General features: G+C 62.4%; 52 protein-coding genes and 1 pseudogene (1 of these 53 cut by a window edge). 12 read left to right on the forward strand and 41 right to left on the reverse strand.

Going from position 1 to position 51,928, the window contains the following annotated elements; genetic code table 11:
- The 4 genes from HYH07_RS03565 to HYH07_RS03580 all read left to right on the forward strand — a co-directional run.
- Positions 1–1,056 carry the 3' portion of a DUF3734 domain-containing protein gene (locus HYH07_RS03565; protein ID WP_220001152.1) on the forward strand. The gene continues 111 nt to the left of window position 1, outside the view, so only the last 1,056 of its 1,167 coding nucleotides appear in the window; the start codon falls outside the window, past its left edge; it ends in the stop codon at positions 1,054–1,056.
- Between the two features lie 29 nt (positions 1,057–1,085).
- On the forward strand, positions 1,086–1,877 hold the full coding sequence (locus HYH07_RS03570) for an acetoacetate decarboxylase (RefSeq protein ID WP_220001153.1): 792 nt from the start codon (positions 1,086–1,088) through the stop codon (positions 1,875–1,877).
- Positions 1,874–2,209 (forward strand): hypothetical protein, encoded by a 336-nt coding sequence (locus HYH07_RS03575; protein WP_220001154.1) that lies wholly within the window; start codon positions 1,874–1,876, stop codon positions 2,207–2,209. Before HYH07_RS03570 ends, HYH07_RS03575 begins: the two co-directional genes overlap by 4 nt.
- Before the next feature lie 96 nt (positions 2,210–2,305).
- The gene (locus HYH07_RS03580) at positions 2,306–2,911 is read left to right on the forward strand and encodes a hypothetical protein (protein ID WP_220001155.1); all 606 of its coding nucleotides are present in this window, start codon (positions 2,306–2,308) and stop codon (positions 2,909–2,911) included.
- Between the two features lie 118 nt (positions 2,912–3,029).
- Here HYH07_RS03580 and HYH07_RS03585 read toward each other — a convergent pair whose 3' ends face one another.
- The 12 genes from HYH07_RS03585 to HYH07_RS03640 are packed head-to-tail and all read right to left on the reverse strand — an operon-like array spanning position 3,030 to position 12,349.
- A complete protein-coding gene (locus HYH07_RS03585; protein WP_220001156.1) occupies positions 3,030–4,064 on the reverse strand; it encodes a Gfo/Idh/MocA family protein in 1,035 nt (344 codons plus the stop codon).
- Between the two features lie 6 nt (positions 4,065–4,070).
- Positions 4,071–4,520 (reverse strand): type II 3-dehydroquinate dehydratase, encoded by a 450-nt coding sequence (aroQ, locus tag HYH07_RS03590; RefSeq protein ID WP_220001223.1) that lies wholly within the window; start codon positions 4,518–4,520, stop codon positions 4,071–4,073.
- Between the two features lie 13 nt (positions 4,521–4,533).
- Positions 4,534–5,280: an amino acid ABC transporter ATP-binding protein gene (locus tag HYH07_RS03595; protein ID WP_220001157.1), complete on the reverse strand. Its 747-nt coding sequence runs from the start codon at positions 5,278–5,280 to the stop codon at positions 4,534–4,536.
- A gap of 59 nt (positions 5,281–5,339) precedes the next feature.
- The gene (locus tag HYH07_RS03600; protein WP_220001158.1) at positions 5,340–6,167 is read right to left on the reverse strand and encodes a transporter substrate-binding domain-containing protein; all 828 of its coding nucleotides are present in this window, start codon (positions 6,165–6,167) and stop codon (positions 5,340–5,342) included.
- Between the two features lie 51 nt (positions 6,168–6,218).
- Positions 6,219–6,875 carry an amino acid ABC transporter permease gene (locus tag HYH07_RS03605; protein ID WP_220001159.1) on the reverse strand — a complete coding sequence of 219 codons (657 nt, stop codon included), beginning with the start codon at positions 6,873–6,875 and terminating at the stop codon, positions 6,219–6,221.
- Between the two features lie 10 nt (positions 6,876–6,885).
- Positions 6,886–7,554: an amino acid ABC transporter permease gene (locus HYH07_RS03610; protein WP_220001160.1), complete on the reverse strand. Its 669-nt coding sequence runs from the start codon at positions 7,552–7,554 to the stop codon at positions 6,886–6,888.
- Positions 7,555–7,605: 51 nt separating this feature from the next.
- Positions 7,606–8,460, reverse strand: coding sequence for a shikimate dehydrogenase (locus tag HYH07_RS03615; RefSeq protein ID WP_220001161.1), 855 nt, complete (start codon positions 8,458–8,460; stop codon positions 7,606–7,608).
- Between the two features lie 15 nt (positions 8,461–8,475).
- The gene (gene aroE / locus HYH07_RS03620) at positions 8,476–9,303 is read right to left on the reverse strand and encodes a shikimate dehydrogenase (RefSeq protein WP_220001162.1); all 828 of its coding nucleotides are present in this window, start codon (positions 9,301–9,303) and stop codon (positions 8,476–8,478) included.
- 3 nt (positions 9,304–9,306) lie between these two features.
- Positions 9,307–10,533, reverse strand: coding sequence for a CaiB/BaiF CoA-transferase family protein (locus HYH07_RS03625; RefSeq protein WP_220001163.1), 1,227 nt, complete (start codon positions 10,531–10,533; stop codon positions 9,307–9,309).
- On the reverse strand, positions 10,530–11,000 hold the full coding sequence (locus HYH07_RS03630) for a MaoC/PaaZ C-terminal domain-containing protein (RefSeq protein ID WP_220001164.1): 471 nt from the start codon (positions 10,998–11,000) through the stop codon (positions 10,530–10,532). Before HYH07_RS03630 ends, HYH07_RS03625 begins: the two co-directional genes overlap by 4 nt.
- 13 nt (positions 11,001–11,013) lie before the next feature.
- Positions 11,014–11,400, reverse strand: a complete 387-nt coding sequence (locus HYH07_RS03635) for a VOC family protein (RefSeq protein WP_220001165.1) — start codon at positions 11,398–11,400, stop codon at positions 11,014–11,016.
- 4 nt (positions 11,401–11,404) lie between these two features.
- The gene (locus HYH07_RS03640; RefSeq protein WP_220001166.1) at positions 11,405–12,349 is read right to left on the reverse strand and encodes a ketopantoate reductase family protein; all 945 of its coding nucleotides are present in this window, start codon (positions 12,347–12,349) and stop codon (positions 11,405–11,407) included.
- A 104-nt stretch (positions 12,350–12,453) separates the two neighbouring features.
- On the opposite strand from HYH07_RS03640, the gene HYH07_RS03645 reads away from it, so the two are divergent.
- Together HYH07_RS03645 and HYH07_RS03650 are read left to right on the forward strand one after the other, a co-directional pair.
- Positions 12,454–13,422 carry a LysR family transcriptional regulator gene (locus tag HYH07_RS03645; RefSeq protein WP_220001167.1) on the forward strand — a complete coding sequence of 323 codons (969 nt, stop codon included), beginning with the start codon at positions 12,454–12,456 and terminating at the stop codon, positions 13,420–13,422.
- A 79-nt stretch (positions 13,423–13,501) separates the two neighbouring features.
- Complete coding sequence (locus tag HYH07_RS03650; RefSeq protein WP_220001168.1) at positions 13,502–14,401, forward strand: LysR substrate-binding domain-containing protein; 900 nt, start codon at positions 13,502–13,504, stop codon at positions 14,399–14,401.
- A 90-nt stretch (positions 14,402–14,491) separates the two neighbouring features.
- Here the strand turns inward: HYH07_RS03650 and HYH07_RS03655 are convergent, their stop codons facing one another.
- From HYH07_RS03655 to HYH07_RS03695, 9 genes are all read right to left on the reverse strand, one after another.
- Entirely contained in the window at positions 14,492–15,955 is a 1,464-nt protein-coding gene (locus HYH07_RS03655; RefSeq protein ID WP_220001169.1) for an amidase, read from the reverse strand.
- Between the two features lie 17 nt (positions 15,956–15,972).
- Complete coding sequence (locus HYH07_RS03660) at positions 15,973–16,770, reverse strand: xanthine dehydrogenase family protein subunit M (protein WP_220001170.1); 798 nt, start codon at positions 16,768–16,770, stop codon at positions 15,973–15,975.
- Positions 16,771–16,784: 14 nt separating this feature from the next.
- Positions 16,785–19,172, reverse strand: a complete 2,388-nt coding sequence (locus HYH07_RS03665; protein ID WP_220001171.1) for a xanthine dehydrogenase family protein molybdopterin-binding subunit — start codon at positions 19,170–19,172, stop codon at positions 16,785–16,787.
- A gap of 2 nt (positions 19,173–19,174) precedes the next feature.
- Positions 19,175–19,666, reverse strand: a complete 492-nt coding sequence (locus HYH07_RS03670) for a (2Fe-2S)-binding protein (protein WP_220001172.1) — start codon at positions 19,664–19,666, stop codon at positions 19,175–19,177.
- Positions 19,667–19,687: 21 nt separating this feature from the next.
- Positions 19,688–20,788: an ABC transporter ATP-binding protein gene (locus HYH07_RS03675; RefSeq protein ID WP_220001173.1), complete on the reverse strand. Its 1,101-nt coding sequence runs from the start codon at positions 20,786–20,788 to the stop codon at positions 19,688–19,690.
- 2 nt (positions 20,789–20,790) lie between these two features.
- Entirely contained in the window at positions 20,791–21,696 is a 906-nt protein-coding gene (locus HYH07_RS03680) for an ABC transporter permease (protein WP_220001174.1), read from the reverse strand.
- Positions 21,693–22,571: an ABC transporter permease gene (locus HYH07_RS03685; protein WP_220001175.1), complete on the reverse strand. Its 879-nt coding sequence runs from the start codon at positions 22,569–22,571 to the stop codon at positions 21,693–21,695. The genes HYH07_RS03680 and HYH07_RS03685 overlap by 4 nt, the downstream gene beginning before the upstream one ends.
- A gap of 75 nt (positions 22,572–22,646) precedes the next feature.
- Positions 22,647–24,020, reverse strand: a complete 1,374-nt coding sequence (locus tag HYH07_RS03690) for a PotD/PotF family extracellular solute-binding protein (RefSeq protein ID WP_220001176.1) — start codon at positions 24,018–24,020, stop codon at positions 22,647–22,649.
- Between the two features lie 266 nt (positions 24,021–24,286).
- Positions 24,287–25,204, reverse strand: a complete 918-nt coding sequence (locus HYH07_RS03695) for a LysR family transcriptional regulator (RefSeq protein WP_220001177.1) — start codon at positions 25,202–25,204, stop codon at positions 24,287–24,289.
- A gap of 108 nt (positions 25,205–25,312) precedes the next feature.
- On the opposite strand from HYH07_RS03695, the gene HYH07_RS03700 reads away from it, so the two are divergent.
- From HYH07_RS03700 to HYH07_RS03720, 5 genes and pseudogenes are all read left to right on the forward strand, one after another.
- The gene (locus tag HYH07_RS03700) at positions 25,313–25,636 is read left to right on the forward strand and encodes a Dabb family protein (RefSeq protein ID WP_220001178.1); all 324 of its coding nucleotides are present in this window, start codon (positions 25,313–25,315) and stop codon (positions 25,634–25,636) included.
- Positions 25,633–26,712 (forward strand): maleylacetate reductase, encoded by a 1,080-nt coding sequence (locus HYH07_RS03705; protein WP_220001179.1) that lies wholly within the window; start codon positions 25,633–25,635, stop codon positions 26,710–26,712. Before HYH07_RS03700 ends, HYH07_RS03705 begins: the two co-directional genes overlap by 4 nt.
- Before the next feature lie 4 nt (positions 26,713–26,716).
- Positions 26,717–26,925, forward strand: a pseudogene (locus HYH07_RS03710) (cytosine deaminase); the annotation flags it as partial.
- Positions 26,926–27,304: 379 nt separating this feature from the next.
- Entirely contained in the window at positions 27,305–28,219 is a 915-nt protein-coding gene (locus HYH07_RS03715) for a dihydrodipicolinate synthase family protein (RefSeq protein WP_220001180.1), read from the forward strand.
- A 108-nt stretch (positions 28,220–28,327) separates the two neighbouring features.
- Positions 28,328–29,206: an IclR family transcriptional regulator gene (locus tag HYH07_RS03720; protein WP_220001181.1), complete on the forward strand. Its 879-nt coding sequence runs from the start codon at positions 28,328–28,330 to the stop codon at positions 29,204–29,206.
- A gap of 136 nt (positions 29,207–29,342) precedes the next feature.
- On the opposite strand, the gene HYH07_RS03725 is transcribed toward HYH07_RS03720, so the two are convergent.
- From HYH07_RS03725 to HYH07_RS03745, 5 genes are read right to left on the reverse strand one after another with little or no spacing between them, the layout of a single operon-like run.
- The gene (locus HYH07_RS03725; protein ID WP_220001182.1) at positions 29,343–30,668 is read right to left on the reverse strand and encodes an MFS transporter; all 1,326 of its coding nucleotides are present in this window, start codon (positions 30,666–30,668) and stop codon (positions 29,343–29,345) included.
- Positions 30,669–30,702: 34 nt separating this feature from the next.
- Positions 30,703–31,581, reverse strand: coding sequence for an alpha/beta fold hydrolase (locus HYH07_RS03730; protein WP_220001183.1), 879 nt, complete (start codon positions 31,579–31,581; stop codon positions 30,703–30,705).
- A 3-nt stretch (positions 31,582–31,584) separates the two neighbouring features.
- Complete coding sequence (locus HYH07_RS03735) at positions 31,585–32,685, reverse strand: flavin reductase (RefSeq protein ID WP_220001184.1); 1,101 nt, start codon at positions 32,683–32,685, stop codon at positions 31,585–31,587.
- A 35-nt stretch (positions 32,686–32,720) separates the two neighbouring features.
- On the reverse strand, positions 32,721–33,746 hold the full coding sequence (locus HYH07_RS03740) for an LLM class flavin-dependent oxidoreductase (RefSeq protein ID WP_220001185.1): 1,026 nt from the start codon (positions 33,744–33,746) through the stop codon (positions 32,721–32,723).
- A gap of 37 nt (positions 33,747–33,783) precedes the next feature.
- The gene (locus HYH07_RS03745; protein ID WP_220001186.1) at positions 33,784–34,146 is read right to left on the reverse strand and encodes a VOC family protein; all 363 of its coding nucleotides are present in this window, start codon (positions 34,144–34,146) and stop codon (positions 33,784–33,786) included.
- Positions 34,147–34,629: 483 nt separating this feature from the next.
- On the opposite strand from HYH07_RS03745, the gene HYH07_RS03750 reads away from it, so the two are divergent.
- On the forward strand, positions 34,630–35,397 hold the full coding sequence (locus HYH07_RS03750) for a hypothetical protein (protein WP_220001187.1): 768 nt from the start codon (positions 34,630–34,632) through the stop codon (positions 35,395–35,397).
- Positions 35,398–35,434: 37 nt separating this feature from the next.
- Here the strand turns inward: HYH07_RS03750 and HYH07_RS03755 are convergent, their stop codons facing one another.
- The 15 genes from HYH07_RS03755 to HYH07_RS03825 all read right to left on the reverse strand — a co-directional run.
- Complete coding sequence (locus tag HYH07_RS03755; protein WP_220001188.1) at positions 35,435–35,971, reverse strand: tetratricopeptide repeat protein; 537 nt, start codon at positions 35,969–35,971, stop codon at positions 35,435–35,437.
- A gap of 83 nt (positions 35,972–36,054) precedes the next feature.
- On the reverse strand, positions 36,055–36,459 hold the full coding sequence (locus HYH07_RS03760) for a hypothetical protein (protein ID WP_220001189.1): 405 nt from the start codon (positions 36,457–36,459) through the stop codon (positions 36,055–36,057).
- A 12-nt stretch (positions 36,460–36,471) separates the two neighbouring features.
- Positions 36,472–38,133 (reverse strand): type II and III secretion system protein family protein, encoded by a 1,662-nt coding sequence (locus HYH07_RS03765; protein ID WP_220001190.1) that lies wholly within the window; start codon positions 38,131–38,133, stop codon positions 36,472–36,474.
- A 424-nt stretch (positions 38,134–38,557) separates the two neighbouring features.
- Positions 38,558–38,977 (reverse strand): TadE family protein, encoded by a 420-nt coding sequence (locus tag HYH07_RS03770; protein ID WP_220001224.1) that lies wholly within the window; start codon positions 38,975–38,977, stop codon positions 38,558–38,560.
- The gene (locus HYH07_RS03775) at positions 38,974–40,386 is read right to left on the reverse strand and encodes a pilus assembly protein TadG-related protein (RefSeq protein ID WP_220001191.1); all 1,413 of its coding nucleotides are present in this window, start codon (positions 40,384–40,386) and stop codon (positions 38,974–38,976) included. The genes HYH07_RS03770 and HYH07_RS03775 overlap by 4 nt, the downstream gene beginning before the upstream one ends.
- A gap of 8 nt (positions 40,387–40,394) precedes the next feature.
- The gene (locus HYH07_RS03780; RefSeq protein WP_228749195.1) at positions 40,395–40,826 is read right to left on the reverse strand and encodes a hypothetical protein; all 432 of its coding nucleotides are present in this window, start codon (positions 40,824–40,826) and stop codon (positions 40,395–40,397) included.
- A 54-nt stretch (positions 40,827–40,880) separates the two neighbouring features.
- The gene (locus HYH07_RS03785; protein ID WP_220001193.1) at positions 40,881–41,528 is read right to left on the reverse strand and encodes an isoprenylcysteine carboxylmethyltransferase family protein; all 648 of its coding nucleotides are present in this window, start codon (positions 41,526–41,528) and stop codon (positions 40,881–40,883) included.
- A gap of 2 nt (positions 41,529–41,530) precedes the next feature.
- A complete protein-coding gene (locus HYH07_RS03790) occupies positions 41,531–42,439 on the reverse strand; it encodes a type II secretion system F family protein (protein ID WP_220001194.1) in 909 nt (302 codons plus the stop codon).
- Entirely contained in the window at positions 42,436–43,368 is a 933-nt protein-coding gene (locus HYH07_RS03795) for a type II secretion system F family protein (protein WP_220001195.1), read from the reverse strand. The genes HYH07_RS03790 and HYH07_RS03795 overlap by 4 nt, the downstream gene beginning before the upstream one ends.
- A complete protein-coding gene (locus HYH07_RS03800) occupies positions 43,365–44,810 on the reverse strand; it encodes a CpaF family protein (RefSeq protein WP_409363877.1) in 1,446 nt (481 codons plus the stop codon). Before HYH07_RS03800 ends, HYH07_RS03795 begins: the two co-directional genes overlap by 4 nt.
- On the reverse strand, positions 44,807–46,012 hold the full coding sequence (locus tag HYH07_RS03805; RefSeq protein WP_220001196.1) for a pilus assembly protein CpaE: 1,206 nt from the start codon (positions 46,010–46,012) through the stop codon (positions 44,807–44,809). Before HYH07_RS03805 ends, HYH07_RS03800 begins: the two co-directional genes overlap by 4 nt.
- Complete coding sequence (gene cpaB / locus HYH07_RS03810; RefSeq protein ID WP_220001197.1) at positions 46,012–46,983, reverse strand: Flp pilus assembly protein CpaB; 972 nt, start codon at positions 46,981–46,983, stop codon at positions 46,012–46,014. The genes HYH07_RS03805 and cpaB overlap by 1 nt, the downstream gene beginning before the upstream one ends.
- Position 46,984: 1 nt before the next feature.
- A complete protein-coding gene (locus HYH07_RS03815) occupies positions 46,985–47,491 on the reverse strand; it encodes a prepilin peptidase (RefSeq protein ID WP_220001198.1) in 507 nt (168 codons plus the stop codon).
- Positions 47,492–47,597: 106 nt separating this feature from the next.
- A complete protein-coding gene (locus tag HYH07_RS03820; protein WP_220001199.1) occupies positions 47,598–47,813 on the reverse strand; it encodes a hypothetical protein in 216 nt (71 codons plus the stop codon).
- 507 nt (positions 47,814–48,320) lie between these two features.
- Positions 48,321–51,928, reverse strand: a 3,608-nt coding sequence (locus HYH07_RS03825; protein ID WP_220001200.1) for a VCBS domain-containing protein, incomplete at its 5' end; no start/stop codon positions are given.

The raw sequence follows: 51,928 nt of genomic DNA on the forward strand, positions 1-51,928 counted from the left end.
GTCTATGAAGCCTTGGCCGAAGCCAGCATTCATCCCGATTGGGTCGCCGGCATTTCGATCGGCGCGATCAATGCCGCCATCATCGCCGGCAATCCGCCGGAGTCCCGCGTCGACCGTTTGCGCGATTTCTGGACCCAGGTCACCTCGACGGCGCCGTGGGAATGGTCCGCTCTCAGCGATTGGGCAAAGACCGACAGCACGCGCAACCTCATCAACCAGATGAGCGCCGGTCTTGCGGCCACGTGTGGCGCAACCGGCTTTTTCTCCACCCGTCCCATCCTGCCCTGGCTGCAGCCCGGCGGAGCCAGCGATGCGACCAGCATCTATGACACGCGCGCGCTCAGGACCACGCTGGAGCGCCTGGTCGATTTCGATCGTCTCAACGCCGGGCAGACGCGTTTCAGTGCCGGCGCCGTCAACGTCCGAACCGGGAATTTCGTGTATTTCGACAACACGACACACACCATCCAGCCGGAGCACATCATGGCCAGCGGCGCGCTGCCACCCGGCTTTCCGGCCGTCGAAATCGAGGGCGAGCACTACTGGGACGGCGGCCTCGTCTCCAACACGCCGCTGCAATGGGTGATCGAATCTGATGCGCCGCAGGACATGCTCGCGTTCCAGGTCGACCTCTGGAGCGCGCGCGGTCAACTTCCCCGCAACATGGCCGAAGTCGTCACGCGCCACAAGGAAATCCAGTATTCGAGCCGCACGCGCGCCAGCACCGACCAGTTCAAGCGGGTGCAGCGCCTGCGGCGCGCGCTGACGGATCTGCTCGGCCGGCTGCCCGACGATCTCACCCAGCATGAGGACGTGAAGCTGCTCAGCACCGCAGTCTCCCGCAACGTCTACAACATCGTCCATCTGATCTATCGCGCGCGCAATCACGAAGGCCATTCCAAGGACTACGAGTTCTCGCGGCTTTCCATGCAGGACCATTGGCGCGCCGGCTATCACGATGCACTGCGCACGCTGCGTCATCCCGAGGTGCTCGCCCGGCCCACGAGCCCCGACGGAGTCTTCACCTTCGATCTCGAACATGACGGCCGCGAGTAGCCCCAACCCAACGCCTGGAGAGAACATCGATGCGCGAGACTGATGTGAAGCAACGCGCCTTCGCCATGCCGCTGACCAATCCGGCCTATCCGCCCGGGCCGTACCGCTTCGTCGATCGCGAATACCTGATCATCACCTATCGCACCGATCCAGCAAAGCTGCGGGCCGTGGTGCCGGAGCCGCTGGAGGTCGACGAGCGAGAGGCTCTCGTCAAATACGAGTTCATCCGCATGCCCGATTCCAATGGCTTCGGCGACTATACGGAAAGCGGGCAAGTGATTCCCGTCTCCTTCCGCGGACGCAAGGGCGGCTACACCCACTGCATGTTCCTCAACGACGAAGGACCCATTGCCGGGGGGCGCGAGCTATGGGGCTTCCCGAAAAAGCTCGCGCAGCCGACGTTGAGAACCGAGATCGACACCCTGATCGGCACGCTGGATTACGGCCCGCTGCGCGTCGCGACGGGGACGATGGGCTACAAGCACCGCGAGGCCGATCTGACGAAGGTCAACGCAGCGCTCAGCGAGCCCAACTTCCTGCTCAAGATCATCCCGCACGTCGATGGCAGCCCGCGAATCTGCGAGCTCGTTCAATACCGGCTCGAGGATATCGTGCTGAAGGGCGCCTGGACCGGGCCTGCGGCCCTTGCGTTGACGCCACATGCGCTGGCGCCCGTGGCCGAACTGCCGGTACTCGAGATTATCTCCGCCGTTCACATCCGCGCCGACCTCACGCTCGGCCTCGGAACGGTGGTGCATGATTATCTGCGGCAACCGGCCCGCGGCTCGATCCGAGCCGGTGAGAGGGCTCTGGTTTTTTGACGCCAGTTGCGCGTCGCATCCGGGGCGACGTACAGATCCTGCGCGCACGTTATGAAGAAGCATACGAGATGGAAATTCTGGGCATGTCTCCTGTCAAGCAAGCCAGCCGGAACGAGACCAGGCGCTGTTTCCAGCTCAACTTCGCGGAAGATAACCGTCTTGCGAACGCCCTGCGCGTCTGCGAGGCGATTTTCAGTGAGGATGTGCTGCCATGCCATGCCGAGCTGATGGCTCCGAGCGACTTCTACGCAGCGATTGCCTCCGGACCATCTCGCACTCGGCCAACAGCCAAGGACGAAGAGTTAACGTTGCTTCCCTTTCTCGCGGCCTGAGGGACCGCGCATCAAACGGCGAGGCAATTGACCCAAGTCAACACGAGCAAAGCCAGGCCCGGACATCATCCAGCTCGAACAGTTACGGAGACGATCATGTCAGAACAGAGCAGCATGCATTTTTACCTGAATTGGGCCAAGGAGCGCATCGACGAAATGGATGCCGCTCTCGCCTCGTTCGAGGTCAAGGCCGGCGAGGCCAAGGCGGAATCCAAGGTCAAGGCCGAGCAGATCATTGCCGACCTGAAGAAGCGCCGCGACGAATTTCAGGTGCAGCTCAAGGCACAGGCCGAAGCCGGCGAGGCAGCCTGGGCACGCAACAAGACAGAGCTCGAAAAGCAGTGGAACGGCTTCGAGGCGCAGATGAAGGTTTACTTCGAGAGCGCCGGCAAGCAGCTCGAGCAGCAGCAGGCTACGTTCAAGGACATCGCCGCCGCGCAGGCGAAAGCTTGGCGCGAGGCCGCCGACAAGTTCCGCGAGGCGGCTGGCAAGGTCGCCGCAACTCATACCGGGGATTTCGATGCCGCCCTCAAGCAGATGAAATCCGATGCGTCCGAGGCGGAGGCACGTCTGCAGAAGCTGAAGCAGGCCGGCAGCGAGTCGTGGACGGTGCTGGGCGCAGCGCTCGCCGAGTCTCGCAAGGCGTTCGATCAGGCCAATCAGGCGGCTTGGAATGCGCTGAAGGGCTCTGGCGCGAGGTGAAGCTCAATCACGGGCTGGCAAATCGCCCCGGGACATCTGCACCGATCGGCTTGCGAATTTCGGACGGCCGACATTTCCAGACGCGGATATCTCGGGGCGGAGGCCACGCGTTTCGGTATCAAACCGACACGAGGACTCCGCTTTCCGCCGCCCGCTTGACCGCGTCGATCACCCCGAGGGTTTTCAGCCCTTCGCGCCCGCTCACCACAGGCTCGGCCGTACCGCGGATAACCCCGCAGAAATTGGCGATCTGCAAGCCAAGCGGGTCTTCCTTCTCGTAGCTCAACCGCTCGCGCTCGATCGGCGCCCACCAGCTCGCCTTGCTTGGGTGATGCCATAGGTCGAGTTGCGGAATGGCCAGCGATGCCCTGGTGCCGCCGATCTGGTAGCACGCCTCCTGCGTATGGGTGTAGGCCGGGTTCTCACCGGCGGTGAATTCCCAGCTCCAGGGCGACTGGATGATGTCCGAGACATTGACCGTTCCAAGCGCGCCGGAGGCGAAGTGCAGGATGATCACCGCGGTCTCCTCGACCGCGTTTCCACGCAGCCGATTGGATTGGGCGGCTTGCACCGCGACGATGTCCCCGCACAGGTACCGCAGCAGGTCGACATCGTGGATGAGATTCAGGAAGACAGGCCCCGCCCCTTTCTCGCGGCGCCAGGCCACGTCGAAATAGTCGTCCGGCTTGATCAGCCAGAACATGCCATGCACCGACACGATCTGGCCGAGCCGGCCGCTGTCGATCTCCGCCTTGGCGCGCTGGATCATCGGGTTATGCCGGCGGTGATGGCCGGTGAGCAGCGGCACGCTCGCCCGCTCCGAGGCTTCGACCAGCCCCTGCGCAGCGACGATCTCATCCGCCAGCGGCTTCTCGATCAGCGCCGGGATGCGAGCTGCGATACAATCGATGCCGTTGGCCACGTGCATCTGGTTGGGGGTGGCGACAACCACCCCCTCCGGCCGATTTCCGGAGAGCATGTCCTGAAAGGACGGAAACCAGTCCACCTTCAACGATGCCGCCAGCTCTCGGGCCGCCGGCATCGGATCGACGATTGACGACAGCGTCGCCTCCGGCCGCGCGAGAACGTGCTCGATGTGTCGCTTGCCGATGAGGCCCGCTCCCATGACCGAGAGGCGGACGGGTGCGCTCATGCGATGCTATCCCTTCGTCTCATCAAGCAGCTTGGCCACACGCCGCAAGCCGAGCAGGTACCCTTGAGTGCCGAAGCCTGCGATGACCCCATCGGCCCGTTTGGAGATAAACGAGTGGTGACGGAATTCCTCGCGCTTGTGCACGTTGGAAATATGCACCTCGATCACCGTGCCCTCGAACGTGTTCAAAGCATCCAGGATGGCGACCGACGTATGGGTGAAAGCTGCGGGATTCATCACGATCCCGGCAGCCGTCTCGCGCGCCTCGTGGATCCAGTCGATCAGCTCGTATTCCCGGTTGGATTGATGGAAGCGAATCTCCAGGCCGAGCTCCTTGCCCAGCGCCCGACAGTCCCGCTCCACATCCGCAAGCGTCTCGTGACCATAGATGTGGGGCTGGCGTTTGCCGAGCAAATTGAGATTTGGGCCGTTGAGAACGTAAACTAGACGACTCATAAGAGAACTCCGTTCAGTGATGGGCGAGGATTTCGCCAAGGAACTGCCTGGTGCGGGCATGTTGTGGATTGCGGAAGAACGCCTCCGGCTCGCCTTCTTCGATGATCTGGCCTTCAGCCATGAAGATGACCCGGTCGGCGACCTGGCGGGCAAAGCCCATCTCGTGGGTGACGCAAATCATGGTCATGCCGTCATTGGCGAGGCCGATCATCGTATCGAGAACCTCCTTGACCATCTCGGGGTCGAGCGCCGAGGTCGGTTCATCAAACAGCATGACCTTGGGCTGCATGCAGAGCGCGCGCGCGATCGCCACACGCTGTTGCTGTCCGCCCGAAAGCTGAGCCGGATATTTCTCGGCCTGGTCGCCGATGCGAACGCGCTCGAGATATTTTCGCGCGGTCGCTTCCGCCTCGGTCTTGCCGATGCGGCGCGCGCGGATGGGCGCGAGCATGCAGTTCTGCAGGACCGTCATATGCGGAAAGAGGTTGAAGCTCTGAAAGACCATGCCGACGTCCTGACGAACGACATCGATGGCCTTGATGCTGTCGTCAAGCCGATGACCGTTCACCACGATGCTGCCCTGCTCGATCGCCTCGAGACGGTTGATACAGCGGATCAGCGTCGATTTGCCTGAGCCAGACGGGCCGCAGAGCACGATCTTCTCGCCCTTGCGCACGGTGAGATTGACGTCACGGAGAGCCTGGTACCCGCCGTACCATTTCTGCACGCCCTTCATTTCGATCAGGATATCGTCCTGCATGGATTCGGCTCCGCTATCGGGCGGCGGCCAACGCGGATCGCGTCGGCCGCTCGCAATGGCTACTGAACTGTGAAGGGAACGCCGGGGACCGAGTCCGGGAAGATCGGCACGGGCACCTTCATCCATTTGGCGTAGAAGCTGGCCAGCTTGCCGTTCGACTTGATCTGGTCGATGAACTTGTTGGCCGTCTCGTTCCACTCCTTGTCCCCGAGGCGGGTGCAGGCCCCGTTATACAGAGCGGTGAAGTGAAGCTTGGGCTCGAACCCGAGCTCCGGCTTTGCGGCATTCAGGCGCTGCGGGTAGAAGCTGTTCGCGCCGACGGCCTGCACCTGGCCCGAGAGCAGCGCCTGGATCGTGGCCGCATCATCATCAAACCTGCGGATTTCGGTGCCCGCCGGAGCATTATTGGTGACCTGGGTGTCCTGCGTGGAGGATCTCGGAACGCCGATCACGAACTTGGCCATGTCGGCGTTGCTATTGATCGGGGTTGCCTGGGCCGCCACCAGCGTAATCTCGTTGGCAACATATGGCTTGGAATATTGCACCGCCTTTGCGCGCTCGGGCAGCATGGCCATGGTCGCGAACAGAATGTCGACGCGGCCCGTGGTAAGCGCCGGAATACGATTGGCCACCGCGAGCGGAACGAACTCGGCCTTCACGCCGAGATAGTCGGCGAAGGCGCGGCCCATGTCGGCGTCGATGCCATCCTGCTTTCCCGAGCTGTCGACATAGCCCCAGGGCGGATTGTCGCCCTGAATGCCGATGACGACGACACCCTTCTTCTTCACATCGTCCAACGTGCCGGCCTGCGATTTGCCTGCGATGGCGGCGGCCGCCAATGCCAGCAGCGCGACCCCGAACTGGCGACGACTACGTGAAAACAACATAAGTATCTCCTCCTGATGATGGCTGTTTGTGATTGAATAGGTGCGCCGTTGCTACCTTTGACTGGCCAGGGCGAGCCTGGCCTCCATCCGGCTGCCCCACCATGACAGTGGCCAGCAGAGGATGAAATACATCGCGCCGACCACGCCGAAAACGAGCAACGGCTGGAAAGTCTGGTTCGATACGATTTGACCGGCGCGGGCGAGTTCGATGAAACCGACGATGGCGGCGAGCGACGTGCCCTTGATGAGCTGCACGAGGTAGCCGATCGTCGCGGGCAGCGAGATGCGGATTGCCTGTGGCAGCACGATGTCGCGCATGCGGGACGAATAGTGCAATCCGAGCGCCATCGCCGCTTCGGTCTGGCCACGCGGCACGGCCTCGATCGCGCCGCGCCAGATCTCGCCAAGGAACGCGGAGGCATTCACGGTGAAGCCGATCGCCACCGCGACGAAGGCGTCGAGCTTCAGCCCGGTGAGTGCCAGGCCATAATACACGACGAAAAGCTGCAGCAGCAGTGGCGTGCCCTGGAATATCCCGATGTAGATGCGGGTGGCCCATTCCACGCCCCTGTGACCACAGGTGCGCAGCAATGCGACGGCCAGCCCAGCCGTGCAGCCGCCAGCGAATGCGACCAGCGTCAGCAGCACCGTCCATTGCAGCCCACGCAGCAGGAAGCCGAACTCGGGAAGACCAAAATGCGGTGTCATGATCGCCCCCTCAGCGTGTCGGATAAGAGAAGAAGCGGTGAGAGATCGCCGCAAAGCCCAGCATCAACAGCCAGGAGATCGCGAGATAGAGGAAGGTGACGGAGAAATACACCTCGAAGCTACGGAAGGTATCGCTTTCGATGCGCTGGGCAACCGACGTCAATTCGTAGGCAGATACCGCCGAGCAGATCGACGAGGTCAGCGTCAGCATGATGAACTGCCCCGTGAGCGAGGGGTAGATCGCGCGAAGCGCGGGCTTGAGCACAATGAACCGGAACACCTGTCCTTTGTGCAGTCCGAGCGCGTAGCCGGCCTCCACCTGCCCTTTATGAATGGACTGCACGCCGCCGCGGATGATCTCGATGGCATAGGCGCCGCCATTGACACCGAGCGCGATAATGGCGGTCGCGGTTGGATTGAGCTTCAATCCGATCAGCGGCAGCGCGAAGAACAGAAAGAATATCTGCACCAGGAAAGGCGTATTGCGCACGACCTCGACGAATCCGATCACGACGGCCCGCAACCAGGCCGCTTTCGAATCGCGTGCCGCGACGCCGGCGACACCGATCACCATCGCGAGCGTCATGCCGGCGAGCGCCAGGCCCAATGTCCCCACGCACCCCCACAGCAGGGCGGGCATCGCATGCCAAACCACCGAGAAATCGAGCGTATAGCCCATTATGCGTTTCCTCTCGGGCGTTGTGCGTACCGCTCGCCCATCGGCCTGACGTTACCCTCCCAGGGATGCAAAAGTGGCGAAGAAGACGTCCGGATCAGGTGAGATGCCCGTAAACAGGCGAAATGCCTCGGTGCCCTGGAAGATCGCCATGCCGCCACCGTCGATGGTGCGGCAGCCGAGGCTACGTGCCGCGCGCAGCAGGGCGGTTTCCAGCGGGAAATAGACGATCTCGGCGACCCACAGATCGGGACGCAGCAGATCCGTCGGCAGCGGCGTGCCTGGATATTTGTCCATGCCGATCGGCGTCGCGTTGACGATTCCGTCGGCGGCAGCGACGTACGCGGCAACATCCTGGCCAGCCCTCAAGCGCCCCTCCGCAAATCGGGGAGACAAGCTATTTACCAAACTCTGTGCTTTGGCCAAGTCGACATCGACAATGGTCAGTTCCCGCACGCCGAGCTTCATGAGCGCGAAAGCAACCGCCACGCCCGCTCCGCCCGCGCCAAACTGGACGACCCGACCGAGCGGCGCACCCTGCATGTTGCGGCGAAAGTTCTCGGCAAAGCCGAACCAGTCGGTGTTGTGGCCGGTCATTCGACCGTTCCTGATGACCACGGTGTTCACCGCACCAAGCGCCTCGGCGTCGGGCGAAAGCTCGTCCAGGAGTGGGATGATGGCCTGCTTGCAGGGATGGGTCACGTTCAGCCCGTCAAAGCCCATCCGCTTTGCCGCCATCAGCAATTCCGGCAGCGCTTCGGCTCCAAGTTTCAACTCAGTCAAGTCAATCTTCTTGTAGAGATAGCGGATGCCGGCGGCGTCAGCAGCCGCTTCGTGCATGGGCGGAGTGCGCGACGCAGCAATGCCGCTGCCGATCAGCCCGACAAGGAAGCTGGGTTTGGGATGCATATTCGGTATCACCCTTCAGCTCAAGGGGATGGTCAGTTCGGCGATGACCTCAGCCGTGCCCGGCCGAACGCCGCGCCACCAGGCAAAAGCCTCGGCGGCCTGCTCGACCAGCATGCCGACGCCGTCGGCCAGCTTGGCGACGCTTTCGGCGCGGGCCGCTTGCAGAAAGGGAGTTAGCCCCTTGCCGTAGGCAAGTTCGTAGGCCAGTTTTGCACCGCGGAAGACATTGCGCGGAAGCGGCGGCATCTCGCCGCGCAGGCTGGCCGACGTCGCGTTAACCACGACGTCATAGCCCTCGGCAAGCTCGGCCAGCTCAGCGTAGCCGCTGACCATCAGGGGGCCGCAGCCCGCAAACTCTTCGGCCAATGCGACCGCCTTCGACAGCGTTCGGTTGACGAGAACCAGCTCGGACGGCTCCTGGCGCAGGAACGGCAGCAGCGCGCCACGCGCTGCCCCTCCAGCCCCGAGCATCAGGACGCGCCGGCCGGTCATCGAGACGCCGAGATTAACCGTGATGTCCCGTACAAGGCCGATCCCGTCGAAATTCTCGCCAATGATCCGATCGCCGACGAACTTCAGGCAGTTTACGGCGCCAGCTCGGTCGGCGCTCTCTGAAAGCTCGTTTGCGTAGGCGAAGGCATCGAGCTTGAACGGCGCGGTGATGTTCAGCCCCTTTGCGCCCTCTGTCCGGAATTGATCAACCCGTTCGCTGAAACCGTTGAGGGGACCCTCGATCGCCTCATAGACAAGGTCCTGTCCTGTCATCCTGGCGAAAGTGCCATGGATGAGAGGTGATTTGCTGAAGCCGATCGGATTGCCGATCACCGCATAACGGTCGCTCATCGCTCACTCCTGCACTGCGACTTCGTTGTAGAGCACGCCGTCACGCACCATCGCCTCAACGAGATCGGCCGACAGACCCAGCGACTGTGCAATCCGGCGATTGTCCTGGCCCAGCAGCGGCGCTGGAGTACGCACGGTGGTATCGCAATCGGAGAACCGGAACGGCAGGTTCGGCAACGTCACCTTGCCGAGCACAGGATGCTCCTGCTCGACCAGCATGCCGCGCGCCTGAATCTGCGGATCCTTCACGACCTCCTCGATGGTCTGCACGGGAGCCGACGGCACACCTGCTTCGTCGAGTGCAGCAAGACAGGCGTCCCGAGAGGGTTGCGACAGCGTCCAGGTGCGCACAATCTCCATCGCTTCGGCATAATGGGCGTTGCGCGCGGCAGGCGTGGTGAAGCGTTGGTCGGATGCCAAATTGTCTCCCCCGATCAGGCTCGCCAATCGTCGCCAAGCATCGTCGACCTGCGCAGCGATGACAAGATTGCCGTCCTTGGCCGGAAACACGCCGTAGACGGTCGAGTCCGGCTGTCCGCTTCCGGTCTGCTTCGGCAGGTCGGTACCGCCGGAGAGGAAGTAGCGCTGCACGGCATAGTCGTGCATCGAGACCATGCAGTCGTACAGCGCGAGATCGATATGCTGGCCTCGCCCGGACGACGCGCGGCCGACCAGCGCGGCATTGATCGCAGCCACGCCGTGAATGCCGGTATACATGTCGGCCAATGGCATCCGCAGCAGCGGCGGCGCTTCACCGGGATTGCCCAGTTGGGCCAGAGCGCCCGACATCGCCTCTGCGATCAGGCCGAAGCCCGGACGATCGGCATAGGGGCCGGTGTGGCCATAGGCGGAGACCGAGCAGTAGATCAGTTTGGGATTGCGCGCCGACAGCGCCTTGTAGCCGAGCCCGAGTCGATCGAGCGCGCCGGGGCGATAGTTCTCGATGAAGACATCGGCCGTGTCGACCAGCTTCATCATCATGTCCAGACCGCGCTTGTCGCGCAGGTCGATGCACAGGCCCTGCTTTCCCATGTTCTGCTGCAGGAAGTAGCCGGATTGTCCGTCCTTGAAATAGCCATGGGCGCGGCCCGCGTCGCCTTGCTTTGGACGCTCCACCTTGATGACCTCAGCGCCCATCGCGGCGAGGCAGCGCCCCATGAACGGGCCTGCCAGGAAATGGCTGTAGTCGATGACGCGAATGCCTTTGAGCGGCAGATCTTGTGCGGTCATGCCCGCTCTCCCGCGACGCTGGTCTTCGGGCGCATCGGAATCATCAGCCGGTGTTCGCCGAGTTGCACCACTTCGCCGCGCTGATTGATCAGCTCCGAGGGCAGCACCACGATGCCCCACCCTTCGCGCTTCGTGGCGCGCATCGAGCCAACGCGGAACTTGACGTGCACGGTGTCGCCGAGCTTGATCGGCAGCTTGAAATCCCAGGTCCAGCCCAGCGACATTCCCGGAAGGAAGCGGTAGTCGGCGCGGGTTTTCAAACCGTCGGCCAGCGACAGGCCAAACAGCCCGTGCGCGACGCGCGTGCCGAAGGGTGTGGTCTTGGCGTATTCCTCGTCGACATGAACAGGCGTGAAATCGCCTGTCAACTCGGCATAGGCATTCACCATTGCTTCGGTGACCGTCACCGCGGGGGTGACGCATTCGTCGCCGACCTTGGCATCGTCCCAGTAGCGCTCATCGCTCATGTCGCGTGTTCCTTTAGGCCCGTGGATTGATCGCCAGCGCCGCTTCCACGGCGCCCGCGCTGGCTTGCAAGATTTCGACGTTCAGCCCGCCCGGCAGCTCGAGCCAGTTCGGCCCGGCGGGCAGCGCTTTGGCGCCCCATGCAGCAGCACGGGCGAGCACACCTTCGTAGTCGTCGACCATGATGCCGAGATGGGCGAGACGCCCCTCCGGTCCGACGAAGTTCGGATCCTCGATGAGTTGCACGCTTCCGAGCACCCATACCTGGCGCGGGCGCGCGCCGTCGGCCGCTTGCTCGTCGCGGATATCGAGGCCAAGCACCTGGCGGAAGAAATCGACGTGGCGGTCGACATCCGGCACCCGGATGGCAACGTGTTCGATATAGGCGCGGGGGAGCGTCATCGCCTCAGGCCTTTCCAGGGTAGTCGGTGCGGGCATATTCCAGGCCCTTGACCAACGCGACGATGGTGGAATTCACAGGGGTCGGCATGTTGAGCTTGGCGCCCCAGCGCACGACCGAGCCGTGAATGTAATCGACCTCGGTCAGATTGCCCGATTGCAGGCTCTGCAGCATCGACGTCTTGAACTCGGGCGGCAGCCCGGCAGATGCCATGGTCCACGCGCGGCGCGGATCGGTGATCGAAATCTTCACGCCTGCGGCCTGCGCCACCATGATGCCCTCGGAAATCGCCGCGAGCGCGCACTCTTCCAGGACCGGCAGTGAATAGAGGCCGCCATAAGTCAGCCCGGTAACGGCGGTGATTCCTCCTCCGGCGACGTTGATGAACAGCTTGTCCCACATCGTGCCCAGGATGTTGTCGCTGAGCAGCGTGAGAATGCCGGCACGATTGAACGTCTCGGAAATCCGCTGTGCGCGTTCGGTCAAGCGTCCATCGAGCTCGCCGATGATGGTTTCCTTGCCGACCACTCCGGAGCGAACATGACCGGGGCCGAGCAGCACGCCGCCAACATAGGTCTTTCCTGCCATGACCCTGTTACGACCGACTTCCTCCGAAAGGATGTCTTCGTGGCCAAGGCCGTTCTGCAGCGACATCACGACCGTCTGCGGCCCGATGATCGGCGCGGCCGCCCGGATTGCATCCCGCGTGTGGTAGGATTTGACGAGGACGATGACGAGGTCCGCCACCCCACCGACCTCGGCCGCGGAGGTGCACGCGGTGACCTTTGCGATGCTCTCGACATCGCCTTCCAGCATGCGGAGGCCATGCGCATTGATCGCTTCGACGTGTGCACGGAACGGATCGATCAGGAAGACGTCCGCCCCGCCCCGCGCCAGCGTGCCGCCGATCGTCGAGCCCAAAGCCCCCGCTCCGACAAAGCAGATTCTCATCCGAACGCTTCTCCCTGCGCAACTTTTGGCGTTGGAAGCCCGGATATCAGCCGACGGAACATTTTGATATGCTATGGGACTTATATTGATTATTGTGAATCGCAATGACCCACCATGACCTGCCCCACACCAACCTGCTCGACCCCCGCCTGCTCAGGCTGTTCGACGCGCTGTTCACCACGGGCAGCGTCACCAAGGCGGCCGAGAGGCTGGGTCAAAGCCAGCCGACGGTGTCGATCTGGCTTGCCCGCCTGCGGCAGGAACTCGACGATCCGCTGTTCGTCCGTTCGCCGGAAGGAATGCTGCCGACGCCTCGGGCCGAGGCGCTGATCGGCACCGCAAGGCAGGCACTGGAAATGCTGCGCCGGCTGGCCGAGTTGCGCACGGACTTCGATCCTGCCACCGCCAAACGGCGCTTCAGCATCTGCATGACGGACGCGAGCCATGTGACGTTGCTTCCAGCCATCCTCGCCCATGTTCGCCGCGTCGCGCCGGGCATCCGGATCGAGGCGGCACAGATCGGCATGGATACTCCTCGCATGCTTCAGTCCGGCGAGGGCGATCTCGCGCTCGGCTACATCTCGGATCTTGATGCCGGCCATTTCCAGCAGGCGCTGTTTCCGCAGGATTGGGTCTGTTTGGCGAACGCGCATCATCCTCGCATCAAGGACCGCGTCACGCTAAGAGATTTCAGGTGTGAGGCTCACGTGCTCATTCGGTCCGGCACGGGGCATCAGCTGCTCGCTGACGCCTCCCGGGAACAGGGGATCGTGCCTGATATCGCGCTGGAGCTGCCGGGCTTTCTCGGTCTGCCGGCGATCATCGGAACCACCGACCTGATCGCCACGCTGCCGCGCCACATCGGCGAAACCCTGGCACACTATTACGGGCTGCGCGTGCTCGCGTGCCCGCTACCAATCCCCAGCTTTACGGTCAAACAATACTGGCACGCCCGATTCCATCATGATCCCGCGAGCCAATGGTTGCGCGGCGTTTGCGCCGAGCTTTTCCAGCAACAGGACGTCCGCGGCCTGCATCGCTCAAGCCGATCGCGGAGACGCAAGCCGAGTTGACTGGCGGCCGTCGTGCTGATCGCGGAATGGGTCGTCTAGCATGGGAATTGCATAGTTTCTGAGCAAAACGGATTGCCCCATGAACCTGATCAGTCTCGATATCCGTATGCTCAGATCGTTGATCTCGGTTGTCGAGACCGGCAGCATCACCGAGACCGCGCGCCGGCTCGGCCGCACTCAACCGGCCATCACCTTGCAGCTGCAGCGGCTGGAGGAGCTGACCGGCAAGCAGCTCTTTCTCCACGGCGGGCGCCGGCTCACGCTGACCGAGGATGGCACCACGGTCCTGACCTACGCCAAATCCATCCTGCGGCTGCACGACGAGCTGATCTCGCAGCTGGCTTCGCAGGAGATCGAGGGCCAGGTCGTCCTCGGCACGCCGGATCTCTACGCGGCCTTTATGCTGCCGTCGATACTCAGCGTATTTCGCAAATCCTTTCCACGTGTACAGGTCGAGCTCAACTGCGCGCTCTCGACGCCGCTGGTCGGCCTCGTCAAGCGCGGCGACGTCGACATCGCGCTCGTCACCCGCATGAATGATTTCACCGGCGGCCAGGTGGTCCGCCGCGAGCAGCTCGTCTGGATGACCGGCGAGCAATCCGCCGCGCATCAGGAACGGCCGATACCGCTCGCTCTGCTGCCCCCGGGCAACATCTATCGCGACTACGCGATCGACACGCTCGAGCGCGCGAACCTGCGCTGGCGCGTCGCCTGCGTCAGCGAAAGTGTCGGCGGCCTGCAGGCCGCGGCCTTCGCTGGCATGGCCGTCACCGTGCTCGGCCGCAGCGCGCTGGTCCCGGCGATGCGCGAGATCGGCCCGAACCAAGGCCTGCCGCCGCTGCCGAAAATCGAGCTGCTGCTTTACAAATCCAGCGGCGCCACCTCAAAGGCGGCGACCGCGCTGCATGACTACCTCGCGCATTATCTGCGCCTCGACGAAGAGCTCAGCGGCCGCGGCATTCCGATCGAGCTGGGCTAGGCCGCCCAACGCTCGAAAACAACCCCATGCACAGTAGAACGGCCCTTGATTGCAAAGGGGTTTTTCGTGCGCTGGCGCTTCCTTCTCCGACTAGCGCAACGCTACCCGCGGCCAGAACTTTGCCCAGGGCTGCGCCTGCTCGAAGGCGGCCGCGATCCGGAAGATTGTCGGCTCGTCGAGCCAGGGCGCGATGATCTGAAGCCCGATCGGCATGCCGTCGCGGTCGAAGCCGCAGGGCAGCGTCGCCGCCGGGAGACCGGCGAGATTGATCGGCCAGGTGAAGGGCGACCAGCCGAGATGCGGATCGACCTCGCGACCGTCGATCTTGCCGACGCCGATCTTCCCAGCCTCGAAGGCGGTGACAGCGACGGTCGGAGTCACCAGGGCATCGACGCGCTCGAACAGCTTGACGAAGGCACCGCGCGCCTGGCCGCGGCGGTAACTCGCTTCGATATAATCCGTGCCGCTGTAGCGGCGGCCGGCGCTGACGACATTGCGATAGTCCGCTTCGGAGCTGGCGAGATCCGCGGTCGTCTTGGTCGCGACTGCGGCGGCCTGTTCGGTGAACGCGATCGGCTTCAGCGTATGTTCGAGGATATCAGGATCGAGACCTGGCCCGTCCATGGTGACCTGCGCCCCGCAGGAATCGAGAGTGGCGAGCGCTTTGCCGAAAGCCGCGCACACGTCAGGGCTGACGGCAGCATAGCCGAGATCGGCGCTGGCGCCGATACGAATGCCATCGAGATGCCCTGCATCCGTATTGAAGCGTCGCGCGGACACGGGAAGGCTTGCCGCATCGCGCAGATCGTAAGCAGCGATGATCTCCAATGTCAGCGCAGCGTCCGCAACGGTACGCGTAATCGGTCCGGTATGCGCGAGCGAGGCCCAGGACGGCGGCGAAAAACCAGGCGAGCGCGGCACGAGGCCAAAGGTCGGCTTCAGCCCGAACACGCCGCAGAAGGACGACGGCACCCGGATCGAGCCGACACCGTCGGTGCCGATCGCGATCGGGCCGCAGCCGGCGGCGACGCACGCCGCCGCGCCGCCGCTCGATCCGCCGCTGGTACGACCGGGATTCCAGGGATTGCGCGTGATCCCGGTGACGGGGCTATCCGCCGTCAGCTTGTAGCCGGACTCACAGGTCGTGGTCTTGCAGGTGATGATTGCGCCTGACGCCTTCAGCGCCGAGACCACGGCGGCGTCGGCATCGGGCACAAAGCTCCTGTTCATCGGCGAGCCGGCATAAGCAGGCACATCCGCGACGAAGACGAGATCCTTGATCGTGACCGGCACGCCGGCGAGCGGCCCCCTGGCTTCACCTGCGCGCATCTCCCTGGTCAGACGATCGGCTTCCGCCCTCGCCTGCTCATACATCGGCGTCACCACCGCATTGCAGGCTTCATCCGTCGCCTCGAGCGCGGCAATGGTATCGTCGACGACGTCGCGCGGGGTGAATGCCTTGCGTCGGTAGCCGGCCATGATCTCGGTTGCAGAAAGCGCGCCAAGGCCAGTCGGCGCCGGCGGGAAGGCCGCTCGGCCGGAACCATCAATCATCATCAACCCTTAGAGAGCTAGCTGAGCGCCGCGTCGACGGCGCGCTTGGCCATCACCGTGACGAGATGCGCACGGTAATCGGCTTCGGCATGGATATCGGAGGTGAGGCCGTCGGTGTTGATCTTGATCGCCGCAATCGCGGACGGATCGAAATTCTCCGACAACGCCGACTCCATCGGCGGCACGCGGAACACGCCCGGGCCCGCGCCTGACACGGCGACGCGGACGCCATCGGCGAATTTCGCGACGAACACGCCGACCAGTGCATAACGCGACGCCGGTGCCTTGAACTTTGCGTAGCCCGCTTTCAGCGGCACGGGGAAACGGATTCCCGTGATGATCTCGCCCGGCTCGAGCGCAGTCTCGAACAGGCCGAGGAAGAACTTGTCGGCGGCGATCTCGCGCTTGCTGGTGACGATGGTGGCGCCAAGGCCGAGCACGCCGGCGGGATAGTCCGCCGCGGGATCGTTGTTGGCGACAGAACCGCCGATGGTGCCACGGCTGCGCACGGCGGGATCGCCGATCATCGAAGCCAGTGCTGCAAGGCCCGGGATTTTCGTTTGCACCAATTTTGAGGCCGCCACCACCGCATGCGGCGTCATTGCGCCGATGGTGATTGTGGTGCCGTCGTCGGCAATGCCCTTGAGGGAGCCCAGCTTCGACAGATCGACAAGTGCCACGGGACTCGCCAGCCGCTGCTTCAGCGTCGGGATCAGCGTCATGCCGCCGGCGACGAGCTTGCTGTCCTCGATCGAGGTCAGCAGCTTGGCGGCATCCGGGATCTGATCGGGCTGGTGATAGGCGAATGGTTTCATCGTTGCTGTCCTCCCTATTCCGCCGCAACCGGCAGCGACGCGTTTTGCAGCAGGCGCCAGATCCGGTTCGGCGTCGCCGGCATGTCCACGTGAGTCACGCCGAGATGCGACAGCGCGTCGACAACCGCGTTGATGACGGCGGCCGGCGAGCCGATGGTGCCGACCTCGCCGCAGCCCTTCACGCCCATCGGGGTGTGCGTGCAGAGCGTGGAGTGGGTCGCAACCTTCATCATCGGCAGATGATCGGCGCGCGGCATGCAGTAATCCATCAGCGAGCCCGACAGCAGCTGGCCGGAACCTTCGTCATAGACCGCGTTCTCGAACAGCGCCTGGCCGACGCCCTGGACAATGCCGCCGTGAAGCTGCCCTTCCACGATCATCGGGTTGATGACCGTCCCGACGTCATCGACCGCGGTGTAATTGACCAGCGTCACCGTGCCGGTCTCCGGATCGACCTCGACCTCGGCGATGTGGCAGCCGCCGGGATAGGTGAAGTTCACGGGATCGTAATAGGCCTGCTCTTCGAGTCCCGGCTCCAGCACTTCGAGCGGATAATTGTGGGGCACATACGCGGCGCCTGCGATCTCCTCGAAGGTCTTCATGCGATCGGTACCGGCGACGGAGAACTTTCCGCTTTCGAAGTGAATGTCGGCTTCCGCCGCCTCGAGCAGATGTGACGCGATCTTCTTGCCCTTGGCGATCACCTTGTCGGTCGCCTTCGACAGCGCGGCGCCTCCGACCACGAGGGAGCGCGAGCCATAGGTGCCCATGCCGAACTGGACGCGATCGGTATCGCCGAACACGATGTCGACATTCTCGAAGGCGACGCCGAGCTTGTCCGAGACGATCTGCGCAAACGTCGTCTCGTGGCCCTGGCCGTGATTGTGGGTGCCGATCATGACCGTGACCTGGCCGGTCGGATGCACGCGCACCGTGGCGCTCTCGTAGAGGCCACCGCGCGCACCGAGGCGTCCAGCGAAGCGCGACGGCGCCAGGCCGCAAGCCTCGACATAGGTGGAGTAGCCGAGCCCGCGGAACCTGCCCTTGCGCGCGGAAGCTGCCTTGCGCGCACCGAAGCCCTTCACGTCGGCCGCGACCAATGCGCCGTCGAGGCAGCCCACGGGATCGCCGGAATCGTACTGCACCAGAACAGGCGTCTGATAAGGATACGCCTCTTTCGGGATCATATTGCGGCGGCGGATCTCGACGCGGTCAATCCCCATCTCGCTGGCGGCGACATCGACGATGCGTTCCAGCACGAAGGTTGCCTCGGGCCGGCCCGCGCCGCGATAGGCGTCGACAGGCACGGTGTTGGTGAAGACCACCTTCACATTGCAGTAGATCGCCGGCGTGGTGTAGACGCCGCTGAGCAGCGGGCCATAGAGATTGGTCGGAATATTCGGCCCGAAGGTCGAGAGATAGCCGCCCATATTGGCGAGCGTGTTGACGCGGAAGGCCAGGAATTTTCCGGTCTCATCCAGCGCCAGCTCGGCCTCGGTGACATGATCGCGGCCGTGGCGATCGGAGACGTAGCCCTCCGAGCGGCTCGCGACCCATTTCACCGGCCTCTTGACGCGCTTGGCGGCCCAGGTGATCACGGCCTCCTCGCCGTAATGGAACTGCTTGACGCCGAAACCGCCGCCGACGTCGGGTGCGACCACGCGCAGCTTGTGCTGCGGGATGTTCAGCACCAGCGCGCCCATCAGGAAGCGCACGACGTGCGGAAACTGGCTGGTGGTCCACAGCGTGAAGCGATCGGTGCCCGGCTCGTATTCCGCGATAGCTGCGCGGGGCTCCATGGGATTGCCGATCAGGCGGTTGTTGACGAGGCTCAGCCTTGCGACATGCGCGGCCTTGCGGAACGCGGCCTCCACCGCGGCCTTGTCGCCGAGCTCCCAGTTGCAGCAGATGTTATCAGGCACGTCGTCGAACAGCTGCGGCGCACCGGGCCTGACGGCCTCGAGCACGCCGACCACGGACGGCAGCACCTCGTAGTCGATCTTCAGGAGCTCGGCTCCCGCATTGGCCTGCTCCGGCGTTTCCGCGATGACGAAGGCCACCATGTCGCCGACAAAGCGCACCTTGCCCTGCGCCAGCATCGGGAATGGCGGCTCCTTCATCGGGGTGCCCTTGGCGTCCGTGATACCCCAGCCGCAGGGCAGCGTGCCCAGGCCGTCGGCCTTGACGTCATCGCCGGTCAGGACCGCGATGACGCCGGGCGAAGCCAAGGCCGCGCTCTTGTCGATGCCACGCAGCACCGCGTGGCCATGCGGCGAGCGCACGAACACGCCTGATGTCATGCCGGGCCGTTTGATGTCGGAGACGTAATTGCCGCGGCCGGTGAGGAAGCGCTGGTCTTCTTTCCGCTTCGGTGCAGCGCCGATGCCGATCACATTGCCCATGGTCACTCTCCCTTGGCGGCGTTCATGGCGGCAGCGCCCGCCATCACCGAGACGACGATGTTCTGGTAGCCGGTGCAGCGGCAGATATTGCCTTCAAGGCCATGGCGGACGTCGGCCTCGGTCAGATCAGGCTTCTCGGTCGCGAGTGCGACCGCCGTCATCAACATGCCCGGCGTACAGAAGCCGCATTGCAGACCATGATGCTCGCGGAATGCCTCCTGCATCGGATGCATCTGGTTCGAGCCGGGCGCGCCTTGCAGGCCCTCGACGGTGAGCAGTGTCGCGCCGTCGAGCGCGGGCGCCAGCAGGGTGCAGCTCTTCACCGGAAGCCCATCGAGATGGACCACACAGGCGCCGCACTGGCTGGTATCGCAGCCGATATGTGTTCCCGTGAGATTGAGCTGTTCGCGCAGCAGCTCGGCAACGAGCGTCGCTGGCTCGACATCGACAGTGGTCGGCCGGGCGTTAAGTGTGAAGGATATCTGCACGGTCATACTCCTGTGCGCGACGGGGCTTTAGGCAAGTGGCAACGCGCTGCCGGTGGCCCATGTGGCCATCACGACATCGCCGACGGTGAAGGGATCTGCGAAGAAGGTCTTTTCCGGCACGTACGCGACGAACTCGTCATCGGGCACGGTGTCGAGCATGACCTTGACGAAATAGCCCTGGTATTCGATCGCGAGCACGCGGCTCGGCAGCGAGGTGGTAAAGCCCGGCGGCAAGTCCCTACCCGGCCTGACAAGTGCGACATCGTCGCGGCGCACTGCGATATCGACCTGGTCGCCGACGTTGACGGTGGGTCGTGCCTGGAGCGGCACCTCGATGCCGGAAGGTGCCGCGAGCGTGAAGCTCGCACCATTGACCTTCTCGACCCGGCCCGACAGCACGTTCTGGCCACCCATGAACTCGGCGACGTAGCGGTCGTGCGGATGGGCATAGACGTCGCGCGCGGCACCCGCCTGCTTGATCTTGCCCTGCTCCATCACCACCACGAGGTCGGCAAGCGCGATCGCCTCGAGCTGGGTGTGTGTGACGTGGATGAAGGTGATGCCAAGCTCCTGCTGCATCCGCCTGAGCTCCTGGCGCATCTGAACGCGGAGCTGCTCGTCGAGCGCGGAGAGCGGCTCATCCAGCAGCAGCACGCGCGGCTCGGTGATGGCAGCGCGCGCCAGCGCAACACGCTGCTGCTGGCCGCCGGAGAGCTGCGCCGGCAGACGATCGGCGAACTGCGTCAGCCGTACCTTTTCGATCATGGCATCGGCGGCGCGCAGGCGATCGGCCTTGGACTGGCCGCGGACACGCAAGGCAAAGGCGATGTTCTCGCGCACGGTCAGATGCGGGAACAGGGCGTAGGACTGGAACATCATCGCAGTGCGGCGCTGCACTGGCGCGAGCCCCACAACGTTCTGCCCGCCGATCACGATCTCGCCGGCTGTTGGGTCCTCGTGGCCGGCAATCATGCGCAGGATCGTGGTCTTGCCGCAGCCGGACGGGCCGATGAAGCAACAATAGGCACCATCGTCGATCCTGAGATTGACGCCGTCGACCACGTTAGTCACGCCGTCAAAGCTCTTGCAGACACCCGCCAGTTCGATATCGCCGCGATCATTCTTCATTCCTAGCCCTTTGCCCGGCTGCCGCGCTTCTTCTGGATCAGGACGATGGTGCCGAGGCTTGCACCGATGACGATGAAGGAGACGACTGTGGTCACCGTGCCCAGCGCGTAGAGCGAGGGCGAGGTGACGTTCAGCGTCATGCTCCAGATCTCCAGCGGCAACGTGTTCAGCGAGCCCGCGGTCTGGAGACTGCGTGCGAATTCGTCGTAGGACAGCGTGAAGCCGAACAAGGCCACCGCGACGAGGCCGGGCGCCAGCACCGGGATCATCACCAGCCAGACCGACTGCCAGCGGCTGGCGCCGAGATCATAGGCCGCCTCCTCCCAGACATGGTTGAAGCGCGACATCACCGCGAACATCACCAGCACCCCGAACGGCAGCGTCCAGGACAGTTGCGCGCCGAGCGCCGAGGTGTACCAGCTCGCATTCAGCCCCAACGCCTGGAACAGCAGACCCGTGCCGAGGCCGAGCACGAGGCCGGGCGCCACCAGGCTGCCGATCATCATGTAGAAGACGACGGTGTCGCCGCGGAAGCGCTTGCGGAAGCCGAGACCGGCCAAGAACGACACCACCACAGTGATGATCGTGACGATGACCGCGAGCTTGATCGAGCGGTCGAAAGAGCCTTTGACGTCTCCGGTCCGCACCTGGGTGAAGAGATCGACGAACCAGTGCAGCGATTGTCCCTTCATCGGGAACACGAGCCCGCCGCGGATGTCCTGGAACGACAGGATGTAGATGCAGAACATCGGGCCGTAAAGCGCGAACACGTAGGCCGCGAACAGCGTCGCCAGCACGTAGAAGGTCCAGGGACGGCCGCCCTTGCTCGGCGCGATGGCCTTGGTCGAAGCCGGCGCCATGGTCTTGGAGGTCTCCGTTTTGGGCATGTCGGCAAGAACCGCGCTCATCGCGTGATCTCCTGCCTGATGTCGACGGTGCGCAGGATCAGCGAGACGATCGCAACCAGCACCAGTGTCAACAGCACGGCGCTCGCCGCCGCGGTCGGATATTGCAGCACGCCGACGTCCTCATAGAACGCGCTGACCACGGAGGCCGAGCCGCCGCCGGACATCACCTTGACCACGAAGAAATCGCCCATCACGATCGAGACCACGAAGATGGTGCCGAGCGCGATGCCGCTCTTGGACATCGGCATCACGATCAGGCGCATGATGTCGAGCCGGCTGGCACCGGCGTCGATCGCGGCCTCGATTAGCTTCTTGTCGATCCGCGCCATGGAATTGAAGATCGGCACGATCATGAAGATCGTGAGCTGATGGACATAGGCGATGACGACAGCGAGGTCGGAGAACAGCAGAACTTCCAGCGGCTGATGGATCACGCCCATGGCCAGCAGCCCCTGGTTGATCAGGCCTTCCTTGCCGAGCAGCGGGATCCAGGAAATCATTCGGATGATGTTCGAGGTCCAGAACGGCACGGTGCACAGCAGGAACAGGCCGATCGCCAGCAACTGGTTGCGGACGTGAAACACCAGGAAATAGGCGACGAAGAAGCCGATGATCAGCGTGAAGATCCAGGTCAGCACCGTGAACTTGATGGTCGCCAGGTACAGCTTCAGCGTCAGCGCCGAATGCAGCACCTCGACATAGCTTGCCAGCGTGAAGCCGGGCGTCAGCCCGCCAAAGCCATCGGTGGCAAAGAAGCTCGCGGCCAGCACGACCAGGATCGGCGCGACGAAGAACGGCACGAGCACCAGGACCAGCGGCGACACATAAAGCCAGCCGGCGAGATTGGCGCGTGATGGGGTTTGACTGGGCTGCATCTCGACAAACGCCTTCGGTCCTTGCCGCCGGCGCGTCGCCGCGCCGGCTCTCGCTTACGTCAGGGAAAGCAGGTTTCAGGCCACTTTGAAGTCGTTCCAGCGCTTGTTCATGTAAGCCGCCTCGTCCATCAGCGTGTTCCAGCACGAGATGTTCTTGACGCGGTCGAGGAAGGAGCCGCCGTCACGCTTGGTGCCGGCCTTCTCCATCGCCACACCGTAGGGATCATTGACGACTTCAGGTGCGGGCTGGCCCTCGTACCAGAACGCCCATTCGGCCGGCGTGAGGAATTTCTTCGCGGTCGACGGCACCGGACTGTAATAGCCGTAGCGTGCGACGAAGCCGCCCTGCCAGCCGGACAGATACCAGTTGAGATATTCGTAGGCGGCGTCGAGCTTCTTGCCGGAAAGGTGCTTCATCAGGCCCATGCCGTTGCACCAGCCGCGATAGCCTTCCTTGCCGTTCTTGACGTTCACGGGCGCGTAGACGCAGGGGATTTCCTTGACGCGCACCGCGGCGACTGCCGGCGACCACATCGACTGGATCACCACCTCGCCCGCGGCCATCAGCTGCACCGACTGGTCGAAGGTGGTCCAGGTCGCGCGAAACTGGCCCTGCTTCTTCAGCTCGATCAGCTTGTTGCAGGTGAAGTCGATCTCCTCCTTGGTCATGTTGCCCTTGTTGCCGTACTTGATCAGCCCGGCACTCTCGAAGCAGAGCGCGGCATCCATGATGCCGATCGCGGGCACGTCGAGGATCGCCGCCTTGCCCTTGAATTTCGGATCGATCAGGTCCTTCCACTCGGTCACTTCGTGGCCGACGAGGTCGGGGCGATAGCCGATGGAGTCGGCGTTGTAGACCTGCGGCAGGAAGGTCGCCCATTCAGTGACGCCGTCGTTCAGGTCGGTCGCATCAGGCTTGGCGATATACATGGCCTCATAGGGCGAGATGCCCTGGCGCGGGATCTTGTGGCCGTCGATCTCGCCCTTGGTGAAGATCGGCAGGATGTTGTCGAATTCCTTGATCTTCTTGACCTCGATGCCCTGGATGACGGCGCGCTTGGCGGCGAGCTTGGCCTGCCAGCCTTCGAGGTCGGCGATGTCGACCGTATTAGGCTGGCTTATGAAGCGGTTGATGGCGGCTGAGGTGTCGAGGTTCTGCATCGTCACCTTGAAGCCGAGATCCTTGGCGGCCTGGTCGCCGATCGCCTTCACCACCGAATAGGAGACGCCGACATGGCGCAGCTCAATGTCCTTGATCTCCTGCGCCCAGATGGTCGGGAATCCGCGGATCGCGTCCGACCCCGCGGCTGCGCCCGCAACCGCAGCCGCACCCTTCAACAGCGTGCGCCGGCTCAGCTTTTTCGCAGACTTGACGTTCGTCTTGACCCCCGTTTTGGCCCCCGTTCCCGCAGGATCGGAAGTGAACGTCCCCTTCGTCTCATCAGACATGGCAACCCTCGTTGGTTACGATGAACGCTCGCACCGATCGCCATTGATCGGCTGCGGATGTGATCCATACGCGCGAGGCTAGGGGCGGGAATTTGCGAAGTAAAATTGGAAGTAAAAATTCGCGGCATAAGCGCCACTAATGACTCAACACTCTGCACGTGATCACGGCACGCGGCCCACGAAGGCAGCAGCGGTCGCATCGGGTCAGCGGGTCGTCGACCACTCGCTCGCGATTCGGATGCGAAGCTCGCGGCCCTGGCGCCTTACTATGCCTCGATCCAGATCCCAGGCTCGGAATGCTCGCGGATGTAGCCGACCAGAAAGTCAGAAAACACCCTGATCTTGGCAGGCAGCCCGGCGCGGTTCTGATAGGCGATGTTCATGGTGAGCAGAGGCAGTTCCCAGTCGATCAGGAGAGGGACAAGGCGGCCGGCTGCGATGTCGCTCTGAACGATGTAGAACGGCTGAATGAGAATGCCGAGGCCAGCCAGCGCCGCGCCGCGGATGACCTGACCATCATTGCTGTCGAGTGTCGGCGTGATGCGAACGGTCTGCGCACCCTGGCCTTTGCGCAGGCGCAACGAATACGGATCGTTGGCGAGATTGTAGACCAGCATGTTGTGGCGCGCGAGATCGGCCGGCTGCTCCGGCGCGCCGCAGCTTGCGAGATATGACGGCGAAGCGGCGAGCACGCGCCGCATCCGGCCGATGCGGCGGATGATGATGTTCGAATCCGGCTCCTGCTCGCGCGTGCGGATCGCCACGTCGATGCCGGCCTCGATGAAATCGGGATAGCGGTTGGCGGTGGTGATCTGGAGATTGAGCTTCGGGTATCGCGCGCGGAAGGCCGGCAGCATCGGCGCGAGATAGATCACCGCAAAGGACAGCGAGCTTGTGACGCGCAGCGTGCCCTGCGGCGACAGTGCGCGATTGCTGACGATGTCCTCGGCTTCCGCCAATTCGCTCAAGACCCGGCTAGAGCGCTCCAACAATTCCTGCCCCGCCTCCGTCAACCACAGCCGGCGCGTGTTGCGCTCGATCAGGCGAACGGCGAGGCGCTCCTCAAGCGCGCTGAGATGGCGGCTCGCCGCCGCGTTCGACATGCGCAGCGCCTCGGCGGCCTTGGACAGGCTGCCGAGCTCGGCGGTTTTGGAAAACACCTCCAGTTGGAGCAGGCGGTCCATTCTTTCGCTAACAGGAAAAGAGACTTGCAATTATTGATCTTTATTTCCGTCTCTCGCAAGTCAAAATGCCCAGGACACAAGCAGGATAGCAGGCGAGGACACAGGGAAATGTCGGGCCCGATCAGGCACATCGTGATGTGGCGGCTGCGCGGGGAGACCCCAGAGGAGCGCACTGCCGCCCGGATCAAGGTCAAGGTCCTGTTCGAGGGCCTCAAGGGCCGGATCGACGGCCTCACCCACATCGAAGTCGGCATGGATGTCAGCGCCGTCGACTACGCCTGCGACGTAGTGCTGTTCTCCGAGTTCACGGACCAGGCGGCGCTCAGCGCCTACGCCAACCACCCCGAACATTTGCGCGTGCGCGAGGCGCTGGGCGACTTGCGGATCGGACGCTTCCAGGTCGATTATCCCATCAAAGAGACCGGCACATGATCGGTTCGTTCACCTTTGAAAACCTGCCCTGCCGCGTCGTGTTCGGCAGCGGAACGCTGGCTCAAGCCAAGGCCGAGGTCGAACGGCTCGGTGGCAAGCGCGCGCTGGTGCTGACGACGCCGCAGCAGGAGGCCCAAGGCAAGAGCCTGGGGACAGCGCTCGGCCCGCTTTATGCCGGCATCTTTCCCGGCGCGGTGATGCATACGCCGGTCGAGGTCACCGAGCGTGCGCTCGCGGCGATGAAGGCGTGCGAGGCCGACTGTGTCGTCTCGCTGGGCGGCGGCTCGACCACCGGCCTCGGCAAGGCGCTGGCCTTGCGTACCGGCGTCAACCAGCTCTGCATTCCCACCACCTACGCCGGCTCGGAGATGACGCCGATCGTCGGCCAGACCGACAACGGCCTGAAGACCACGGTGCGCGACGCGGCGATCCTGCCGGAGACCGTGATCTACGATGTCGACCTCACCCTGACGCTGCCGGCGAGCCTGGCCGCGACATCAGGCATCAATGCGATCGCGCATGCGGTCGAGGCGCTCTACGCGCGCGATGCCAATCCCGTGACCTCGCTGATGGCGGAAGAAGGCATCCGCGCGCTGGCGCGCGCCCTGCCGGCAATCGCCGCGAAGAGCGACGACCGCGAGGCCCGCACCGAAGCGCTCTATGGCGCCTGGCTGTGCGGCGTCTGCCTCGGCACCGTCGGCATGGCGCTGCATCACAAGCTCTGCCATACGCTCGGCGGAACCTTCGACCTGCCGCACGCCGAGACCCACACCATCGTGCTGCCGCATGCACTGGCCTACAACGCACCGGCCGCGCCCGACGCGATGGCGCGGATCTCGCGCGCGATCGGTGCCGCCGATGCATCGCTGGGACTCTACGAACTCGCCAAGCGGCTGGGCGCGAAGCTGGCGCTACGCAATGTCGGCATGCCCGAAAGCGGCATCGACAAGGCCGCAGATCTCGCCGTCACCAACGCCTATTGGAATCCGCGCCCGCTCGAGCGCAATACCATCCGCGACCTGATCGCACGCGCGTGGGCCGGCGAGCCGCCGGGCGCGGCCAAAGCGGCGGCGTAACGCGATGCGGCGCACGCTGATCAGATCGGCCACCGTCATCAGCATGGATGACGCGATCGGCGACCTCGGCACCGTCGACCTGCTGGTCGAGGGCAACCGTATCGCCGACGTGCGGCCATCGATCGAGGTCGCGGCCGACATGGAGATCGTCGACGGCAAGGGCCGCATCGTCATCGCGGCCTGATCGACGCGCATATGCACACCTGGCAGTCGCGTAGAGTGTAAAGTCGTAATACTCGATCATGTTGCCGATGGCGCTAGCCGCCGCAACCTTGCGGATGTCGCTGGACTGACGCGCCGTGATCGCAGCAGCCGATTGATCCGCGACTCTGCCGGCCTCGATCGATCCCACCAACTCGCTCATGCCTCCGCTCGGCAAGGCTGAGCCTCGCTCGTCTTTTTGTCCGTATTTCGGACATCATGACCAGCATCTTATCCCACATTGTCAAGGGAATTCTTGGCGAGGGTTTGATGTTTGCATAACAGCTTTAACCATCGGAATTGAGCCAATGAGGGCCGCCAGCCTTGACGCGACACGGTATTTTGTCGTAGGCAATTGTTCACATTCCGGACAAAAATGGAGGAAGAAGAGATGCCAGCAAAGATCACCGGGATCATTCCGCCCCTCACCACACCCTTCGACCAGAACGGCGATATCGACGAGAAGGCGTTTCGCCGTCAGGTGAAGTTCCTGCTCGACAAGGGTGTGCATGGCGTCTGTGTCGGCGGCAGCACCGGCGAGGGTCACACGCTCACCGCCGACGAATTCCGCCGCCTGATCGAGGCCTGCGCAGAGGAGCTGAACGGCAAGATCCCGCTCATCGCCGGCATCATCGCAAACTCGACCCGCGAGGCCATCGCCCGCGCCCGCGCCATCGAGCACGTCAACGTCGCCGCGCTCCAGATCACGCCGGTGCACTATCTCTTCAAGCCGGACGAGGATGCGACCGTTGGACACTTCAAGACGCTGTCGGAGTCGGTCAAGCAGCCGGTCATCATCTACAACGTGGTGCCCTGGAACTATCTGAGCCCCGCGCTGCTCCTGCGCATCATGAACGAGCTGCCCGGCGTGATCGGCGTCAAGCAGAGCGCCGGCGATCTCAAGCTGATGGCCGACCTGCTGCTCGACGTGCCCGCGGGCAAGGCAGTGCTGACCGCGGTCGATGCGCTGCTCTACCCGTCCTTCGTCCTCGGTGCGCACGGGACGATCGCGGCCAATCCGGCCGCCGTGCCCGGCGCCTGCGTCGCCCTGTGGAACGCGGTCCAGCGTGGCGACCACGCCACCGCGCTTGAGATCCACAAGCGCCTGCTGCGGTTCTGGAACACCATCGTCGGCGACAATCTGCCGGCTTGCGTGAAGCATGCCCTCACCCTCCAGGGCTCGCCGAGCGGCCTGCCGCGGCAGCCAATGCCGGCGCCGACCACTCGGCAGAAGGAGGCAATCGCGGCGGCGCTCAAGCCGTTGATGGAGGTCGAAGGCGGCGTGAGGCTCGTTGCGGCCGAGTAAGCATGCGAGAATGGGCGCGGCCGCATTGCCGCCGCGCCCGATTCCGTCTAGGTCGGATATGGTCCGCATCCTGGATGTTGCATCGTGGCGCCGCCCGAAAGGTCCGACATGACGAGCGTCGACAGCAGTCGACAGAGCGTGAAGTCGCTCTTCAAGATGCTGGAGGTCTTGGAGGCATTTTCCTCCACGGATCCCGAACTCAGCGTGGTCGAAATCGCCCGCCGCACCAGCCTGCCCCGCACCACCGTTCATCGCATCGTCGACAGCCTGCGCAGCGTCGGGTTCCTGGAACAGGACGCGAGCCGCGATCGCTACCGCCTCGGCATAAAACTGTTCGAGCTTGGCGGCAGCGCGCTCACGAACCTGCCGCTTTATCGCGAGGCACCGCCCTTCGTCGATACGCTCGCCAAACTGAGCGGTGAGGACGTGCATCTCTGCATCTTCGATGGTGCGCAGATGGTCTTCGTCAACCGCCGCAATCAATTCGCGCGGCCCCACAACACCGTCATCACGATGGAAGCCTCGCCCTGTCACTCGACCGGCGTCGGCAAGGCGGCGCTCGCCTTCCAGAGCGAAGCGGTGATCGAGCGCGTCATCCGCGCCGGCCTCGCCCGCTTCACGCCGAACACCATCGTCGAGCCGAAGCGCTTGAAGACCGAACTGGCCGCGATCAGGACACGCGGATATTCGATTGACGACTGCGAGCACGAACCGGAGTTGCGGTGCGTGGGCGCCCCTATCCGCAACAGCACCGGCCGCGTCTTCGCGGCGATCAGTGTGAGTGGCCCGACGCGCCGCGTCACGCCTGAACGGGTGCCCGAGCTCGCACGCGCCGTGATGACCCATGCCGAACTTCTATCGATCCGACTGGGTTATCAGCCCGACTTGCAAAGCCGGACGGCTGCCCCTCTGCCGGAGCGCAACACGGCCAAAAAAAGTCGGCGGCGGACCACAGCAGGCGCAACCCACGATGAACGGTCTGTTTGATGGTACGCGACTGCAGGTGCTAATCGCGAACTTTCTTTCTGAGCGTTGAGACCTTGCCGTCGGCGCCCTCAGTGCCATCCGCGCGACAAGCAGGCCGGATAGCACCAAGCTTGATGCGACCACGACGCGGATTCGCTTAAGCCGCCTCACGCGCGAGCGACGGAACCGAATGGCCAGGTCGCAACTGCCAGTGCACGACAAGGAGACAGAGCCCGCCGATCGCCGCCAGCGCGCCGCCGACGGTGGAGAGAGCCGAGCCGAGAGTGCCCTGGAAGAATTGCGCGGCAACAACGGCGACCAGCGTTGGCGCGATTGCCGTTCCCGTAATGCCGACCCAGGCGAAATGAACCGCCGTGATCTTGCCGATCGCAGCTCCCGGCGACAGATGCACGATCGTCGATGTGCCGATGGTGAACAGGCTCGCGGCCAGAAGATTGAAGACGGCGAGCAGCATCCAGACCGCAACGATGGACCCCGCGAGCGGAACAAGGACTGCCGGAAGGAAGATCAGCGCCGAGATCCCCACACCCAGGGCCGGGATCGCCGGCAATCCGAACCGGCGATAGACGGCATCGACGAGAAAGCCGGCGATGAACTGGCTGGCTGTGCTGAGAAACAGGACGATGAGACCATAGGTCAGTCCGATCTCGCCGGCCGGAATCTTCCACACGCGCCCGAGAAAGGCCGGTATCCAGGACGAGTACGCGACCGACAACATGATCGTTGCGGCATTCCCCAGAAACAGCGGGACGAAGACGAGCCAGCGATCGCGAACGGCTTCGAAAGCGTCCCTGAGCGCGATGGGTTGACCCGTTCCGACGGACCGCCTCGCCGGCTCCTTGAACGTGTAGACGAGCAAGGCGACCGGTAGCGCAATCGCGCCGCACATGATCAGCACGAGCTGCCATGAGCGAACGGTGATCCCCAGCAGGGGTAGAACGTAGCTCCCGCTCTCCCCCACGAAGTGAAGAATTGCGCCGCCGCCCAATAGCGCCAGCCCGCCGCCGATGCTCGCGCCCATGGCCCAGATCGCGACGGCCCGCCCGCGAAACCGGGGATGGAAGGCGTCTCTGACCAGCGACATGCTCGAAGGTCCGCAGGTGGCTTCACCTGCTCCAACGCCGCAGCGGCCAAGAAAGAGGCCTGCATAGGTGGTGACGGAGCCGCATAGCATCGTCGAGATGCCCCACACGGTCATGCCCATGGCCAGGACCCGTCGACGCGGGAAACGATCGACCAGCATGCCGACGAACCATCCGCCGACCGCGTAGGTGATGATGAAGGCCGCTCCGATCAGGAAGCTCATCAGCGTGTCTGAAATCTGCAGGTCGCGCTTGATCGGCTGCACCAAGAGCGGCAGTGCTGCGCGATCGATGAACGCAACAGCATTCACGAGACACAGGACGCCAACCAACCACCAATCACCGAGTTGCGGCCGCTCGACTTCTTGTTCGGTTTCCATGCGTTTCCTTCTCCCTGACGTCATTGCGCCCGTTTCACTTCGCTTGAGCGGCCATCTCGCGAACGACCGCGTTGAATTTCGAGGGAGCTTCAAGCTTGAGAATGTGACCGCAATCCTCGAATGGATACGATGTCGCCCGAGGCGCGGCGGCGAGGAGCCGTTCGGCGTGATCCTGCTGCGGCGCGACCTGATCGCGCGTGCCGGAGAGGATGGCGATCGGGCAGCTCACCTCCGAGATGATGTCGGGCGTGTAAACGGTGAACGTTGACCGGATCGCCTGTCGCCAGCCCTCGGTCGTCATTGCGTCGCGCAGGCGCTCAACGTGCTGCCGGACCAGTGGCGGTGTATCCGGGGTCAGCAACCTGTCCGCGATGGCCGCACGCGACACCGGCATGCTGACGTCCGCCGTACGAAGCCAGGCGTTGAGCTCGGCGGTACGCGTCTCGCCGGCGAGATGACCTCTGGCGACGTTGGGTGCCGAAAGAACAAGGCTCCCAACCAGCGCGGGATATCGTCTGGCGAAAGCCGTCGCCACGATGCTCCCCCAGGAGCTGCCGACCAGCGCTGCAAGCCGGCGCACGCCGAGCGCACGCAGCAAACCTTCCACTGCGCTCGCGTAGTCGTCGATCTTTGCGTCCTGCCCCGGGATTGGTGAGCTTCCACCGAAGCCGGGGGCGTTCCAGGCGATCACGTGGAAATCTCGCGATAGCCCGGCGAACTGGCCGCGGTATCCTGCCGAACTGGAGCCCAGCCCGTGAAGCATCAGGACCGCAGGATTGTTCGGGTCTCCGGCGGCGCGATATTCGATCTGGCCCCGCTGCCCGGAATAGATCGATGACGTAACATCGACCCGGGCGAGGGCCGGCAAATCCTGTGTAAGCAGCTCGGCATCGGACGGAGACAAATCAGCCATCGCTCAAGCTCCGACCGCGAGATCGAGCCGTCTGGCGGGCTCGCGAGAATGCTCAGCTTCATAGCCAAGCCGGTGCGACAGGTCCTTCGCCGTGTCGCGCAAGGCGCGGGCGAACGCGCCGTCGAGGTCGGCGCGGAATCGACCCGCCTCACCCACCGCGGTCAGCGCCAGCACCGCGCGGCCATCCGCATCGAGCACGGGCGCGCTGAGGGCGTTGATGACAGTCTCGCTGCGATAGAAGGTCGCCAGTCCTTGCCTAGCGACTCCCTGGCGGCGCACCTCCGCGAGGCGTTCGTTCCAATTGCCCTCCGCAGTCGCCACGTCCTGACCCGGCAAGGCCGTCTCAACAATTGCTTCGGGAGGAAGGTACGCAGCGAAGGCCAGACCAGTCGCGGTCGATGTCACCGGGAGGATCAACCCCACGGGAAGCGCTTCGCTCACCGGAGCGGATGCCGGCTCCCAGTGGGTGATGGTCGGACCGTGGGCGCCCCAGACGGCGAGCGCCATGGTCTCGTCGAACCGTCTGACCAGACGCTCGATCGCCCGCATGCCAAGCCGCATCGCCGAGAGCTGGACCTGCCTGCGATCGGACGACAGCGTGCTGTCGGCCAGATCATGCGGATCCGCCAGCAGATACCTGCCATTGCCGAAGACGAGCGGCTTCCGCTCGGCTTGATCGATCGCAACGACCTCGCCGACATAGATCGTGTGGTCGCCGCCCGGCACCCGGGACACGACCCGACATTGCAGCCGGGCGCTGCAATCGCGAAGCAGCGGCACGCCGCCGGCGCCGAGATCGACCTCGATGCCGGCGAACTTCGCATGCGAGGATTTCGCAAACCGCTTCGACAGCTCGATCTGGTCCTCAGCCAGGATATTCACGGCAAAGCGCTCGGCCTCAAAGAAGGCCGGATGACTGCCGCTCTTCACGGCCTGGCTCCAGAGCACCAGCGGCGGATCGAGCGACACCGAGCTGAACGAATTGGCCGTCACGCCTTGGAATTGGCCGGCGTCATCCACGGTCGTGACAACAGTCACGCCCGTGACGAAGCTTCCGAGCACACGCCTGAGGTCGCGGCTGTCGAACAAAGGAGCATCGGGCATTTCCACCTCCTCAGCGTTCATCCGTTCTTTTGCGTTTACGCGGCAACTGCTTCGGCCGATTCCACCGCCGGCACGACATTCTCGGCGAAGCGGCGGATCGAGGCCGCGGCTTCGGCGTGCGGCATGGTCCCGAGCATGAAGCTTCCGATCACATAGTTCAGCCCACCCGACGCGACCTGGTCGGACAGGATTTGCGTCACCGTGCGGGCCGAGCCGGCAATCGCATGGCCGGATTCGACGAGTTGGTCGAACGCGGGCGGCAGCTTCGCATTCACGGGCTGCGTGCCGTGCTTGCGCCAGAGCTTGATGAAATTCTCGTAGAATGTCGGCCAGGCCTTCCGACCGAGCTCATGGGCCTCACGGTCGGTCTCGCCGACGATGATGTAGCGATTGACGCCGATGAGCGGCGAGCTGTCTTGCGAGCCGGCCGTGGCCATTTCCTCGCGATAGCGATCCGAAATCGCACGCACGCGCGAGACCTGGCCGCCGCAGACCACGTTCACGCCGTTGCGCGCCGGCCAGACCACGGAATCGGGCGAGCCGACCGCGTACCACATCGGCGGACGCGGCCGCTGCAGCGGCTTCATTTCCACCGTATAGCCGTTCAGGCTCCAGAACTCGCCCGTCGTCGTGACGAAATCCTGCGCAAAGCAGCGCTGGATCGTCTCAAAGGCCTCCGCATACATCTTCGCCGCCTTCGCCGAGTCGATCCCGAGTGCGTCGAGCTCGTGCGGTGAGGCGCCGCGCCCGATTCCGAACTCGAACCGGCCGCCGCTCAGATGATCGAGCATGCAGATCTCTTCGTAGAGGCGCGCCGGATTGTAGGTCGGCAGCAGATAGACGAGCGGACATAGCCTCAGCCTCTCTGTGCGCTGCGACAGCGCGGCCATCCACACGCTGGGCGACGGCGTCGTGCTCAGCGGCGTGCCATGATGCTCGCTCATGTGGAAGCAATGGAAGCCGAGACGATCGTAGAGCTCGGCGAGCTGAAGCCGGTTCTCGTACTGCTCCGCCAGCGGAAGGCCGGAACGGTCATTCTGGTCGAAGACGCCGAATTTCATGATTGATCTCCTCGTTGATTGATGTGCGCAGGCCGCGTCAGGCCGAGGGGCCGGGCCGAACGTGAAGCTGAAACAGATTGCCTTCGGGGTCGGCGAAGGTTGCGACGCTGCCGTGCGCGCCCATGTCGCGGCTTGCCAGATGCCGGCCGCCGAGCCGCTCGATCCTTGCTGTAACGGACGCAAGGTCGGCCGCGTCGAACACGATCACGCTGCCGCGCGCTTCATTCGCCGCCTCGGCTGCCGAACTCAGTGCGAACGCAAGCGGCCCGGCCTTGAACTGGCACCATCTGTCGCGATCACGAAACGACAGCGGCAGCTCCAGCGCCTCGGCGTAGAAGGCCTGCATGCGATCCATGTCATTGACGACCGTGTAGACGCTGCTGATGGCACCAAGGGGCATCTCTTTTTCCTCCTCTCCAGATATTCAATATAGTTGAATATATACTTTATTGTTGTATGATGCTCCCCGGCTTCATTCCTGTCAATCTCGATTCCCTGAACCGGTCGAAGGAAGCAGATGCTGGAGAAGAAGCCGCGCCGAGGCATTCAGTCGGTCGAAATTGCCTTTCGGAGTCCGCGCGTTATGCAGGCGAGCCAGCAGGCCATGGCCTCAAAGGAAGATCGCGCCGCTGGCGGGCCTGACGGCGAGCGCGGCACATCTGATCGAGCGGGAGTGGGGCGCGGTGTTCGGCGGCAAGACCGAAAGCCGTGACTAACCGACCCGGCTTCTAGTTGGTGCCCTATCTCTTGGAGCTGCCCTTAGAGCAAGTTCACGCGGCGGCTTGGAGCCTTTTCCGTTCCGATTGATCGGATCCTCGGGTACCCTGTTCTGGCCGCGTCGGCGGAACTGCTGAAGTCGACGGATGGCTGCATGAGAGCGGAGATGGGCAGGCTCGATAAGCAGATGGATCCCTTCCACCCTGCCGGTCATCTGACGGCGGCGGATCGCGACCCTGAGAACCCAGGTGAGCAAGTCGACGCGGCCTCGTTCGTTGACGCGGCCCGAGAAGAAGCCGCCTCGTGGCCCGCGCATTTTGGGTCGGGCCAGGCGGCGACCGGCGTCACGGGCTCTACCAATTGGATCGACCGAGCAGCTCGCATCTGGCGACGCCATCTCCAGCGCGATCAACTCCCCCGGACGACCGGAGGGTCGATGGGAAACCTGGAGCGGTGGTTGATCGCACTGCTGAGCGTCGGCTTCGTCGTGAGTTGCGTCTGCGCGATCATTGTCTTCATGCAGGTCAACGCGCACAAATTGGAGATCGCAACACTGCAACGTGACATCATCGCGCTCAAGCTCCGCGTCGCCAGGCTCGATCAGATCGCAAGCACCAATGAGATACGCGAAAAGGCAAGCAGTGGAACACCCAAGCCGCCGTTGGAGACCCAACCTGACCAGGCCCCGCTCATCCTGTCACGTGAAGAGATTCAGCTTGTCCGGGACCATATCAAGCCCGCACCGGTTGCTGGCCCCGCAACAGAGACGATAAAGGTCGGCGATCCCGTCGTGGGAGAAACCGTTCCCTTTTCCTCTCCGATCACGGACAAGGTGCGGAAACTGCTCGGCGCGCGATTTACCGTTCGCAACGGCGTTGTTGTCATCGTCCGCAGCGGCAGCCGTCGAGCTGACGCTGTGATTGGGCCAAATTGACGAGAACTGGCCGCGATCGCAGGAGCCGATCGCCCCCTTAAGGCTGATTGTTTGGCGGCCTTTCGATGAAGCGCCGGCTGCCGTTGAGAAGCTCGAGGTTATTGGCGATGACCGGGTTGCCTGGATCGAGCGAATAAGCCTTCTCGAACTTTCGGCGCGCCGCACTCAGATTGCCGCGCAGCATGTACGAGTATCCCTGGTCATTCAGGATCTGAACCGTCTCGCCTCCCAGCCGGATCGCCTGAGCATAGGCCTGATCGGCCAGGTCGAAACGACGCAGCTTGTCATAGCTCGCTGCGAGCCCGATCCAGGCCGTGACGTCCTTGGGTGATTTCTCGACGGCATCCTTGAAATAGCGCTGTGAGAGTCCGTAACTGCCGCGATTGTAATGCTCCAGGCCCAGCCGCACAGGCTCGTCCGACGGATAGTACTTGACGTCGGTCGGCTCCTGCACGGGGTCCCCGCCCGGCGGATCGACGGGAGCCACGATGGCGGCTTCCCGCGTGGTATAGTCACATGCCGCAAGGCCTGGCGCCAGCCAGCAACAGGTCAGCAGTAGAATGGCACGTCGCATAAACCCTTGTCCCCCGGCCGGTTCAGCGCATTCACTGCACCAAGCGCAAATACCCGTTGCTCAACTCACTTGCCAAAAAACCACTACCTGCTCCCTGCCGCTGGCCCGCCGACCGGCACTGAGATTCCCGACGAAGTTCCCGCTCCCAATCCTTCCACGCTGATGTTCTGGGTTGGAGCAGTCCGCACGCCCATCTGTTTCGTCGGATCGCCGTTGTCGGGAAGCTGATCCACAGGCTGTTTCGTGTTGCCATAGCGCGTCACGGCGGCGCCCACACGTCGCGCATCGTATGCGATCCGGCGATCGCCGACGTATCGCGGCCAGGGGTGGATGGTGTGGGTGACGGCATTCACCTGCTTGGCATCGCCGGCGCTCATCGTGATGGTGTCGGATCGCTGAAAATAGCGGTCCACCTCATCATGACCAGCGAGACCGTAGCACCCCCCAAGGAGGAAGGGCGCGAACAGAGCCAGATACCTGATCGTCATCTCGCGCGTCCTCTAGTTGAGGGTTTTCACGACCGGCTGATCGACAGCAGCGGCCGGAGCCGCAACGGGCGCCCTGACTTCAGGAGCGATGATGTGCCCGTACGGACCCTTCACTTCGCCACCCGAATTGACGTAGTCATTGTAACGCTTGCGAACTTCCATCTGGCCGTTGAGGAAGAAGTCGACATCGTTCGCCGGCAGGCGGGAATCAAGCGGCGATGCCAATTGCTGACCGGGCGCCGCCGGTGCGACCAGGCGCGGGGTCACGATGATCACCAGATCGGTTTCCTCCTGTTGGTACGACTTGCTGCTGAAGAGGGTTCCAATCACCGGAACCGAGCCGATCCATGGCAATTGCGAAACATCCTGGCGATTACGGGTCTGGAGCAGGCCGGCAATGGCAAAGCTCTGGCCATCGCGTAGCTCGACCGTAGTCCTTGCGTCGCGACGGCTCAGCGCGGGAATGGTGGTGCCGGCAATTTGCACCGCATTCGTGAAATCTAGCTCACTGACGGACGGTTCAACGCGCAGATTGATCACGCCGCGTGACAGGACTGTGGGAACGAAACTAAGCTCAACACCGAACTTCTTGAATTCGATGGTCACGGTCGGCAAAGCGCCGGCAACCGCAGTCGAGGCAATCGGCACCGGAAATTCACCGCCCGCCAGGAATCGCGCTGCGTCGCCTGAAAGGGCGATCAAATTGGGCTCCGCCAACCGGCGAACCAATCCTTTGGTTTCCAGCGCAGAGATCAACAGGTCCACCGAGCCACCATTGCTGGTGCGGATGACGCTGGTCAACAAACTTCCGAACGGTTGAGGAGCTACAACATTCGCGGCGGTGTTTAGGAGCGATCCTGCCGTTCCGAGCAGCGGGAGGCTCCCCGTCGGCGGAGCACCAACAGCACTGCCGCCAGCACCGAGGGGGCCAGTGCTCGTATTAATGCCACCAATCGGGGATCGACCGGCGGCGGTCACGCGACCAAGCCCGGTATTGCCAACGTTGGTGCCATTGGCATTGGCGGCATACAAGTTCATGCCGAGCTCGCGACCGGCGTTGCGGTCCGCCTCGAGAAAGCGCACCTCAAGCATCACCTGCTGCGGTGCCGCTACGCTCATCGCGTTGACGATTGTCCCCCCTTTGCCAACCGTGCTGGTGGCGATCGCCATGGCCCGCTCGGCGGTAACCGCGTCCACCGCGGTGCCGCTAAGCACCACCTGCCCCTCGGAGGCCGACACGCGAATACCTTGGCCACCGGTGCTGGTCCGGATGTTCTGCTGTAGATTTCCGGTATCGATCACGACCTCGACGTCGAGGATCCCGATCTGCTTCATCGAGGAGTCAAATAGTATGACGTTTGTCGTACCGGTCTGCTTGCCCTGCACGTAAATGAGGTGATCGCTGAGCGACTTCACGTCCACGATGTCAGGCGAGCCGGCCACGATGGTCGCGAAAGCCGTATCGACCTTGAAGGTGCGTGACTTGTTGACGACCACCTTGACCCGCTGGACGTCGTTCATTTCGCTGACGAAGACGCCGCCGGAGGATCCCCGCCGGTCTGCAGCCGTCGCGCGGTCCGCAGACGCAAAGGAGGCGAGCGCCGCACCAAGACCCATCGCGCCGAAGGCGAGAAGCCTCCCTACAGTCCTACCCGAAACGCGATCACCACCCATTCGAGCCCCCCACCAGCAATCCGCAGCATCCCCGCAAACCTGCGTGCTCGATGCCCCAGCAATTCTCCTCCGCGCACCACGTCGCAGAGCTTACAGTTTGTCCCACTACAATTCGTTACTACGTGCTTCCAAGATCATCCTCCCTCATATAGCCTCCTTGCAAGAAGAGACCCTGATCGCACAACCTCAAACAGCAAAGAAAACTTTGCAATGTTGCCAGCAAGCATCATTTTCTCTTCTTCCGTTGTCGAATCTTGAGGGCTCGACGCATGGAAGTGCCCTCGCACGCGCCGGCGCGCTGCGACGAATCGCGGGCAAAAACACGTAAGATATACTGCCATATTCAAGCCGAGTTGAGCTGAGCCCGTGCTCGGCATCATCGCCGGTTCCCTCGGGGTGCCTCATGGGCTGATGCTCGGGAGAGCTAAAAGGGAATTTGCGTGGACGCGCTCGGCGCATTCAATTTTGTGCCCCATATCGGCATCAGCATTTTAAAGGCTGTTTGAGAAGCTGTAATGGTCAGATTGGTGGGGCTGGATCCAGCGGTCATTGTCGGCGTAAGGCCGCCGAAATACAGGAAAGGCGCAATATTCTGCCTCTGTGCGACAGGCAGGTAGGTATTGATATCGATACAGCCGGAGGGTGACGTGTTGTTGGTCACGTCAGGTGTGTAGCACCTGATCATCGTTGCCCGGGCGCCCGCGCTCGCGAGCGTCCGCAAGGACTGCAGGGTGATCGCATAGCGTCCGAGATCGAAGATGGCGAATATCAATGTGAAAAACGCTGTGAAGATGAGGACAAATTCGAACGCCGCGACACCACGATTGTCGAGCTTTCTCATCACAGCACCAAAGCGATAACTTGGGTGTAAGCGACCGGACCACATCCTTGGGTGCTCAGGAAGCCGCCGCCGCTCATGGTGAGTGTTTTGGCGATCACCTCTGAACACGTCGTGTTTGCACTTTGAGTTCCTCCGTTCCAGGTCACGTCGACATTCGGGAAGTAGGCCGCCCCCCCTAATGCGACGGCACCACCGCCATTGATCGTGACAGCATTTTTGGACTTCGTCGGCGCCTGATCATCGATCAGAACGCCGTTGAGATCAGATGAGAAAGTGTTGGTGACGGGAGCAGAGAGCGTGACCGTGCCGCCGCTGATGGAAAGACTAGAATCCCCGAGCAATACGAAGGTTACGCCAAGACCCGTGCCAGCAGGCGGCCACTTTGTGCAGGCGTTGCAGGTGACTGCTCCCCCATTGATCTTTATTGTCGCGTTATAAAAGACGTACGTGCCTGGAGCGAAATCTAACCAGTCTCCGGTCGTCACCGACAGGTTTCCGTACGCCCCGGTGGCAGGGGGAGCATTCGGGGACGTCGTATAACAAGTCTTGGTGCCGGCGGGCGGCGCTGGCGAGGTGGGACATGTGATTTTTGTTTCCGGATTGGAACTGCCGGTCCTGCTGTTGAACGCCTCACTGTTCAGCTTGCTGAGCGGATTGGTTGCGTATGGCATAAAATAGTTGTGCGGCACGCCAGGATTGCTACAGGTGCTTGAAGGGGTACAGCCACTTGCACCGTAAACCGCCCATCCCGACCCCGTGAAAGTTGGTGTGCTGGCAAACTGAACAGTGGTGTCCGACATCATCCCGCAGCCCGTTCCGTTGTTGCTGAGGTGACCACCAAGCTTGAGTGCGCCTGTGTCAGGCCCAAGTGCCAGTGCACATAGCTTTGTCGGGTTCTGAACCAAGGCAATGGCTTGGGCGGGGATGGTGACGGTTTTGAAACCCAGGACTGCTGCCAAGGAGGCCGGCTGTTGCTGCTTGACTATGGCGCGAACCGCGTTACCCGTGCCCTTGGGTGGGGTTGTGAACGTGCCCGCATTGGAGTCGCCGAAATAATCGCCGACATCGATTTGCACGACCCGCGAGATTCCGCTCGGAAGGGTCGCCACACACTTGCTGTCAGGATAGAGCGTGCTGTCCTTTGGATTTGAGTTGCAAAACGCATTCTGCGCCGCGAATTCCCTTGCGCGATAATCCACCGATTGCGTATCGCAGGTCGCACCGGCGATCGTGCATGAAAGTCGCAATGCGCCCGAATAGGCCGCCGCATCCGCGGCGTTCTGTGCGTTCTTGTGGGTGACGTACCACGATCCGGCCTCGGCCCCGAGTGCGACCACTCCGATGAGCGGCACGAGCGCGATGACCGTTGCGAATGCGACCGAGCCTCGCCGTGAATGGAGCAGGTCACGCATGGAAACACCTATTGGAACCGTTCTGAGTAGCGCAGCGTGTACGTACAAGACGGGCTACACAACACTGCTCGCCACACAATTGGGGTCAAAGTGACGGTTGTCGTGAATGTAAAATACTTCGGAGTAGCGATATTGCTCGACGAGCAGGCAACACGCGCGTCTCCGCATATCACCTGGATGTTGCTGATCGGATAACCGGCCACTGTTGTCTGTAGCCCCGGCCTCCAGTTCAGAGTGCCGTCCGGGCCGAGCGGATTATAGTATTGCAGATATTGCCCGAAGCCACGGAGCGCCGACCAGGCCGAGCTAAACTGCAAGCCCGCGATGGCCAGCTCGGCGAGCGACATCAGCAGGAACGCCACCAGGACAGGATAAACGATCAATGTCTCGAGCGCGACTGCACCGCGTTGATCGACGAAGAGAGATTTGCTGTGGCTCATGAGCCCACCTCGACCGATACTCACCGCTCCGGTCATGGACCGGATCAACAACACTCACCAAACGTAAGGGATCACCCGCCAGCGCGAGGCCTCGTAGCTCGAATATTCAGGGCAGTTGCGCCGAAGCAGGTCCTCTTCGTAATGAATTCGGCAGATCTGGACGCCGATATGCAGGACGAGCAGGATGGCTGTCAGCAGCGACGGGTTTTTCAGCACCACACCCAACACCGCGATTTCTTCCGCGAGGTAGAGCGGGTGCTTGATCCACCGATACGGACCCGTTTGCACCACGTTACGCGCCTGCGGCACCAAGCTGAATGACCTGCCAAGATGCCTGATGGTGACCAGCATCATGATCATGCCGATCAATACGCAAGCGGTGGATGCCAGGTTTGGTAGCGCCTGGTCGGTCTTGCCGAAGAGCGCGATCGTCCATGGCATGTAAGTGCCGACGAACGCCGCTATTCTCGGGAGAAGACCTTCCGCCTGCGCCTTTGCCGGCGGCCGTGTGATGGTCAACAGCGCCAGCAGTACGTAAAAGACAGCGAGACAGAAACTCGACAGAAGCGACGGCCAAGGATCACCGGCCGATGAGCCAATCTTGATGGCGACGCCAAGAGCCAGCAACATGAACCACATGCCGCCGAACAGCTGCATCGTCCGATCGTAGGAAGAGGCTTTCGACAGGGCAACGGTGCTCATGGCTATTTACCGAAGCTGGCAAATGAACGTACGAGATGCAGAATGGGACTTCCTCCCAAAATCACGAACATGGCTGGGAGCAGGAACAGGACCATGGGAATGGTCAGCTTGGCGCCCAGCTTGTGTGCTCTTTCTTCGAGCTTGGTAATACGTTCTCGCCGGAGGTCGACGGCGATGCTCCGCAGCGCCTGGCCGACCGGCGTCCCGTATTGCAGACTTTGAGCGAGCATGGTCCCGAAGCGGCGCAGCCCATCCGACGTAGCTCCCAGCTTCTCGAATGCCTCGCTGCGGCTGGGCAATATCCGGAGATCATCAAGAAGATTCCTCAACACCCCTGCCATGGACGGATTGGTCTCGCTCATTTCCTGCGCTACCCGTGCCAGCCCGCTCTCCAGGCCCATTCCCGCTTCGCTGCACACAACCAGCAGATCGATCATATCCGGCGTGCCCAGACGAATGGCCGCATCAAACCGCCGCTTCAGCATCCCCAGTATCAACCGCGGTCCCACGATTCCGACCGCCATGCCGATCAGCGTGAAGACCAGCACGTCCAGCAACGGCTTCCCCAGGAGCTCAGCGACCCCTCCGGCGATGATGGGGCACAAGAACATGCTGACGGCCTTGACACCGATCCAGGTCGGCAGGGCTCGACGATGATTGAAACCGGCTGATTGAAGAATCGCTCGTAGCTGATCCAGATTTTCCTCCGCGTAGAAGCGGCGGTACCGCATGCCGAGCGACGAGAACCAACCGGTCATGTCTTGGAACGGCGCCGACCGTCCGGCAACGCCCATCACAGCGTTCGAGACCCGCACGTCCAAAGCGCGAATGTGCATTTCGCGGATGATCAACACGCAGCTCGCAGCACCGGCTGCGAATGCGAGGGCCACCAGACCAAGACCAAGCGTCATAGTGCCGTTTCCCGTCTGACCATCCAACTTATAACCAAGGCCCCGACAAGCACCGAGACCACTGCGTAGGCCAGCAGCTTGTTTCCAACCGGATCAGTGAACAACAGATCGACCGTTTGCGGATTGGCTGCGTATAGCGCCCCGCCTCCAAGCAAGGGCGAGATCGTCAGCGCCCGCGAGGAAAAGATCACCTCTCCCGCCAGCGCCTTGGCCCGCGCGGCCAGTGCAACGCGTTGCCTCACGGTATCTCCCAGGTTCTGTAAGGTCTCCGCAAGGCTGCCACCCGACTTCAACTGAACCGCAAGGGTCACCGCGAACATCGCATATTCCGCCACTTGAGTTCGCCGATAGACACTTTGGACGGCGTCCTCGGGAGGTCTTCCAAGATTCACCTCGCTGCATACGATGGCAAACTGCCCAGCCGTTGGTTGCGGCATGTCGCGCGCGAGGGCGCGAAAAGCTTCGTGCACAGGCAGCCCCGATCGAACGGTGCTTGTCACGAGTTGGATCGCATCAGGCAGCTGTCGAAAAAGTTGCCTGGTGAAGCGACGTTGCTGCCATCCGAAGAGGCCTCGCACGACAACTATGGCGGCAATGGCCGCCGCGACGGACACGTAAAGAATTGAGAATCCCAGCAGGAGATTGGTGTAAAGGATTGCTGCTGCTGCGATGGCACCGGCAAGCAACACATAGGCTGGATGCCAGGTGTAAGGTATCTCGCGATTGTAATTGGCCACGCGATGGAGCAACCGTGACGAAGACCCGGCCTCCAAGCGGCGAATGGATGGTAGGTTGACTGGATGGGAAGCTGGCAGAGCAACCGCCAGCCGGCGATTTATGCGTCGCTCCCGAGCGTCGAGCCACAGCGAAATGGCTGCTGCGCAGATCGCGAGCACCAGAAACGATGCGATTACAGACTCCGGCATCATATTTGCCTCATTGCCTCGGCCCACGCTCCATCCAGCCCGTAATAGACAAGACGGCTCTTGAATTTCGGAGTTGCAAGGTTGCACCTGTAGGTGCCCGATAGACGACCCTGCTCATCCTCCTCCTTGTATTCGAAGGCTGCGATGTCATTGGTGGTGATCACGTCCCCTTCGAGGCCGATCACCTCGCTGATCTGAACGATGCGACGTTGCCCGTCCCGCATGCGTTCGACCTGCACAATGAGATCGAGTGCAGCGACGATCTGAGCACGAATGGCCCGCGACGGCAGATTGACTTGTCCCATCTGCACCATGTTTTCGATGCGGGTCAGGGCGTCCCGGGTACTATTCGCATGGACCGTGGAGATCGAACCGTCGTGGCCGGTGTTCATCGCCTGGAGCATGTCGAAGGCTTCCGCGCTGCGAACTTCGCCAACGACGATCCGGTCGGGACGCATGCGCAGGGCGTTCACCAGCAGATCGCGTTGCGTCACCTGCCCTGTGCCCTCCAGACTGGGAGGCCGGGTCTCCAGGCTGATCACGTGCGGCTGCTGAAGCTGCAACTCTGCCGCATCCTCGATCGTTACGATGCGTTCGCTGTGATCGATGAATTGACTCATCGCGTTCAGGAGCGTCGTCTTGCCGGACCCGGTACCGCCGGAGACCAGAACATTGAGCCGAGACCGGGCGGCGATCTCCAGCAGTTTTCCGATGGCCGCGGTCATTGAGCCATTTTCGATCAATCCGGCGATATCCAAACGGTGGCTTGGAAATTTCCGGATGGAGATGCACGGACTATGGATCGCCAGCGGCGGGAGAATGATGTTGACGCGGCTGCCATCCAGCAGGCGGCAGTCCACCATCGGGCTGGATTCGTCGACGCGCCGGCCAACCTGCGCGGCAATCTTCTGAGCGACGGAGGCGATATGATCATTGTCGCGGAATCGCACCGCAATTCGTTCCAGCCTGCCGCTCCGCTCCACGTAGACGTTGCTGGGACCGTTCACCATGATATCGCTGATCGATTGATCGAGCAGCAGCGGACGGAGCGGGCCGTATCCGGTCATGTCGTCGGCAATCTCGTCCGCGAGCTGAAGCTGCTCGCGCCCCGACAGCTCGAGCCGCTCCTGGTTGGCAATTTGATGGATGATTTCCTCGATCTGCCGCCGAAGAACTTCGCGCGAAACGGTTGCCGCCACCGCTGGCTCGATCTGCTCGATGACCCGTTCACGCAAAGACTCCGGTATTATCGGGTGGTGGATCGAGGGGTCGTCGCGCCTGGACGCGGATGCGGGCCGGTTTGACACAGGTGGAGGCGCGCTTGGCGCGGATACAGCAAGGTTGGGCATCGACGGAAGCGAACCTGCCGCGGGACCAGGCAGCTCAGCCCCCAATGCAGCTACAAGAACGGACGCCTCTTCCTCACGTCTTCCAAATATTTTCATCGCAGATGTGCTGTGAGCACCCTCCTCCACCAGCTCTTCCGCTCGGCGCCGACACCGCTGATCTCCCGTACAATCGGTGCCAGGTGACGTCGCAATTTCCTGACGTGCTTCAGAGCGGGAATTCCGAGATTGAGCGCCTCGGTCATCCCCTTGCCGAGATCGGGAACGACGATGTCCGGCTCTGCGCCCATCGCCTTGACAACTGCCTCCCTGGGGAGTCCACCGGGACGACCGGCCCGGTTGAGCAAGGTAAAGACCCGATCTTTGCCGGCTATGTTGACGACGGCGGTGCGCAGCGCGTGGGCATTGCGAAGCCCGGTCACCTCGGCTTCGAGTAGCACCATCACGTGACGGGAAAGCTTAATCACCGGATAGATCGACGGGGGAAACGGCACGGGCACATCGACGACGATGTAGTTGAATCGTTGACGGAGCAGGCCCAGCACGTGTCGTACGCCGGCTTCCGTGATTTCGAGCTGCGCATCGAGATCCTCATCGGCCGAGACCAGACAGACCCGCTCGTTGACTTCGATTGCCGCGCGCTCGAGGAACAGTGTGTCCGCCCTCATCGGATTCTCCAGGGCGATGCGCAGCCCCGCCCCGGGACGGACACCCAGCATCACGGCGGCTTCGCCGCCCTGCAGATGAAGGTCGAGCAGCGCGACCTTGGCCTTGGTGGTTTCGGCGAGCTGCAGTGCCAGATTGATCGCGATACTTGTGGCGCCGGCCCCGCCCTGCGCCCCACAGATCGAAACGACGTGACCGCCGCGATCGATCTGGTTGGGGGCAACATCACCCAGCAGCTTGGGGCGCAACTGGTCCAGCACCAAATCGCGCGTGAGCGGCCGCGGCAGATACTCGGCCAGGCCGAGCTCCAGAAGCTCACGGTAGAAGGTGATCTCCCTGTTCTCGCCAATCACAGCTACGCGGACATCGGGCGGACAGACGCCGGCCAGCCTCTCCAGTTCAGTGAAGGGATCATCGATGCCGCTGATGTCCGTTACCAGCGCGCACAGGTCTGTGTCGGATTCCAGCATCCGTATCGCATTGCGGATCGTGCCGCGCCTGATCGAGAGGTTGGCGCCTTCGAGCCCCTTGCGCAGAGCCGCCGCGCTGATCTCATCATTCACGAAGCAAACGATGCGGTTACGTGCAACGATCGATGTCGCTTCTTCGGGCGGAGTAGCTATGGCGATGTTCATCAACGTTTCTCCGACAGCCTGTTTGTGTAATCCATAGCCGTTGCGGTCTTTTGGATAACCTCGGGCGCTCCGTCGCAGCTGACGAACGCGCCTTCGTCCTCTCTCCTGACTGTGTATTGCTTGACCTCGCGGCCCGAATGAACGACCACTGCCGTTCTCTGAGCCGCGATAGCATTCTGCCGGGCAAGTTCCGGCGACACATCGCAACTCGACGTCGCGCCAGTGTCCGCCTGGTCCCACTGATCGACCGCCGCGCGCACGGCTAGCGACAGCGTTCCGAGCTGCTTTGCAACCGTGACCCTCTTGACCTGCTCCTGCGCAAGCTCAAGCGACACGGTTTGCGTTTGCTTCCCTGGCATGCCGCCGATGGGTCGCGCGCCCTGCACGATTTCCTGGTCAATGGCGATGACCCGAACATTGCGCAAAATGGTTTCGCTCAGGGCGCGCTTCACTGGATCGGCCTTCTCGAAGACCTGGGTCAGCACGACATCGACATGATCGCCGGGCCTGATGAGCCACGAGACGCCCGACTCCTCGTCAACCTTGATGCTGATCGCACGGCTGTCCGGTGCGAGCACACTTGCGAGGAAACCCCGATCCCGCGGGCGCAGGATGTCCTGCAACGTGACAGGACTGCCCGCTTCGACGAACTTGCGGATTAGCGAGCCGGGAAGCCCGGCCCTGGACTCGGGCGTTTCCAGGATGGCCCCTTGTGGAACGCGCTCCGGCGGCACCGACTGAACCTTGAAATCCTCCTCGCGGACCAATGTGCCCTTCGGCAATGGATGTGCCGCTACAAAGTACCCCGCGGTTGGGGCTGGCGCCATTGCTGGTGCCGGCGCCGCCTCGGTGACCTGCACGGGCGCCGGAGGCTCCGCCTTCGGCAGGTTCATGTTATAGGCGATCAGCCCGAACGCAGTGGTTGCCAGCAGAAGCACCATGATGATCGACAGACGCAAGGCGGATGACATCTCACAATCCTTTGCTCAAAATCGTCCAAATACCCCCGCAGGCTATTGCAACCCCGTAGGGCAGCGGGGCGTGTCGCAAATGGCGCCAGCGTTCGATCGCGTAGACCCGGCGCGGGAGTGACGATCTGGCGGGCGCCAGTTTGGGATGAGGCAGGTGGCGCATCATCAGATGCACCAGGGCAAGAACGCCGCCGGCCAGCGCAGTTATGGTCAGGAGCTGAATCTGGCCGGCCAGTGGAAACCCGATCGCCAGAGCAGTCAGCAATTTGACATCGCCGCCGCCAATTCCTCCGCGGGTGTAGAGGACGAACAGCAGCAGAAAGAGGATCGCGGCCGATATCAGCGACTCAGAAATTTGCATTGGATTGGGCAATTGACTGGCGATCCCGAGCGCCGCCAGCGCGAGACACATTTCATTTCGGATCAGGCGCGTCGCGACATCGATCGTTGCGACGTAGAGCAACAACAGGATTTCCAGTATTGAGGCGATGTATGAAACCGAGCTCATGAAAATGCATGCCTCGAAGAGGTGGGAAGGCACACTAGGAATGCAGAAAGAACATTCGAGAGGGGGGACACATTTCGATGCCCCCCTCTGGCGTCAAATCGCCGTTTCAGCCAGCGATGGCGGTGGCGAAGGCTGTGGTGATAGCGGTGATCCCTGTGGTCAGGGCGGCCCCGATTTGGCCACCAGCTCCACCGCCGAACACGGCACCCACTGCGCCAACGATGCAAACCGCGACGATGATGTACTCGAATGACACCACGCCGTCCTGGTCCGTCCGCAGACGCCTCAACGCTTCCTTGGTCTCGATGAAATGATGCAACATAGCAGGAATCCCTTGTTTAAAGATGGATTTGCAGACACCTCGGCAACTTCAGCGGCTGCCGATTTATGTCCGGCCCCGCCAGCGATAAACTATTCATTAAATATTTATTACCGTCAACATTTAATGTATTAATGCCTGATTTGAATAACCCATCACAAAACGAGCCCGGCGCGACCATCCAAGAATCGACAAAAACGTTGCAATACAAATACGATAGCTAACAAAACAACCGCATCCCGGGCAGAGCACCGGGCTGGAATCGGCAAGAGTCACCGGATTATTACGGATGAGGAGCTCTATAATAATATTAATTGATGCTGGCCTGCATCGAGCAAATTCACGACGCGCGAAAATTGCAACTGGAGCGAGAATCGCTCAGGCTCAACGAGATGCCGGCCACTCAGAACCGGCGGGGTGCATCAGGGCAGTCAGCAAGGCGCCAGGATCTCCATGCGAACCAGGTACCGACCTTGCAGTCGGCACCTTTAGCCATCTCCTCGCAACGCGTCAGACCAGATCCCCGTGGTAGCTGATCAGCGTTCCCATGTGCTTGTCTGCCTCGGTCTGGAAGCTCGCGGGATCGTACTGGCCCAGCAAGCTGATATTGGCGGTATGAACTCCGTCAGTCACCGAAAGGATTCCGCCAGTGCCGGCCTGATTTGCGACATAACTTGTGGTCGTGCCGTCCCCGAATGAGACGTCGAGCAGATCCAGGTGGTCACCTTCGTTAAACCCGGACACGACACCGCTGAAGTCGAAGGAGTCATGGAGCACGATTGTCCCGGTGGCCGCGGCATCAAACGCAACATGCGCAGATGAAGCCGCTCCGAACTCGATCGTAGCCACGCCATCCATCAGTGCGGTGCCGCTGCCGCTAACGATGCCATTGAGAGTGATGTTGGCTCCATGCGCCCACAGCAGCCCCGAATTGTCCAAGTTACTGTCGATGACCAGACCGCCGCTGCCGCTGGCCGCAATCGTTCCGGAATTGACGATGATGTTGCTACCGGTGTCGATCTCGAGCGCGTTGGTGCCCGTAGCGTCGATTGTACCTTGGTTGACAAGGCTCAATGTCCCCTCGCCAAGCTGTCCGGCTCCCGAAATGGTGTTATCGATGTTGGTCAGCGTGACGTCGGAAACAGCTCCACTGATAGTATTCTCGCTATTGTCGGACAACAGCACCTGACCGCCACCTTCTAGCAAAATGCCGTGCCCGACAAGTTGGAGGTCAGTCTCCGCGCCGGTCGAGTTCAACGAGATCGTGCCCGTATTGTGGATGTTACCGGACAACGGCAGCATTGCGCCGTTGCCGATCGTCATTGTGGCGACGTTGTCGACCATGGGCTTAAAGTCGAACACGAAGTCGTTCGCTGCGAGCGAGGCGGCATCGACGCCATCCAAAGTGATCGTTTGACCGTCGGCCAGCGCAATGACGGCATCACCGTCGTCGTCGGTAGACAGATGCGTCTGGACATCGGCGAAGGTCTTGAAGCTGGCGTAGCCGATCAGATCGATCTGATCATGCGCAACGTCGAAATTATAGATGACGTCGTGGCCGATCGGCCGTGAGAATACAAGCAGATCGCTGCCACCTGACGCTGTGAGATAGTCATTGCCGGAAATGGCGATGATGGGGGAGCCCGTTGCAAAAGCTTCAACATTGTCGGCGAATGTCTCGATGACAGCCGAGCCGTCCGGCTGCATCCAAGTCACGGTCACGTCAAGGTGCAAAGCGCCGGCGAAACTGACTGGCGATGTCACCATGAGCGAGCTGACGTCGGCCGTCTCGATCGTCCACTTGCCATCGGGGAGCAGCGTCCCACCATTGAGTGTCCAGCCGTCGGGCATGCTGGCGACAGTGACCGTGGCGAGTTGCCCCTCGTTGGCCGGCGAGTCGGTCAGGCCCAGATTGATGGGCTGCCCCGATACGCCCGCAGGAGCAAGCGCCGTTCCAAACGCGAAGTCCGCTGCGCCGAAGGTACCGGTTATGCTGGCCAGAGTGGTCAGATTGTCCAAATCTGCAACGAGTATCGCGCCGCCCGCCACGCTCGGATTGGGATCGTAGTAGACCTGCGCGTGGCCCACTGTCGAATTGTGGAATACGAACAGGGCCCCAGTCGTGATATTCGAGTAACCGTTGATCGTTGATTGAACTGTTGCTGTCGTCACGGATGCGTCCGTTTTAATGCCGACCTCCGTGTTGGCGAGATTTATCGCAGCGTTGTTGCCCGTTCTGACGTTTTCAACACTTGTATCGACATCACCAATGACGAATCGCCCGGCGGTTACCGTGAATTCCAGCTTGTCGCCTGAGGTGCTGAAGTCGGTTATGTGGTCACCGGCGTCGGTGACGGCGAGATAGGCGAATGTATCGTTCCCACCACCGCCCGTCAGCGCATCTGCGCCACCACCACCCACGATCCTGTCCGCGCCAGTGCCTGCGCCACCGTTGATCGTGTCGTTACCTGAACCGCCCTTGAGGGTATCATCACCGCCGTTTCCCGAACTGCCCATGATGACAAACGATCCGGACGTGACTGCGCTGGCATCCACGACCAAGTCGCCGTTACCAGTGATGCCAGATCCGTCGATCGCGAGCGTTCCTCCGTTTTGGAATGTCGAAAGGAATGTCAAAGTATCAGTGTGATTTCCGCTGTTGCTGTCACTCAGACTTATTGTTTCGAAATTTGTCAGGCCAATGCTTCCTGTACCATCTCCGATGGTGAATGGCCCCAAACCACCACCACTGACGACGAGAGTGTCCGTCCCGCTTCCCCCTGTCAGCAGGTCGCCGTTGTTCAGCGTTTGGGGAGATTGCGTGCCGGTCACGGTATTGGTGCCCGATACAAAGAAGACCCTGTCGGTGCCGGTCGTGAGAGCGAAAGGGCTGGGGCTCGTGACCGAAATTGTCACCGTATCGACATCGGTCAATGCACCACCCGCTCCGGTGTGGCCATTGTCGCTTGTTGTCACGGTCAGAGTGCTCGTTCCGGCAAAGTTCGATGTCGGAACGTAGTTGACCGTCGAGGCCAGCGTAGAATTGATGGCACCGACTGCTCCGGTCAGCGTCACCGTCGACGTTCCGCTGCCGCTGATCCCTGCGGTACCTCCTGAAACGGTCAAGGTGCCGTTGGTTACGGACAACGTGATCGTTTCGCTGGCGCCGTCCGAGTCGGCATCGAAGATGCTAAGTCCACTGATCGCCTTTGTCGTGTTGACGTTTGTCGTCTGTGCTCCCGGAACCGTATTCACCGGCGCGTCGTTGACCGGGATGACCGCGACTGTCGAGCTCACGATATTGCTGGCGTGGCTGACCGTCTGGCCGTCGTCAACCTGGTAGCTGATGGTGCGGGTCGCGCCCGACGGATTGTCACCCGAGTTCGAGTAAGTCACGGAGCGCAGAGCCGCCTGGTAGTTCGCCACACTCGACGCACCCGTGAGGGTCAGCACCCCGGTGCTGGCGTTATAGCTGCCGGTGATGCCGCTCTGATTGGTAAAACCGAGCACATCCTGGCCGGAGGCGAAGTTACCTGTAATCGAGACCGTCGCGCCGGTCAGATTCGTGCTGTCAACATCCGACACGATCAGCGCTGCATCGATCGCGGTCGCCGCCTGACCCTCGGTATACGACAGTGAACCGCCGTTGGCATTCAGGACCGGCGCATCATTGCTGCCGGTGATGGTGACCGTCACGGTCCCGGTGGCCGTGCCATCCTGGCTGGCGACCGTGAACTGGTCCTTCACCTGCTGGCCCGCGGTGAGCTCATTGTGCGCGCCGTTGCCGGTGTAGCTCCAGACGCCGTTGGCATCGATGGTGAAGTCGCCATAGGTGCCGTGCGCGTTGGTCTGCGCCACGACATGGGCCTGGCCGGTGTCGGGGTCGGCGATGCTGAGCTGACCGCTGGTGTTCAGTGCCGTCGCGGTGTCGCCCTCGCTGACGGACTTCGAGTCCGAAGAGACCGTAGCCGCGTCGTTGCTGCCGGTGATGGTCACCGTCACGAAGCCGGTGGCGGTGCCATCCTGGCTGGCGACCGTGAACTGGTCCTGCACCTGCTGGCCGGCGGTGAGCTCGTTGTGGGCGCCGTTGCCGGTGTAGCTCCAGGCGCCGTTGGCAT

Source organism: Bradyrhizobium sp. BR 10261 (assembly GCF_019455395.1).
Lineage (GTDB): Bacteria > Pseudomonadota > Alphaproteobacteria > Rhizobiales > Xanthobacteraceae > Bradyrhizobium > Bradyrhizobium manausense.

Coding starts and splice junctions, on each gene's coding strand:
- HYH07_RS03570 (WP_220001153.1), top strand. CDS start 1,086: ATGCGCGAGACTGATGTGAAGCAACGCGCCTTCGCCATGCCGCTGACC.
- HYH07_RS03580 (WP_220001155.1), top strand. CDS start 2,306: ATGTCAGAACAGAGCAGCATGCATTTTTACCTGAATTGGGCCAAGGAG.
- HYH07_RS03585 (WP_220001156.1), bottom strand. CDS start 4,064: ATGAGCGCACCCGTCCGCCTCTCGGTCATGGGAGCGGGCCTCATCGGC.
- aroQ (WP_220001223.1), bottom strand. CDS start 4,520: ATGAGTCGTCTAGTTTACGTTCTCAACGGCCCAAATCTCAATTTGCTC.
- HYH07_RS03595 (WP_220001157.1), bottom strand. CDS start 5,280: ATGCAGGACGATATCCTGATCGAAATGAAGGGCGTGCAGAAATGGTAC.
- HYH07_RS03600 (WP_220001158.1), bottom strand. CDS start 6,167: ATGTTGTTTTCACGTAGTCGTCGCCAGTTCGGGGTCGCGCTGCTGGCA.
- HYH07_RS03605 (WP_220001159.1), bottom strand. CDS start 6,875: ATGACACCGCATTTTGGTCTTCCCGAGTTCGGCTTCCTGCTGCGTGGG.
- HYH07_RS03610 (WP_220001160.1), bottom strand. CDS start 7,554: ATGGGCTATACGCTCGATTTCTCGGTGGTTTGGCATGCGATGCCCGCC.
- HYH07_RS03615 (WP_220001161.1), bottom strand. CDS start 8,460: ATGCATCCCAAACCCAGCTTCCTTGTCGGGCTGATCGGCAGCGGCATT.
- aroE (WP_220001162.1), bottom strand. CDS start 9,303: ATGAGCGACCGTTATGCGGTGATCGGCAATCCGATCGGCTTCAGCAAA.
- HYH07_RS03625 (WP_220001163.1), bottom strand. CDS start 10,533: ATGACCGCACAAGATCTGCCGCTCAAAGGCATTCGCGTCATCGACTAC.
- HYH07_RS03630 (WP_220001164.1), bottom strand. CDS start 11,000: ATGAGCGATGAGCGCTACTGGGACGATGCCAAGGTCGGCGACGAATGC.
- HYH07_RS03635 (WP_220001165.1), bottom strand. CDS start 11,400: ATGACGCTCCCCCGCGCCTATATCGAACACGTTGCCATCCGGGTGCCG.
- HYH07_RS03640 (WP_220001166.1), bottom strand. CDS start 12,349: ATGAGAATCTGCTTTGTCGGAGCGGGGGCTTTGGGCTCGACGATCGGC.
- HYH07_RS03645 (WP_220001167.1), top strand. CDS start 12,454: ATGACCCACCATGACCTGCCCCACACCAACCTGCTCGACCCCCGCCTG.
- HYH07_RS03650 (WP_220001168.1), top strand. CDS start 13,502: ATGAACCTGATCAGTCTCGATATCCGTATGCTCAGATCGTTGATCTCG.
- HYH07_RS03655 (WP_220001169.1), bottom strand. CDS start 15,955: ATGATTGATGGTTCCGGCCGAGCGGCCTTCCCGCCGGCGCCGACTGGC.
- HYH07_RS03660 (WP_220001170.1), bottom strand. CDS start 16,770: ATGAAACCATTCGCCTATCACCAGCCCGATCAGATCCCGGATGCCGCC.
- HYH07_RS03665 (WP_220001171.1), bottom strand. CDS start 19,172: ATGGGCAATGTGATCGGCATCGGCGCTGCACCGAAGCGGAAAGAAGAC.
- HYH07_RS03670 (WP_220001172.1), bottom strand. CDS start 19,666: ATGACCGTGCAGATATCCTTCACACTTAACGCCCGGCCGACCACTGTC.
- HYH07_RS03675 (WP_220001173.1), bottom strand. CDS start 20,788: ATGAAGAATGATCGCGGCGATATCGAACTGGCGGGTGTCTGCAAGAGC.
- HYH07_RS03680 (WP_220001174.1), bottom strand. CDS start 21,696: ATGAGCGCGGTTCTTGCCGACATGCCCAAAACGGAGACCTCCAAGACC.
- HYH07_RS03685 (WP_220001175.1), bottom strand. CDS start 22,571: ATGCAGCCCAGTCAAACCCCATCACGCGCCAATCTCGCCGGCTGGCTT.
- HYH07_RS03690 (WP_220001176.1), bottom strand. CDS start 24,020: ATGTCTGATGAGACGAAGGGGACGTTCACTTCCGATCCTGCGGGAACG.
- HYH07_RS03695 (WP_220001177.1), bottom strand. CDS start 25,204: ATGGACCGCCTGCTCCAACTGGAGGTGTTTTCCAAAACCGCCGAGCTC.
- HYH07_RS03700 (WP_220001178.1), top strand. CDS start 25,313: ATGTCGGGCCCGATCAGGCACATCGTGATGTGGCGGCTGCGCGGGGAG.
- HYH07_RS03705 (WP_220001179.1), top strand. CDS start 25,633: ATGATCGGTTCGTTCACCTTTGAAAACCTGCCCTGCCGCGTCGTGTTC.
- HYH07_RS03715 (WP_220001180.1), top strand. CDS start 27,305: ATGCCAGCAAAGATCACCGGGATCATTCCGCCCCTCACCACACCCTTC.
- HYH07_RS03720 (WP_220001181.1), top strand. CDS start 28,328: ATGACGAGCGTCGACAGCAGTCGACAGAGCGTGAAGTCGCTCTTCAAG.
- HYH07_RS03725 (WP_220001182.1), bottom strand. CDS start 30,668: ATGGAAACCGAACAAGAAGTCGAGCGGCCGCAACTCGGTGATTGGTGG.
- HYH07_RS03730 (WP_220001183.1), bottom strand. CDS start 31,581: ATGGCTGATTTGTCTCCGTCCGATGCCGAGCTGCTTACACAGGATTTG.
- HYH07_RS03735 (WP_220001184.1), bottom strand. CDS start 32,685: ATGCCCGATGCTCCTTTGTTCGACAGCCGCGACCTCAGGCGTGTGCTC.
- HYH07_RS03740 (WP_220001185.1), bottom strand. CDS start 33,746: ATGAAATTCGGCGTCTTCGACCAGAATGACCGTTCCGGCCTTCCGCTG.
- HYH07_RS03745 (WP_220001186.1), bottom strand. CDS start 34,146: ATGCCCCTTGGTGCCATCAGCAGCGTCTACACGGTCGTCAATGACATG.
- HYH07_RS03750 (WP_220001187.1), top strand. CDS start 34,630: ATGGGCAGGCTCGATAAGCAGATGGATCCCTTCCACCCTGCCGGTCAT.
- HYH07_RS03755 (WP_220001188.1), bottom strand. CDS start 35,971: ATGCGACGTGCCATTCTACTGCTGACCTGTTGCTGGCTGGCGCCAGGC.
- HYH07_RS03760 (WP_220001189.1), bottom strand. CDS start 36,459: ATGACGATCAGGTATCTGGCTCTGTTCGCGCCCTTCCTCCTTGGGGGG.
- HYH07_RS03765 (WP_220001190.1), bottom strand. CDS start 38,133: ATGGGTGGTGATCGCGTTTCGGGTAGGACTGTAGGGAGGCTTCTCGCC.
- HYH07_RS03775 (WP_220001191.1), bottom strand. CDS start 40,386: ATGCGTGACCTGCTCCATTCACGGCGAGGCTCGGTCGCATTCGCAACG.
- HYH07_RS03780 (WP_228749195.1), bottom strand. CDS start 40,826: ATGAGCCACAGCAAATCTCTCTTCGTCGATCAACGCGGTGCAGTCGCG.
- HYH07_RS03785 (WP_220001193.1), bottom strand. CDS start 41,528: ATGAGCACCGTTGCCCTGTCGAAAGCCTCTTCCTACGATCGGACGATG.
- HYH07_RS03790 (WP_220001194.1), bottom strand. CDS start 42,439: ATGACGCTTGGTCTTGGTCTGGTGGCCCTCGCATTCGCAGCCGGTGCT.
- HYH07_RS03795 (WP_220001195.1), bottom strand. CDS start 43,368: ATGATGCCGGAGTCTGTAATCGCATCGTTTCTGGTGCTCGCGATCTGC.
- HYH07_RS03800 (WP_409363877.1), bottom strand. CDS start 44,810: ATGAAAATATTTGGAAGACGTGAGGAAGAGGCGTCCGTTCTTGTAGCT.
- HYH07_RS03805 (WP_220001196.1), bottom strand. CDS start 46,012: ATGAACATCGCCATAGCTACTCCGCCCGAAGAAGCGACATCGATCGTT.
- cpaB (WP_220001197.1), bottom strand. CDS start 46,983: ATGTCATCCGCCTTGCGTCTGTCGATCATCATGGTGCTTCTGCTGGCA.
- HYH07_RS03815 (WP_220001198.1), bottom strand. CDS start 47,491: ATGAGCTCGGTTTCATACATCGCCTCAATACTGGAAATCCTGTTGTTG.
- HYH07_RS03820 (WP_220001199.1), bottom strand. CDS start 47,813: ATGTTGCATCATTTCATCGAGACCAAGGAAGCGTTGAGGCGTCTGCGG.